Here is a 57,671-nt window from a genome sequence, read left to right on the forward strand (position 1 = left end):
TTCATGAGGTTTTTCGGGAAGTGTTTTTCGAAGATGTCGCGGGGTTCGACCACGTGGTCGTCGATGCTGACCATCACCATGTCATCGATATTCATCGGAATCCTCTCGTGCGCGTGCGGGACGAGACGCCGCAGTAGCGCGGGCAGACGGCATTCGGGCGGGCTGAGAATTCGGTGGTACCGGAGTCGCGCCACAGTTTCCGACGGACCCGACTCGAGGGACGAGTGGATCGATAGGTCGCACCGTTCGGTATGTGACGAGAATCGCCTTTCTTCTTTTGGAGAAGACTAATCTCATCGAGTTGTCCCCGCAAGATCGGATGGCTCGTCGGCGCTGCCGGACGGGGGGTTGATGACGCTGAAAAGACAAGTGTTCTTGACATTATATGTCAAGGGTGCTTGTCTTTGTGGTGTGACGAGCACGTTGAGGGACAACCGGGTCCGCGAGTTTCGCAAGCGGGCGAGGCTCACTCAGGCCGAGCTCGGCGCGCAAGTAGGCGTCAGTCGGCAGAGCATCGTGTCGACGGAGAAGGGCGACTATGCGCCCAGCGTCTACCTCGCATTGCGGCTCGCGCGGAGCCTCGGCTCCACCGTCGAAGAATTGTTCCCCCTGACCGAGGAGGGCCGGTAATGGCCGTGTTCATGAAAGCTGCTCGCTTCATCGGCGATCTGGACGACGAGTTCTACCACGACGAACGTCAGCGCGACGTGTGGAACGAGGCCTCCGCGGTGGGATTCCAACTCGCCCAATGGTCCGCCCTCGTCGGCGCAGCCCTTCTGCCTTGGATCGCCGGACGTATCGGTGCGCAGATCTCGATCGGCGTTCTCGCCGTGTGGTTCGTCATCTCGATGGTGACAATTACGTATGCACGCGCCGCACACGTCGATCTGTACTCGACCGCGAAGACGTGGCGCCCACGGACCATCCTGGCCGGTGTCGTCTACCTCGCCGGGATCGCCGGAATCTACGCGCAACTGTCCACCCCCATCGATCAGGATGTCGCCACGTGGGCGGGATTGATCGTCGGCGGGCTCGTCGGGGGAGGCGCCGCGACGGGAGGCGTCGTGTGGTACCAACGTCGCGAGCGTCGTCGCAGGGAAGAGGAGGACGCTCGCGATCTGGCGGACCTCTAAGCGAGCGGAGCAGGCGGTCGGAGCCTGCCCAGCGCAGCTACCGGGAACTCGGTGAACAAACTGTCGAGCCGCACTTGCCCCGAGACCTCCCGCCCCGTCAGCCGGTCGATCCAGTCACCCGGAGGCAGCGCGAGCACCGAATCGGCCCATCCGTCCACACCGAGCGAGACCGTGTGTCGCGAGGCCACTGCCACCACATCGACCTCGTCGACCCGCGGACCACGGCCGTAGGCGAGCACATGGTGTGCCGCAGTACCGGAGGCACGCAGAGGCACGTAGGCGCCACCGACGAAACTGGCCGGCCGCTCACGACGCAGTCGCAGCGCGGCCCGGACGACCGCAAATTTCGGCGGCACCTCGTCCGTGTGCAGCAGGCGTCGCCGAACCGAGTAATCGACGGTCCGACGGTTGTCTGGATCGACCAGCGAATCGTCCCACAGTTCGGTGCCCTGATAGACGTCCGGGATCCCCGGGCCGAGAAGCTGGAGAAGCTTCTGGCCCAGCGCATCCGATGAAAAATGTGGTTCGAGGCCGGTGACGAACTCGGACATCCCTGCACCGCACGGGCCGTCGCACACGGAGTCGAGCCAGGCCAGGACAGAACCCTCGAACTCGACGTCCACGTCGGTCCACGACGTACGGGTGCCGTTTTCCCGCACCGCCTTCCTGGCGTAGTCCTGCAGACGAATTCGCAGTGCGTCGGTGACGACGCCGTCGACGGGCCAGACTCCGAACAGTGTCTGCCAGAGGAACGCCCCGATCGCCGGATCGGGGCTCGGCGCCGCCGTCTCCCATTCCGTCACGCAGTCGGCCCACAGTCGTGGCACCTGCGACAGCACTCCGATTCGCGCACGGACATCTTCGCTGCGCTTGGTGTCGTGCGTGGACAACGTGGTCATCGTCCGCGGCCACGAGCGTGCACGCTGCGCCCACGCGAGGTGGAATTCACTCGGACCGAGACCGAAGCGTCCGGGGTTTCCGCCGACCTCCTGCAGGGAGATCAGGCGGGCCGCGCGATAGAACAGGCAGTCCTCCACGGTCTTCGCGGTCGCGGCACCGCACACCTGCCCGAACCGCGCCACGGTCTCGGGGTCCGTGGCCAGCGCCTGTACCAACACCTCGAGGGCGGGCACCAATGCTGGGTCGCTGCGTCCCACCCGACCGACGATGCGCGGCAGCATCGTGCTCAGCGGTGCGTAGTCGGCTCGGTATACCGGTACCTGTGTGACGACCGCGACCACTGCGTCGCGCACTGCGGCGTCGGTGAGTGCAGGATCGGTGACCATGGTCTCGCCGGTCGAGTGCCGGATCCTGCGTACGAGACGCCGAATCTCCGCCGCGAGTCCCGTCTCGAGCACCTGCCGTCCAAGCAGATGTTCCTGTTCGTGCAGCCATTCCGCGGCGCCGTCGGCGCCGGTGAATGTGCGCGAGAGCGCGTTCAGTTCGTCCTCGCCGCGCGGATCGAGGAACACCGCGGAGAGTTCGTTGAGGGCGTCATAGCCGGTGGTGCCATCCACCGGGAGTGTCGCGTCGAGGGGTTCGCCGTCGGCGAGGACCTTCTCCACCACGAGCCATCGGTCGGAGCCGATCAGATCGCGCAGTCGCCCGAGATAGTCCGAGGGATCGGCAAGACCGTCCGGGTGATCGACTCGAATACCGTCGACCAGATCGTCCGTGATCCACGACGCGACCTGGGCATGCGCCGCATCGAACACGTGGGGATCCTCCACCCGGACGGCCGCAAGGTCGCTGACAGTGAAGAACCTCCGGTACCCGATCAGGCCCGAATCCCACGGCACCAACCGATACGTCTGCCGATCATGGATCTCGGCAGCAGTGCCGGTATCGGTGCCCGGTGCGATGGGAAACCGTTTGTCGTAGTAGGCGATCATCGGTTCCGGGCCGGATCGGTCGACGGTGAACTCGCCCGCGTCGTCACCCGAAGCCAATACGGGAAGCGCGATCTTTCCGTCCGCCCCGTTGTCGGCCGCGGTATAGAAGTCGAAGAAGTCCGCGTACTCGGACTCGCGGCCGCGGCGGAGGGCGTCCCACCACCACGCGTTCTGACGTGGATCGGCGACCCCGACATGGTTGGGGACGATGTCGATGACCAACCCCATCCCGCGTGCGCGTGCGGCCTCCGCCAATCCTTCGAGCCCGGAACGTCCGCCGAGCCCGGCCGAGACCGTGCTCGGGTCCACCACGTCGTATCCGTGACTGGACCCGTCCACCGCGGTGAGCACCGGCGACAGGTACAAGTGTGAGACGCCGAGTGCGTCGAGGTAGTCGACCAGATCCACCGCATCGGCGAAGGTGAACGCGTCGGGGCGCATCTGCAGACGGTAGGTCGCTGTCACCGGGACGGGGACCACCGCGCCACTGCTCACCGGACCGGTATTCACACCGATGGCGTTCATACCGTCTTCCTCAAGACCAGCACCGAACGGGCCTGCACGGTCACCGACTCCCCGGCCGAGACCGTGTTCGGGGCGCATCGACCGTCCGCGATATCGGTGTCGAGGGTGAGTGTCCATTCCAGAGCGTGTGGACCGTCCGGGGTGACGAAGTCGATCGCTTCGTCATGGGCGTTGAAACACAGGAGGAACGAGTCGTCGACGACCCGCTGACCCCGTTGGTCGGGTTCCGGTATGCCTTCGCCGTTGAGGAGAACGGACAGGGATCGTCCGAATCCGCTGTCCCAGTCCTCCGGTGTCATCTCGTCGCCACCCGGGGTGAGCCACGCGATGTCGCGGGATTGGTCGCCGCTGCGGATCGGGCGGCCTTCGAAGAACCGGCGACGCCGGAAGACCGGATGTTCCGTGCGCAGCGCGATGACGTTGCGGGTGAACTCCAGCAGGTCGGCATTCGTCTCGGCGAGTGTCCAGTCCATCCAGGACAATTCGTTGTCCTGGCAGTACACGTTGTTGTTGCCGTTCTGGGTGCGGCCGATCTCGTCGCCGTGCGCGATCATCGGGGTGCCCTGCGACAACATCAATGTCGCGAGGATGTTGCGTCGCTGGCGCCCGCGGAGCTCGCGGATGTCGGGATCGTCCGTCGGCCCTTCCACACCGCAGTTCCACGAGCGGTTGTGCGACTCGCCGTCACGGTTCTCCTCGCCGTTCGCCTCGTTGTGTTTCTCGTTGTATGACACGAGATCTGCGAGTGTGAATCCGTCGTGTGCCGTGACGAAGTTGATCGACGCGCTCGGCCGTCGTCCGGTGTCCTCGTAGAGGTCGGAAGAACCGGTGAGGCGCGACGCGAACTCTCCGAGTGTGGCCGGCTCACCGCGCCAGTAGTCGCGGACCGTGTCGCGGTACTTGCCGTTCCACTCGGTCCACAACCCGGGGAAGTTGCCCACCTGATAGCCCCCTTCGCCGACGTCCCACGGCTCGGCGATGAGCTTGACCTGCGACACCACCGGATCCTGCTGGACCAGGTCGAAGAAGGCGGACAACCGGTCGACGTCGTGCAACTCGCGGGCGAGGGTCGATGCGAGATCGAACCGGAATCCGTCGACGTGCATTTCGGTGACCCAGTATCGAAGGGAGTCCATGATCAGCTGGAGAGTGTGGGGGTTCCGCGCGTTGAGACTGTTGCCGGTGCCCGTGTAGTCCATGTAATGGGCCTTGTCGTCTTCGACAAGCCGGTAGTAGGCGGCATTGTCGATGCCGCGGAACGAGATGGTCGGGCCGAGGTGGTTGCCTTCGGCGGTGTGGTTGTAGACGACGTCGAGAATGACCTCGATCCCTGCTTCGTGGAACGTGCGCACCATCGCCTTGAACTCGGCGACCACCCCGCTCGGTTTCGACGCCGACGAGTACGCGGTGTGCGGAGCAAAGAACCCGAAGGTGTTGTACCCCCAATAATTGCTGAGCCCGCGATCTTGCAGCGTCTGGTCGTTCATGAACTGGTGCACCGGCATCAGTTCGATCGCGGTGACGCCGAGCAGGAGCAGGTGCTCGATGACGGCCGGGTGCGCGAGGCCGGCGTATGTTCCTCGCAGGTAGTCGGGCACATCGGGGTGGGTGGCGGTCATGCCTTTGACGTGGGCTTCGTAGATGACCGTCTGATGGTAGGGGCGCCGCGGGTGCCGGTCGGATGCCCAGTCGAAGAACGGGTTGATCACGACGGTGGTCATCGTGTGCCCGAGTGAATCGAGACGGGGAAGTTCGTCGGCCGACTCCTGTTCGTTCCCCTTGTCCTCGTTCCCCCGGTCCTCGGGTTCGTCCGTCGGTGCGTCATCGTCGGTTCCAGTGGAGGAGTCCGCCGCTTCGACGAACTCGGGCGCCGGTTCGGAGTCAGGAACAGGGTCTCGGCCTTCGCTGTCAGGATCGGGCAACGCGTACGAGTACAGCGACGGGTCGCCGTCGAAACCGCCGTCGAATGCCTTGCCGTAGGGGTCGAGAAGCAGCTTGCTCGGGTCGCATCGATGTCCCTCGGCGGGGTCGAACGGGCCGTACACGCGGTATCCGTAGCGCTGGCCCGGTGAGACTGTCGGGAGGTACGCGTGCCACACGTATCCGTCGACCTCGTCGAGCGTGACCCGTGTCTCGTATCCGTCACGGTCGATCAGACACAGTTCCACCTTCTCGGCTACCTCAGAGAAGAGGGAGAAGTTGGTGCCGGCGCCGTCGTAGGTGGCTCCCAGCGGGTAGGGGTGGCCGGGCCACACAGGAATGGGCTCCACCGCGTCCCGGGTCGTGTTGCTGTCGCTGGGCTCCATGGATCCTCAGCGTAACGGCAGAGGATGCGGCTCTCTCGCCGGAGCGAGTTCGCTCACCACCATCCGGTCGCGGGACCGAGTTGACGGCCCAGGTCGGGGGTCAACGTCCGGACGTACGTCGTCGTGAGGTGGTCGTCGTCACGGTAGACCAGCACATTGCCCTCGATGACTCGACACACGTCCTGTCGGCACAACGAATCGGTCATATCCAGCAGCGTCACCGACGGAAGGTGCGCGGCAGACGCCAGGGCCGGGTCGACCGGATCGAGCGCGGCAGCGCGATCGACGCCGCACGACTCCGCGGTGCCGCCCGAAGCCAGACAGTCCGAGGCGTTGTACTGGACTTCGTTGTCGATGAGCCACGGATTGTCGCGGATCGCAACCACCGGGATGCCGTAGTCGGCGAGCGTCTCCCACAGCTCGATGTACCAGAACGGCGTGAAATCGCCCGGTCCTTCACCCGGGTCCTTCGTCCTGGTCGAGGTGGTGAACAGCACGTCGGGCGGATACGCCGCGAGTTCGGCAAGCACCTTCACGGACCAGGAGTCGCACTCGATCGTCGGCGAGTCGTCGGTCAGTTCAGCGTTGGGGTCGGACAACGGGCACCCGACCTTGAGATAGGTGTCGAGGCGGAAGCCGTGCTCGCGGCCGAGCGCGTCGAGAGCGGCGAGCCAATGCTCGGAATGTGAACCTCCGGCGAGCACCATGCGGCGCGTCGACATCGGGTCGCCGTAGACGCAGGTCAAGGCTTCACGGTTGGTGTGCTGGGCGATGCAGCCGTCGATGGTTGCGGGCGGAAGGTCGTCGGCGGCCACGATCAGGGGTGGGTACACGGGCTGGCGCTCGACCTCGGGCAGTCCGATCGCTGCTGCGCCCGGGTAGAGATCCGGGTCAGGCCTGGCCGAGTGGGAGAAGTGACTCACCGTGCGATCGACGTGGGCGATCCACCCTGTCGTACTCGCGATGAGCGCCACACCGGTCAGCGCGAGCCCCGCGACGAGGGTGGTGCGCCACAGTCCCGGGACCGACCGCCGAATCGGGGTCTCGATGAACCGGGTGGTGGCCTCGGCGAGGACGAGGGAGATACCGATCACGACGACCCCGCCGGCGAATCCCACCGACGGTCGATCCCGCAACATCAGGTAACCGATCAGCACGGGCCAGTGCCACAGGTACAGCGCATACGCGATGCTTCCCAGCCGGATGAGTGGCGCTGACGACAGGAATCTCGCCGTGGGGGTGTCGGGTCCGGTGACGCCGGGGGTGGCTCCTGCAACAACCAATGCCATTGCCGCCCCCACCGGGACCAACGCCCACGGTCCCGGAAAGAGGGCATTGCCGTTGAGAGCGAACCCGCACGCGAAGAGGATCGCCAGGCTCACGATTCCCAGCCCGGACCGAACGAGTTTCGGTGCCCGCAGCCACGGCGAGATGCACACCAGGACCGCGCCGAGCGTCAGTTCCCACACTCGCGCCGCGCTGTCGTAGTACAGCCACGATTGCGGCGTGGTGGAGAACGATGCATACGCCAGCGACGCGACGGTGATCAACGAGAGAAGTACGGTCAGTGGCACGCGGACGGGGATCTGCGCCCGGCGCAGCAACCATGCCGAGGCGAACACCACGATCAGTGCCGCGAGATAGAACTGTCCTTGTACTGCGATCGACCACAGGTGCTGCAGGGGGCTGACCATGGGATCGGCGGCGAGGTAGTCGGCCGCGGTGCGCGCGAGCTCCCAGTTCTGCACGAACAGCAGCGACGCGCGTGTCTGTTCTGCGACCCGATCCCATTGAGGGAACGGAAGCAGGACGAGTGCGGCGATCGTTGTGCCCGCGAGGACGAGAACGAGTGGTGCGAGGAGTCGGCGTCCGACCCGCTTCAGCACCGGCCACGGGTCGAGGGGCGCCCCTGATTCCGCGACCCGGAGCAAGGAGCCGACGAAGAAGAAGCCGGACAGCGCGAGAAACACGTCGACGCCGCCGGACACGCGTCCGAACCAGACGTGGAAGACCACCACCAAGGCGATGGCGAGTCCGCGGACTCCGTCGAGATCGGAGCGATAGCCAGGACGAGCAGAGGCCGGGACTGCAGTGGTGCTCGCGGCTGAGGGCGACGTATGGACGGACATGAAGCTGGCAGTACCCCTGGTGCGTGCGGGCTCGGCGGCCGACATCCGCCGAGCTGTTCGTGTGAGGAAGCTTCACATGAACTCAGGCAGACTACGGGGTGGCGCTCCGTGATCACCAACCGCTTACAGTCGGGTGCGTGTCATCCACCACCTCTTCTGCTGCCCGTATCTCGTCTCTCGACGCAGCGCACCTGTGGCATCCGTACGGTGCGTTCCCTCCGTCGACCGAACCGCTCGTGGTCGACCATGCCCATGGTACGCGGCTCGTGCTGGCCGACGGTCGTGAGCTCGTCGACGGCATGAGCTCCTGGTGGGCGGCGGTGCACGGCTACCGACACCCGGTGCTCGACCGCGCCGTCACCGAGCAGCTGTCCAAGATGAGCCACGTCATGTTCGGTGGGCTGACACATGCGCCCGCGGCGCGTCTGGCCGAACTGCTGGTGGATATCACGCCGGAGGGGCTCGACAAGGTGTTCCTCGCGGACTCGGGCTCTGTGTCGGTCGAGGTCGCAATCAAGATCGCGTTGCAGTATCAGCGGGCAGTCGGGAAACCGGAGCGGCACCGCCTGCTCACATGGCGTGGCGGCTACCACGGCGACACGTTCGCACCGATGAGCGTGTGCGACCCCGACGGCGGGATGCATTCGCTGTGGACGGATGTGCTCGCGCAGCAGGTGTTCGCCCCCGCGCCACCGGCCGGGTTCGACTCGGACTACGTGGAGGCATTCGAAGCAATCCTCACCGAGCGCACCGACGAACTCGCCGCAGTGATCGTCGAACCGGTCGTGCAGGGTGCCGGCGGGATGCGGTTCCACGCTCCCGCTTACCTGCGCGAACTGCGCCGCATGTGCGACGAACACGGACTGCTGCTGATCTTCGACGAGATCGCCACCGGATTCGGCCGCACCGGGGAGCTGTTCGCTGCGGACCACGCGGGTGTGGCGCCGGACATCCTGTGCGTCGGTAAGGCGCTCACCGGTGGGTATCTGACCCTCGCCGCGGTCCTGTGCACGTCGGAAATCGCCGAGACGATCAGTGCGGGCGAAGGCGGCGGAGTGATGCACGGCCCGACCTTCATGGGCAACCCACTCGCGTGCGCCGTGGCGGTCGCATCCATCGAACTGTTGCTCTCACGTGACTGGCGCGCCGAGGTCGCGGCGCTCACCTCGGGACTCGAAGCCGGCCTCGCACCGGCGCGGGACATACCCGGGGTCGTCGACGTCCGGGTGCTCGGGGGAATCGGCGTCCTGGAGCTCGCCGAGCCCGTGAACATGCGCGCTGCGACCGATGCGGCGGTCGGTGCCGGGGTGTGGCTGCGGCCGTTCCGCAACCTCGTTTACGCGATGCCGCCGTATGTGTGCACAGCCGACGATGTCACGCGGATCTGCGGGGGCATGGTTGCGGCGGCCCGGAGCGGACGCTGACCCACCAGGCCTCGAACGACCTCTTCTCGACTGCTTGAACGGTGTTCAAGTATGGTTCCGACCATGACTGCATCCGCTGCGCTCGCGTGGCTCGACCTCGCCGCCGACACCCGGCGTCGCGCGGGCCTGCACCGAGACCTGATTCCGCGCACCCCGTCGACGCCGATCCTCGACCTCGCATCCAACGACTATCTCGGACTGGTCCGTCACCCTGAGGTGCTCGCCGGCGCCACTGCGTCGCTGCGTCGCTGGGGTGGCGGCGCCACCGGATCCAGACTGGTCACCGGAACCACCGCCGAACACGAACTGCTCGAACGTGAATTCGCCGAATTCGTCGGCGCCGACACCGGCCTGGTGTTCTCCAGCGGCTACGCCGCCAACCTCGGTGCGGTCACCGCGCTCGCGGGGCGCGACGCTCTCGTCGTATCCGACGCCGGCAGCCACGCCTCGCTGGTCGATGCGTGCCGGCTGTCGCGTTCTCGCATCCACGTGGCTCCGCACAACGATGTCGACGCTGTGGCCACCGCTCTCGCCACGCGCACCGAATCCCGCGCCCTCGTCCTCACCGACTCGGTGTTCAGCGCAGAGGGAGATCTCGCACCGCTGCTCTCGTTGCACCAGGTGTGCCGCGAACACGGTGCGATGCTGCTCGTCGACGAGGCTCACGGTGTCGGGGTTCGCGGTGCAGGGGGGCGCGGACTCGTCCACGAAGTGGGCCTCGCCGGCGAGCCGGACGTGATCGTCACCGCAACACTGTCGAAATCCCTGGCCTCACAGGGCGGCATCGTGCTCGCCGATGCCCGAGTGCGGGAGCATCTCATCGACACCGCACGCACCTTCATCTTCGACACCGGTCTCGCACCCGCCGCCGTCGGCGCCGCACGGGGTGCGCTGAAAGTACTTCGCGCGGAGCCCGAACGTGCGGGGGCGGTTCTCGACCGAGCGCGCCACCTCGCCGCGACGACGTCCGCGGCGACCCCCGAATCGGCTGTCGTATCGGTGATTCTCGGCGACCCCCACGTCGCGGTCGGAGCCGCCCGCGAATGCCGCGAGCGCGGCCTGCACGTCGGCTGCTTCCGTCCGCCGTCGGTGCCTGACGGAACGTCGCGGCTGAGATTGACCGCACGGGCCGACCTCACCGCCGAAGATCTCGAGCTGATCGACCGGGTGCTCACCGATGTCCTGGTGGGAGCACGTTCGTGAGCGTGGTGTGTGTGACGGGTACCTCGACCGATGTCGGGAAGACCGTGGCGACCGCCGCGCTGGCCTCGCTCGCGCTGGCGTCGGGCAAGACCGTGGCGGTGTGCAAACCCGCGCAGACAGGTGTGGCAGACGGGCACCCCGGAGATCTGCACGAGATCGAGCGGCTCACCGGGTCGTGCGTCGATGTCCTCGAGCTCGCCCGCTACCCGGACCCGCTCGCGCCCGACACCGCCGCGCGCCGAAGCGGTCGCCCGCTCCTCGAACTCGCCGGGGTCGTGCGTGCCATCAGGGATCTCGACGCGACCCACGACCTCACCCTCGTCGAAGGAGCCGGGGGCGTGCTCGTGCGACTCGGCGCCGACGGATTCACCCTCGCAGACGTCGCGGCCGCGCTGAACGCACCCACGGTGATCGTGGTGGCGTCAGGCCTCGGCACCCTCAATCACACCGCGCTCACCGCCTCGGCACTGCGTGCGGCCGGTGTGGACTGCGCCGGTGTGATCGTGGGATCGTGGCCGGACGAACCGGATCTTGCGGAACGCTGCAATCTCGATGACCTGCCCGACGTCGCGGGGATTCCGGTGCTCGGCCGCATCCCGGCAGGCAGCGGCGCGCTCACGCAGGACGAGTTCCACACCGGCGCGCGGACATGGTTGCCGGACTTCGAACCTCGGACTCACGGTCCGGTTCATTCCGGCTTGTGCGCAAGAACACGGAAGCAATTGCCGCCCAGACCGGTTCGATCGACGCTGTCGATCACGAAGCCCGTGTCCTCGAGGTAGGGGACAGGGTTTCGCACGAGATGATCGGCCATGAGTCTCAGAGTCAGTGGCTCGATCGCGCGCATGAACCAGGTCAGGACCGGATTGGTGGAGGGTCCGTGCTCGACGAGCACGAATCGTCCTCCCGGTACGAGGACCCGCATGGCTTCGGCGCTGGCCGCTGCGGGATCGGGGATCGTGCAATAGGACAGGGTCGAGACGACGGTGTCGACGGATTCGGCCGCGAGATCCAACGCCTGGACGTCCCCGCGTCGTACCTCGCAGTGCGTGAGCCGGTGATCGGCGATGCGCTGCTGTGCGTGCGCGAGCATGCCCGCGGACAGGTCGATCCCGGTCACCGCAGTCACGTCGGGTCCGTACAGCGGAAGATTCAGCCCGGTACCGACTGCGATCTCGAGGACGCGACCCGACGCGTGCCCGATGGCCCACCGGCGTGGATTTCCGAGTAGCCGCCGCTCCGAGAATCGGATCTGCCTGTCGTATTGCGCTGCCGTGGAATCGAAGACCTCGGTGATGCGGGCGTTGTCGGGTCGAGCCACGGATCCTCCACTCGGTGGCGCGAAACCACGCTCGGTGACAGCGAATCTGTCGTACTGTGAATGGTGTCACATCGTGTCGGCCGGCGTCGACGTGCCGACCGCTGGGTTCGGAGGTACGGATGTCCACCGAAATGCAAGAACTGCAACGGACCATCGGTCATCTGCGTCAATGCGTCGGATCGTTGCGTTCACGCTACGGCGACGCTGTCGCCGTGCAGCGGTTGGCGAACGATCTCGAACGGCTCGATATCGACGCCCACGACCTCGCCGAGCGTCCGCCGGCCGAGACTCACGTGTACTCGGGTGAACGAATCCCGGTTCCCAACGAGCCGTACGACGACTCGATGTTCCGCGGAGTGGACATGGACGACGAGGGCCTCGGCGGTCTCCACGGAGATCGGTGAGCGCCCCCGCGGCGAGCGGTGTGCGGTCCGCGACCCGCGCGCGGATCGCAGCCCGAACGCTGCGTACCGACCGATGGTGGCAGACACCGCTGCTGACGGTCGTCGGTCTTCTCGCCTTTCTCGTCTACGCCACCATCCGCTCGTTCGTCCGTTCGTCCTATTACGTCGAGGACTACCACTACCTGACGCCGTTCTACTCGCCGTGTGTGAGTGAATCGTGCGTCGAGGGGGCCCGGCATTTCGGCACCTGGGTCGGAGAGCTCCCGATGTGGATGCCCCTCGCGTTCCTGTCGTTGCCGTTTCTGCTCGGTTTCCGGCTGACCTGCTATTACTACCGCAAGGCTTACTACAGGTCGTTCTGGCTGGCACCTGCCGCATGTGCGGTTGCCGAACCGCACGCCCGCTACACGGGCGAGACACGACTTCCGCTGATCCTGCAGAACGCCCACCGGTACTTCTTCTACGCGGGATTCGTCATCTCGCTGATCAACACGTACGACATGGTCGTCGCGTTCCAGAGTCCGAGTGGGTTCGGGTTCGGTCTCGGAAACGTGATCCTGCTGGTCAACGTGATTCTCCTGTGGGGGTACACGCTGTCGTGTCACTCGTGTCGGCACGTCACCGGAGGGCGTCTCAAACACTTCTCGAAACATCCTGTGCGGTACAGGATCTGGACGTTCATCTCGAAGATCAACACCCGGCATATGCAGTTCGCGTGGATCACGCTGGGCACCCTGGTGATCACGGACTTCTACATCATGCTCGTGGCCAGCGGAACCATCTCGGACCTGCGGTTCGTCGGCTGACCACTCGTCGGACACACACGTAATGAGGCAGGGGAGGGTACGGATGGTGGAAGTCGAACGGCACAGGGTCGACGTGGTGGTGATCGGGGCCGGCGGAGCCGGACTACGCGCGGTCATCGAAGCCCGTCAACGCGGGCTTTCCGTCGCTGTGGTGTGCAAGTCGCTGTTCGGCAAGGCCCACACCGTCATGGCAGAGGGCGGATGTGCGGCCGCGATGGGCAACGCCAACCCGCACGACTCGTGGCAGGTGCACTTTCAGGACACGATGCGCGGTGGCAAGTTCCTCAACAACTGGCGAATGGCCGAACTGCACGCGCGAGAAGCTCCCGACCGGGTGTGGGAACTGGAAACCTACGGTGCGTTGTTCGACCGCACGCCCGACGGGCGCATCAGCCAGCGTAACTTCGGTGGGCACACCTACCCACGCCTCGCGCACGTCGGCGATCGCACCGGCCTCGAACTGATTCGCACCATGCAGCAGAAGATCGTGTCGTTGCAGCAGGAGGATCACGCCGAGTACGGCGACTACGAGGCCCGCGTGAAGGTCTACGCCGAATGTACGATCACCGAGCTGCTGAAGGATCCCGAGGGGCGCATCGCCGGAGCCTTCGGATACTGGCGCGAGTCCGGGCGGTTCGTGTTGTTCGAGGCTCCCGCTGTCGTCGTGGCAACCGGCGGTATCGGCAAGTCCTGGAAGGTGACGTCCAACTCGTGGGAGTACACGGGCGACGGGCACGCACTCGCGCTTCGAGCGGGCGCGGCACTGATCAACATGGAGTTCGTCCAGTTCCATCCCACCGGCATGATCTGGCCACCCAGCGTGAAGGGGATTCTCGTCACCGAAGGCGTGCGCGGAGACGGCGGGGTCCTGAAGAACACCGACGGGGATCGCTTCATGTTCTCGTACATCCCGCCGGTGTTCAAAGGCCAGTACGCCGAAACGGAGGAAGAAGCCGACCGCTGGTACGACGATCAGGAGAACAATCGCCGCACACCCGACCTGCTGCCGCGCGACGAGGTGGCCCGCGCCATCAACTCCGAGGTCAAGGAAGGGCGGGGGACACCCCACGGCGGGGTCTTCCTCGACATCGCATCCCGGATGCCCGCGACCGAGATCATGCGGCGATTGCCATCGATGCACCACCAGTTCAAAGAACTCGCCGACGTCGACATCACCGCCGAGCCGATGGAGGTCGGACCCACCTGCCACTATGTCATGGGTGGGATCGAGGTCGATCCCGATACCGGTGCCGCATCAGTGCCGGGTCTGTTCGCCGCCGGGGAGTGTTCCGGAGGAATGCACGGGTCGAACCGGCTCGGCGGCAACTCGCTGTCGGACCTGTTGGTGTTCGGCCGGCGCGCGGGCCTCGGCGCAGCCGATTACGTGCTGGGGCTGAATGCGCGGCCGGCAGTCAGGGCCGCCGATGTCGAGGCGGCGTCGCGCGTCGCATTGTCTCCCTTCGGCGCGGCCGACGACGTGCTCGATGATTCCGGCGCAGTCGAGAATCCGTACACCCTGCACACCGAGTTGCAGCAGTCGATGCACGACCTCGTTGGCATCATCCGCCGCGCCGACGAGATCGAGCGCGCACTGGACGAACTGCAGACGCTGCGCGCACGGATTCGCCACGTCGCGGTGGAGGGACATCGGCAGTTCAATCCCGGCTGGCACCTCGCGGTCGACCTGCGCAACATGCTTCTGGTGTGCGAATGTGTGGCCGAATCTGCCTTGCAGCGCACCGAAAGTCGCGGTGGCCACACCCGCGACGACCATCCGTCGATGGACCCGCAGTGGCGTCGCACTCTCCTGGTGTGCCGCACGAACGGCGGCGACCCCGCGATTCCCGACGTATCGGTGACCGCACAGCGGCAGGAGCCGATGCGCCCGGACCTGCTCGCACTGTTCGACATCGACGAACTCGGCAAGTACTACACCGACGAGGAGCTCGCGGACCATCCGGGACGGAAGGGCTGACATGGGTTATCAAGCGGCGTTCAGGATCTGGCGCGGGGATGTCGACGGCGGCGACCTGCAGGACTACACCGTCGAGGTGAACGAGGGCGAGGTCGTGCTCGACATCCTGCACCGACTCCAAGCCACACAGACCCCGGACCTTGCGGTGCGGTGGAACTGTAAGGCCGGTAAGTGCGGATCGTGTTCGGCCGAGGTCAACGGTCGGCCCCGGCTCACCTGCATGACCCGCATGTCGGTGTTCGATCCGGACGAGACGGTGACCGTGACCCCGATGCGGACCTTCCCGATCATCCGCGACCTCGTGACCGACGTGTCGTTCAACTACGCGAAAGCCAGGCAGATCCCTTCGTTCACCCCGCCGGCGGATCTGGCACCGGGGGACTACCGAATGCAGCAGATCGATGTGCAGCGGTCCCAGGAATTCCGCAAATGCATCGAATGTTTCCTGTGCCAGAACGTGTGCCATGTCGTGCGTGACCACGAGGAGAACAAGGAAGCGTTCGCAGGCCCACGCTTCTTCATCCGCCTCGCTGAACTCGAGATGCATCCGCTCGATGTGGCCGACCGCCGGGATGCCGCACAGGACGAGGACGGGCTCGGGCTGTGCAACATCACCAAGTGCTGCACCGAGGTGTGTCCGGAGAACATCCACATCACCGACAACGCGATCATCCCGATGAAGGAACGCGTTGCGGGTCGCCGCTACGATCCGATTGTGTGGTTGGGTAACAAACTCTTCCGCCGCTGACGGTGCTGGGCGACCTGCCCCCCGGACCGTTGGGTATCGTCCGGGGCGGAGGTGGCGCCCGTGGAGGCAAACAGGATCGACGATCTCGTCCGCGAGAGGATCGACACGATCGAACAACTCGAGGCAGCGGTCGGCGAACCGTTCCCGGCGATGAAAGAGAAGACGACGCCGTTCACGACACCGTTGATGCGCGAATTCATTGCGCAGGCGCGGTTCTTCGTACTCGCAACATCCGATGCGGCCGGAAACTGCGACAGCTCACCACGCGGAGACCTGGTCAGCACGGTGCTCTTCCCCGACGAGAAGACTCTGATCCTGCCGGATCGCCCCGGGAACCGTCGCGCAGACTCGTACCGGAACATCCTCGAGAATCCCCATGTCGGAATTCTGTTCATCGTGCCGGGCAACGAAGAGGTCGTGCGCGTCAACGGTACGGCGTCGTTGTCCACCGACCCGGAACTTCTCGCCGAATTGGCGATGTCCGGCAAACCTGCCCAGCTCGCGGTGATCGTGCGGGTCGACGAAGCCTACCTCCACTGCGCACGGGCGTTGCTGCGCGCGAAGGTGTGGGAGCCGTCGACGTGGCCTGATCAGGACTCCGTCCCAGCGATCCGCGACATGGTCGCGCAGCAGCACCACCTCGACGTCTCCCAACTCGAACCTGCCCGCCAGGAGTCGTACCGCGAGTTCCTGTACTGACGCCCCCGCGTCAGGCGGTGACGCGTTCCGATATCTGCGGCAGGAGTTCCTCGAGGGCGAACGGGATCGACAGCGCCGAGTTCAGCGATATGGCATTGGCGACGTCGGAGCCGCTGTCGAGCACGAGTGCTCGTCCATCGCTCACCGCGGGAATCTGCTGGTACAGCGGATTGTCGGTCACCTCCGCGGAGTCGACGTAGATCGGCATCACGATCAGCAGATCGGCGTCGAGCATGCCCAGATTCTCATCCGAGATCGGGACGAAGAAGTTCTCGGTCGCGGTGGCCTCGACCTCCGGATTGTTCACGAACCCGAGGTCTTGCATGAACTGCACGCGGGCGTCGCGGGAGACGTAGGCACCCCACCCGTCCGCGGTGTACGACGCCACCGTCACCGTCTTGCCCGCGAACTCCGGGTGATCGGCCGCGGCCTGTGCGAACTGCGCGTCGATGCTGCTCACCACGTCCTCGCCCATCTCGGGGACACCGAGTGCGGTCGCGACCATCGTGATCTGGTCGTCGCGCGGTGTCAGGTACGCCGTCGCACCTTCCGGTGGGCCGACCGTCGGGGCGATCTGGGAGAGTGTGTCGTATCGTGCTTGCTCTCCCGAGCTTGCCGTGTCGAGAATCAGATCCGGCGCGAGCGCCGCGATCTGCTCGAACGACGGTTCCATGGTGCCGATGATTTCCGGTGACTCGGTGTACAGCCCCTGGGCCCAGGGGCCGATGCCGTCGCCACCGAACCCGAGCCAGTCGCTCGCCGCCACGGGTCGCACGCCGAGCGCGAGCGCGGTCTCCGCGTCGCCCCATCCGAGCGCGGCTACCCGCTCGGGTGCGGACTCGACGGTGACCTCACCGAACATGGTGTCGACGGTGGCGGGAAACGCGCCGTCCCCGGTGGCTCCGGTATCGCCGGAGGGTTCGTCGCTGCCGGAACCACAGCCGGCCACGACCAGAGCCGCGGCGGCGATGAAGGCCGCACTTCGAAGGTTCACAGGTGTCCTCGTTCCGTCGACCGAAGCCGGAGTCAGCTAGGTCAGGACATCCTAACTCTGCGATCGGCATCGTTGGGGATGGTCAGAGAGACTGCGCCCACCTGCCGATGTCGCCGCGTTCGAGCGACAGCGCCAACAACTCCGGGAACCTGTCGGGTGTGCAGGCAAACGCCGGGATACCGAGGCCTGCCAGCGCCGCCGCGTTGTCACGGTCGAACGACGGTGCACCCTCGTCGGACAACGCGAGCAGCACCACCACTTGAACACCCGCGTCCTTCATCGCGGCCATCCGCGTGAGCATCTCCGCGCGGATACCACCCTCGTACAGGTCGGAGATGAGAACGAACATGGACTCGGTGGGGCGCGTGATGAGCGACTGGCTGTACGCGATCGCCCGATTGATGTCGGTACCGCCGCCGAGCTGGGTCCCGAACAGGACATCGACCGGATCGGCCAGCTTGTCGGTCAGATCCACCACGGCCGTGTCGAACACGACCAATGATGTCCGCAGCGCCCGCATCGACGCAAGCACCGCGCCGAACACCGACGCGTACACCACACTCGACGCCATCGACCCCGACTGGTCGATCGCCAGCACCACGTCGCGTTGCACGGCCTGCGACCGTCGTCCGTAGCCGATGAGACGCTGCGGCACCACCGTCCTGTGCTCCGGCAGGTAGTGAGCAAGGTTCGCGCGGATCGTTCGGTTCCAGTCGATGTCGCGCAGCTTCGGATTCGATGTACGTGCCGAGCGGTTCAATGCTCCGGTCACCGCGGCACGGGTGTGCTGGGCGATGCGCTCCTCGACCGCGCGGACGACCTTCTCCACCACCATCCGCGCGGTGGCCTTCGTGGTCTCGGGCATCACCCGATTGAGGCTGAGCAGCGTTCCCACGAGATGGACATCCGGTTCGACGGCATCGAGCATCTCGGGTTCGAGGAGCAGCTGGGTCAAGCCGAGTCGATTCATCGCGTCGTGCTGCATCACCTGCACGACAGAAGTGGGGAAGTAGGTGCGGATATCGCCGAGCCAGCGCGCGACACGCGGTGCCGACGAACCGAGACCCGCACTCCGCGGGCCACTTCCTTCGGCGGAGTCGGGACGGTCGTAGAGCGCGGCGAGAGCGCCGTCCATCGCGGCATCGCTCGACGACCCGAGGGCGCAGGTCGACTCCTGCGCGGCTTGGCCGAGGAGCAGGCGCCAGCGGCGCATTCGCTCCTGATCTGTTGTCCAAGCATCTTCCGTCAGCGCTGCATCTTCCGGTATCACCGCGTCGGACTGTTCGATGGCATTCGATGGCGTCGTCATGCTCGCACTCCCAGTATCAGCGCCGTGGCGGCTGTGGCACGCCGGCCGCGTTCGACATCGACGTGGGTGACGGTACGGACCGTCGCACCGCCACGGAGGATGGCGCCGAGCGTTGCCCGTTCGGTCGCCTCGAAGCCCCCGAATGTTCGGCGCAGCACCGGGAGGACGTCGACGAAGTCCTGCCCGTGCAGCCCCGATACCCAGCGGTCGATCAGCGTCAGCAGTGCCCGATCGTGGATGAGCAACAGCGCGCCGTCGCCGACGAATCCGTCGATCCAGCGTGCCTTCGCAGCGGGTTCGCTGCCGATCGACAACGCGCGGGACACGCGCACCGCGGTTTCCTGTTCGTCGATGCGCCCCATGTCGCGGAGTAGACGCACTGTCCGGCCGGTGAGGATGCCGTCGACCCCGTCGCGATCGGCGATGACGGTGAGGGTGTCGAGCCATCTCTGTGTGGACGCGGTGTCGTCGCGCAGTGCGAGTGCTGCGTGGACGGCATCGACCTCGCGGCGGAGTGTGTCGGCCGCTTCGGTGTCGAGACCGGTCATCGCAGCGGGCAGGCCCGCACAGATCCGCACGAGGAGGGCGTCGGCCACGTGCGCGAGCGACGACAGGTCGGTGCCGCGCACATCGCCGTACCGCAGGGTGCGGATCAATGTGGGCAGCGCCGCCATCAGGTGAGCGACGTCGTGATCGAGCGCGGCGGCGGTGTCGATCGACCGGAGCAGGTCGGGTATCGCGTCGCGGAGATCGGCGAGCAGCGCCTCTTCGAGGAGATCCACCACGTGCGCCAGGGTGGCGTCGCGATCGTCTGCACGGTCGAGGACGAGCGCATGGGCGGCGGATTCGACGGTGGTGCCCCAGCGGGACGCCTCCACGAGCGACACCGACAACTCGGGTTCCCACTGCAGAGCCCAGGTCTCCCGGAACGTTCCCGTCGACCGCACATCGCTGGTACGCGGTACGCCCCAGGAGATCCCGAGCACCCTCAGGCGATGCAGCAGCCGTGAGCGCCCCAGATCGATCTGCTTACGCAGGTCGAGATCGAGGACTTTGTTCTGCGCAGAGCGCTTGAGCCGCAGTGTCTTCGACGTGGCCTGCAGATCGGCGTCGAGCGGCACCGTGGGAGTGTCGTCGGGGACCCTGCCGAGGGCCTGTCCGACGACGAGTGTGCGAGTGACGAACTCGAGGAGCACGTCGTCGCCGTCGCACAGCACCGCACGGGTGGCCTCGGTGACCTCGGCGAGGCCGGCCAGCGGTCGATTGCGCAACGCGGCCAGGGTGTCGGCGAGCCGGGTCGCTTCGATGACGTGAGCGCTCGATACCGGAAGGTCGTGTTCTCGCAGTGTCCGCGCGACCCGGGTGAGCCACCGCGTGATCGTGTCCTGCTGCTGGGCGAACAGATGGTGATACCAGCCGGGGGAGGTGATGCCCGCGCCGTAACCCGAGGCAGACGCCAACCGCGAATGAGTCCACGGAACCCACGTCATCGACGTCTTGACCTTGGGAACGCCCTTGAGCAGCCGCGCATCCGGCGCGGCCGGGCCGAGTTCGCCCGTCAGCGCGGGAGCGTGCATCGCACCGCACACCACCGCGATCTTCAGCGCGCCGGCCTTGATGGTGGCACGCAGCATCTGACGCATGTGCGCTTCGCGCCGCGCAGTGTGGTCGTCGAGCTCGGTGTCTTCGCGGAGCGCGGCCATAGCCTCCGTGATGGCGTCGAAATCGGTCAGGTGGTCGTGGTCGTCATCCGGTGTCCCGGACTCGACGACCGTGTCCCACCACTGTTCGAAGTCGTCGTACCCGCCGGCGGCGGCGAGCGCGACGAGCGGATCCGGCCGATCCTGCGCGGGTTCCCTGTCGGCGGCCAGTTGCTGCGCTGCGGGCAGGTCGCAGAACCGCACATCGGCGTCGTGCAGGATTGCCCAGCGCAGCGCCTGCCATTCCGGAGAGAACGCGGCGAACGGCCAGAACGCCGAGATCCCGGGCTCCCCGGTGGCATAGGCCAGCAGCGCCACCGGGGGTTGCAGATCGTCGGAGGCAGCCAATGCGACGAGCGGGTCGGCGTCGGACGGCCCCTCGATGAGAACGGTATCGGGTTCGAACTCGGCGAGGGCGCGCAACACTGCGCGGGCGGAACCAGGGCCGTGATGTCGGATTCCGAACACCCGTACCCGAACGGACTCCGTCACCCGGTGACCTCCCGGCAGGCACGGTAGAAGTCGGCCCAGTCCTCGCGCTCACGGACCACGGCCTCGAGGTATTCGATCCACACCTGCCGGTCGGCGGTCGGGTCCTTCACGACTGCACCGAGGATCCCCGCCGCGACATCGGACGAGCGCAGCACACCGTCGCCGAAGTGCGCCGACAGTGCCAGGCCGTTGGTGACCACCGAGATCGCCTCGGCCGTGGACAGCGTGCCCGACGGAGACTTGAGCTTGGTCCGTCCGTCGGTGCTCACGCCCGACCGCAGCTCCCGGAAGACCGTCACGACGCGGCGGATCTCCTCTGCGGCGGCCGGTACCCGGGGAAGCTCGAGCGCCGTTCCGAGTTGCTCCACCCGCCGTGCGACGATCGCGACCTCGTCCTCTTCGCTACCGGGCAACGGCAGGACGACGGTATTGAAGCGCCGGCGCAATGCGGACGACAGATCGTTGACTCCGCGGTCGCGGTCGTTGGCGGTCGCGATGACATTGAATCCCTTCGCAGCCTGTACCTCCATGTTCAGCTCGGGTACCGGCAAGGTCTTCTCCGACAGCACGGTGATCAGCGCGTCCTGCACATCTGCCGGGATGCGGGTGAGCTCCTCGACGCGCGCAATCGCGCCGTCGCGCATCGCGGTCATGATCGGTGACGGCACGAGCGCTGCGGGTGAGGGTCCCTCGGCGAGCAAGCGCGCATAGTTCCAGCCATACCGGATCGCCTCTTCCGCGGTGCCCGCGGTGCCCTGCACGAGCCGGGTCGACGACCCGGAGACCGCAGCCGCGAGATGTTCCGAGACCCAGGTCTTCGCCGTGCCGGGAACACCGAGCAGCAGCAACGCGCGATCGGTCGCGAGGGTCGCCACCGCGACCTCCATGAGGCGTCGCGGCCCGACGTACTTCGGCGAGATCACCGTGCCGTCGGAGAGTTCGCCTCCGAGCAGATAGGTCACGACCGCCCACGGGGACAGCCGCCACGACGGTGGGCGCGGACGGTCGTCGAGCAGGGCGAGCGCGGCGAGCTCGTCTGCGTACTGCTGTTCCGCGTGGGGGCGCAGCAGTGTCTGCTCGTCGATGACGTTGTCGGTCAACTCAACTCCTCGTGAAGGGTACGGCGTTGGCTCAGGATGTCTGCGGCGGTGGCGAAGCGGTTCAGCCGGTCGAGATCGTCGGTGCGGGTGGCGGCGTCGGCGAACAGGTCACCCACCTCGTACGGTGCGCGGTGCGCGAGCAGGGTGGTCAGCGAACGGAATGTGGTCGACTTCGGTGCCGCGGCGGTGTAGAGCGCCGCGAGTACCTTCTCTGCAACATCGACCGGCCACGGCGCAGGGAGTGCGTCGAGCAGGATCGTGTCGAGCAATTGGGTACCCGACGCTCCCCGCAGGTGCTCGATGAGGATGGAATGCGGGAGTGCCCCGGCGACGAGTTCGTCGACCTTCCCGTCGCGGCGGAGCATCGCGCTCGCCCACTTCTCGTCGACGTGGTCGGCGGTGGCGGTTTCCCAACCGGTGTGCACGGCATCGCGTAGTTCGTCGGCGACCTGCAATGCGAGGACGTCCTCGGGAGATCGGTCGGGCCCGCACCACGCAGCGAGCGGAGCGGAGGCCGCGAGCGACCATGTGCGGTGTACATCGACTGTGCCCAGCCTGCTCGGACCTCGCACATCGAGGCCGTCTCGCACTGCGTCGGCGTCCAACGTGTCGGGCAGCGAGATGACCAGGGTGGATCCGTCCACCCGTGTCCAGTCGTGCACCCGCTGAGCCATACGGCGGCCGAATGCGGAGTCGGGGAGTCGGCGCAGGAACCGGATGGCGACCTCGCGGACTCTGCCGCTGCGATCGTCCAGGGCACGTTCGAGCAGTTCTTCGTCGTGGCCGCCGAGTCCGGGGAAGAGTGCTTCGAGCAGGGTGAGGCGTGTCGCCGCATTCTCTGATTTCCACACCGTTGCCAGCCGCGCGGACGCGGCGGCGGGATCTGCTGTACGCAGGTTCTGGAACCACGCGCGTCGTCGGGCCGGTGTGCCGTGCAGCCACGTGTCGTCGTCGTTCAGGTCGGGTTCGACCAGCGGCGCCCACGCCGGATTCTGCGCCGCGACCCATCGGCCACGCGGGCCGGCAAGTGCGATCAGTGCCGAGCGGTGGGTGCTCCCCGCCGCCGACGCCCTGTCCAGCAGATCCACGATGAGCTCGGCCGGAGCCTTGAAGCGTGCTGCGGCACTGAACCATTCGTCGAGTAGGTCGGACCTGACGGTGAGGAGGCCGCGTAGTCTCTGCGTCGCGGCGGGAGGGAGCTCGGGTCGGGGATCGTCGGGGGCAGCGGCGGGTCGAGGGCGTGGGGTCGGGAGAGCTCCGCCCGTGAGGAAGACCGATTCGAGTGCTGCCGCGGCGAGTAGTCGGTGCTCGGCGGTGCCGATCGCCGATTCGGCAGCGTCGGCGGTGTGCAAGGAATCGAACGTCGGTGTCGCGCGCGCTGTACCGAGAAGGGCTGCAGTGGTGAGTGTTTCGATACCGGTATTGCTCACAGGGATGACCCTTCGGCGGTGGTGGACAGGTCGGTGCCGGTGAACATCGCGGCGGGGATGAGGCTGCGGCCGTCCCAGTCGCCGCATACTGTCAATGGACGACCGCCCGCGACCGCGAGCAGTCGCCACCGGTCGTTGTCGTCGCCTCCGAGTGGCAGTGCCCGACCGTGCTCGTCGACGAGATGCCAGCCGTCGTCGGCGCGGGTGGGGGTCACCGCGTCGAGAAGCATGGGCCACGACCGGGTCCACGGGTCGGCGGCGAGTACATCGGCGTAATCGGCCAGTGCTCCGTCGAGGTCGGTCCCCGGCGACGAGGAGATCAGCGCCGGAGGGCCGTGCTGGGTTCCGAGCTGCGCGCGCAGGGGTGCGGCGGCCGGATAGAAGTGCAGGTCGCAGTCGACCGCCGTGCCGACCGTCGGTGCTGCATCGGGGAACCGCTGCGTGCCGTGGGTGAAGTCGAGCAGGATCGCCCAGCGCCCGCTGGTACGTCCGCGCAGCCATACCTTCCTGGTGTACACGCGGTTGTCTTCGGTGACGCGGGTGGCGAGCACCTGCCAGTGATCGCGGACGGCGGGTTCGCGCCGGACGTCGTCGGCCTTCGTCGGGAAGCCGAGATGGGTGTGCACGGACCGGGCGAGCGACTCGGGAAGCGAGGTCACCTCGCGGTACGCGCGGATAAGCAGGTAGATGCGGCTGTAGTCGGACAGAAGCTTTGTGGGCCAGTCTGTTCCGGAGGCTGCTACCCCTGGGAGTGCGCGCAGCATCGAGGCGACGCCGGGCGCCTGCGCGTCGATCATGCGTGATGCCACCGCATCGTAGGTGCTGTAGTCGTGGGAGGTCGACCCGAGCCCGCTGCGGACCCGGTCGGTGAGCCAGCGTTCGAGATCGTCGAGCCCCGCGGCGACACGTTCGGCGCGCCGTTGTGCCGTCGCAGGGTCGGGAGTCTTCGCCGAGGGGCGGGTCTCGATGGCCGTGTCGTCGGTCGCTGCGGCGGACTTCTCGGCCCGGCTGTCGAGCCACTCGGCGGAGAATCCGGGTTCGGTGCCCGCCGGAATGTTCCCCGCCACCCAGAGCGTCAGCAGGCTCAGTGCGTGCTTGCACGGGAACTTGCGGCTCGGGCACGAGCAGCGGAATGCGGGGCCGGTGAGATCCACCGTGGTGGCGTAGGGCTTCGACCCGCTGCCCCGGCACAGTCCCCAGATCGAGCGCTCGGAAGAACCGGTGTCGGACCACGCCGACGAGAGCCGATGTGCCGCCGACATCGACGCCTGATCCGGCGCTGCTGCGGTGATCTGTTCGAGGGTCCAGGGGGTTGTCACGGTGAAGGAACGTACGGCAGCACTCTGACAGATTCGTAAACGATCAGGACGATACGTGTTCGGTGAGGCGGCGGCGGATCCCGTCGACGAGCAGCGTCAAGCCGAAGTCGAATCGGATGGCGGGATCGCCGTCCAGCAGGTCGTCGTCCGACGTCGCGACGTTCTCGGTTGCGGTACCGGGGGAGATCGGTGAGCGGGTGAGTGCCCCGACTTCGGCGAGTTGAAGACGTGACTGCTCGTCGACGGTGTGGCCGAGAACATAGTGCAGTAGCGCGTAACCGGTGAGTTCGGCGTGTGCGCGGGACAGTCCCGCGCGCAGTGCGGCCGTGACGAAACTGTCGCGGGCGGGGGAGGTCGTCAGGCGCGAGGCGTAGGTTGCGGCGACCAGTTCGGCGCCGTCGCGGTGGGCGAGCAGAGCGCCGCGGAAACGGTAGGCGAGTTCGTTGAGTGCGGCGTCCCACGTGTCGGCGGAAGGTGTTGCATCGACGCCGTCGAGGATACGGTCGGCCATCGCACCGAGCAGGGTCTGTTTGTTGGGGAAGTGCCAGTAGAGCGCGCCGGGCTGCACGCCGAGTGAGGTCGCGAGTTTGCGCATGGTCAGGTCGCCCAGACCGTACTCGTCGAGTATCGCCATGGCGCCGTCGAGGACATCGCCGCGTCGTAGCTGCACCGGTGTCTGCTCCCTGTCTCGTAGTTGCTCTGCGTTGACACTATCGGACCTCGACTCTAACCTGAACACTGTTCAAGTGAACGGTGTTCAAGTTCCGAGACCCAGGAGTTCGCAGTGACCCACGCCCCCGCCCGAGTCGACATCCTCGAACTCGCACGTGACCAAGTGCTCCGGCGTGGTCGAGGACTCGACCGTGCACAGACACTCGAAGTCCTGCGCCTGCCCGACGGCCGGCTCGAGGAGCTGCTCTCGCTCGCGCACGAGGTGCGGATGGCATGGTGCGGACCCGAAGTGGAGGTCGAGGGCATCATCAGCCTCAAGACCGGCGGGTGCCCTGAGGACTGCCACTTCTGCTCCCAGTCCGGACTGTTCGCCTCGCCCGTCCGATCGGCGTGGCTCGACATCCCCGCCCTGGTCGAGGCTGCCAAGCAGACTGCGAAGACCGGAGCGACCGAATTCTGCATCGTGGCGGCGGTCCGCGGTCCCGATGCCCGGCTGATGGCGCAGGTCGCGGCGGGTGTCGAGGCCATCCGCGGCGAGGTCGACATCCAGGTCGCGTGCTCACTGGGCATGCTCACCCGGGACCAGGTCGACCAGCTCGCCGCACTCGGTGTGCATCGCTACAACCACAACCTCGAGACCGCGAGATCCTTCTTTCCCAATGTCGTCACGACACACACGTGGGAGGAGCGGTGGGAGACACTGAGCATGGTCCGCGAAGCCGGCATGGAGGTGTGCTGCGGTGGAATCCTCGGAATGGGAGAAACCCTCGAACAGCGCGCCGAATTCGCCGCCGACCTCGCCGCGCTCGAACCCGACGAGGTCCCCCTCAACTTCCTCAACCCGAGGCCCGGAACCCCGTTCGGCGATCTCGAAGTCCTTCCCGCGTCGGAGGCACTCAAGGCCGTTGCGGCGTTCCGTCTCGCCTTGCCTCGCACGATTCTCCGCTTCGCCGGAGGGCGAGAGATCACTCTCGGCGACCTCGGTGCGAAGCAGGGCATCCTCGGTGGAATCAACGCCGTGATCGTCGGGAACTACCTGACCACGCTGGGGCGGCGCGCCGAGACCGATCTCGACCTGCTCGACGAACTGAAGATGCCCATCAAAGCGCTCGGCGAGAGCATCTGAGCATGTTCGATCCCTTCACCGGTGCCGCCGGCGGCACCGCGGAACTCCCCGTGGCCGCCCGGCTGGGCCTCGAACCGCCCCGCTACTGCACCCGGTGTGGACGGCGGATGATCGTGCAGATCGCCCCGGATGGATGGTGGGCCCGGTGTTCACGACACGGGACGATCGACTCCTGGCGCGACGACCAGCGCTGAGGGCACCGTCGCCGGCCGCACCACGATCGCGCACGGGCCCGGCACGAGTTCACGCCCGATCTGCGACCCGGGACCGCAGCGCTGCCAGCAGGTCGGACTCGTCCCGGCTTCCGCGCGGGCCGAGCCCTTCCGGTGCTGTCATCCGGTCCGCATCCGAGCGAGTCCATTCCCGGACTGCCCACCGTTCAGTGATCGCCCAGCGTCCGTCCCGCCGGTCCATCAGATCGATGAATCGCGCGCCACTGGTGAAATCGTCGCGATCGGGGTGCCCCCAATGTGTGTTGGTGGAGTAGGCCTCGCTGATCGCGAATTCGCCGAACAGTTCGACGAGATGGTTGCCGACGTGGTGCATCGTGCCGCCGAGCAACTCGAGTCTCGGCTTTACCCAGGCGATGTACTCGTCGACGTTGCCATCGAAACCGGTGTGGTGGTCGATACCGTCCGGGTGATAGCAGTCGCGCACCAGAGCGAAGTCGAGTCGGTCGATGCCGCGGCAGTACCGCAACACCACCTCCCGGATCTCCTGCTTGTCGAGCAGATCCTGTAACGCTCGCGACATGTCGGTCACGGTCTGTCCTCCTCGAGTCCGACCATCCAGTCGAGCAGTGACTGAACGCGGTCGGATGTGATGTCGAATGCCGTCGGTCGGAACACCACAACGGTCGCGCCGTGCGCGTGCCACTCGCGGGCCCGATCCGCGGCGGCCGACAGATCGACTGCGCCGCAACGGTCGCGGATCGGTGTCACCGACACCTGGATCCTGATGGAGTTGGGGGTCGCGACCCTGCTCCGAGAAGCATTGCCGGAGCAGGGCGACAGCCTCGGGAAAGGTCGTCATGTCGGTCGGGTTGACCGTCCAGCCGTCTGCCACCCGGGCGATCCGTTCGAAGTTGCGCCGGCTCGGGCCGAACCCGAACAACACCGGCACGCGAGGTTGCACCGGTAGCGGGTACGAGTGGAAATCTTCGAACGAATAGCCGCGTCCTGTGAACGCGGCCGGTGGCGGCTTCCACAGTTCCCGGCACGCCGCGACGGTCTGCTCCATGCGGCCAGGTCCAGCACCGACCGGATCCGTCCGTCGTAGAGCGCCTCCGCGCCGAGGATGTTGATCCCGACTTCCAACCTGCTCACCGCGCGTGCATCCCATGCGTCCCGTGGCCGAGATCGATGCCATGCCTCAATGGATCGGTGGAGATGTCCAATGGCGGAACCCTTCTCGCGTACTCGGATTTCCGCGAAGGATCACACGGGTGTAGTTCCGCACGGAAGCCACTTCCACTGAACGGGACCGGCCCGGATCCCGTTCCGTGGGCTGGCTAGCGTGCGGTGTCCACGGGGTATCCACGGTGAACGGGACCGTAGCCCGAGAACCCGCTGGTGGTGCGTCACGACTGCCGCACCACACAAGCCGAACGCAGGAGTGAAGTTGGAACGCGCGACGATCGCCGAGATGTTGCTCGACCGGCTCGGGGACGAACATCTCGGCACCCGGACCGGGGAACGGGACTGGACGTGGGACGAGACCGTTCGTGAAAGCGCGGCGCGCGGCGCGTTGGCTGCCTCGCTGCGAAAGGAAGGACCGTTCCACATCGGGGTGCTGCTCGAGAACGTCCCCGAATTCTTGTTCTGGCTCGGTGGTGCAGCACTGAGCGGTGCAACGATCGTGGGGATCAACCCGACGCGTCGCGGCGCGGAACTCGAAGCCGAGATCCGCTACGTGGATTGCCAGCTCATCGTGACCGACATCGACGGGATGGCGAAACTGTGGGGCCTCGACCTCGGCCTCACCGAGGACCGATTCGTCCTCGTCGACGATCCGGCTTATGCCGAGACCGTTGCAGCGCACTGGGTCGACCAGCCGGCCGTGGACCCGTCGATCGACGAGTCGTCTCTGTTCCTGCTCCTGTTCACGTCGGGTACGACGGGCATGTCGAAGGCGGTGCGCTGCAGCCAGGGCCGGCTTGCTCGGCTGGCGTATGCGAACTCCGCGAAATACGGTCATGTGCGCGAGGACGTCGACTATTGCTGCATGCCGCTGTTCCACGGCAATGCGCTCATGGCGCTGTGGGCGCCCGCACTGGCGAATGGCGCCACCATCTGCCTGCCGCACGCGCGCAAGTTCTCGGCATCGGGATTCCTGCCCGACGTGAAGTATTTCGGTGCAACGTTCTTCACGTACGTCGGCAAGGCGCTGTCGTATCTGATGGCGACCGAGGAACGTCCCGACGATATCGACAACACCCTCGTGCGTGGATTCGGCACCGAGGCGTCCCCCGAGGACAAGGCCGAGTTCGTCCGCCGATTCGGCGCGCAGCTGTACGAGGGCTACGGCTCTTCCGAGGGCGCCGGTTCGGTGAGGCTCGACCCGGACGCGCCCGAGGGGGCGCTCGGCCGACCCGCGCACGACGATGTCGCTGTGGTCGACCCGGATACCCGTGCCGAATGTGTCCGCGCGAAGCTCGACGAGCACGGCCGCGTCCTGAATCCGGACGAGGCGATCGGCGAGATGATCGACAAGGGTGGCGCGAAGCGGTTCGAGGGGTACTACAAGAACGAGCAGGCCGTCGCCGACCGGATCAGACACGGCTGGTACTGGACCGGCGACCTCGGCTACCTCGACGAGGCGGGCTTCATCTACTTCGCCGGCCGGAAGGGCGATTGGATCCGCGTCGACGGGGAGAACACTTCCGCGTTGATGATCGAACGGATCGTGCGTCGGCATCCGAAGGTGATCGCGACCGGTGTGTATGCGGTGCCGGACCCCCGCTCCGGCGATCAGGTGATGGCCGCGATCGAGGTCGCAGACCCCACGGATTTCGATCCGGTCGAGTTCGCCGAGTTCCTCGCCGACCAGGACGATCTCGGTACCAAATCCGCGCCCCGGCTGCTGCGCGTGTCGACAGATCTTCCGGTGACCGGATCGAACAAGGTGCTCAAGAGGGAACTGCAGGCACGCGCATGGCGGTGCGACGAACCTGTGTACCGCTGGGAAGGACGAGGCGAGCCCGACTACGTCCTGATGTCGGATGAGGACAAGGACGAGCTCGAAGCGCAGTTCGCTGCGTCCGGGCGGCAGCGGTTCCTCAACGGCTGACAGACACGGCTACGGGTGGACGGCCGGTCTCAGAGGCCGGGCACGGTGACGGCATGGTCCTCGATGTAATCGACGACGAGTTCTCGTCGCGAGATCTTCCAAACCCCGTCCACCCGCCGGTAGTCGTCCCGGTATCGGATGGCAATCGCGTTGTCGCGCATGCCGTCACGACCGCGATACAGATGGTGTGCCAGGCAGTAGACCCATCCCGCGGCGTTGTCGCCGTCCACATCGAGAACCTGCTGGTGCACGGCGTGATGGGTGGAATGCAGGTGTGCGGTGCCGCCGAGCACGACCGCGACGATCGCCTCGGCACCTACCGTGATCACATTCTCGGTGCCGCGGGTCACTGCGGGAGGCTGGACGAACTCGGCGTCCGCGGTGAACAAGGAGGCCAGAGCGGCACTGTTTCGATCATCGACCGCCACTGCATAGCGGCCGGCCAGATCCGACGGGGTGTTCATGGCGACGAGTATGCAGTCATCGGGTCTACCGCCGGCTACCGAACCCGCTCAGCGGAATCTACCGCTCAGTGAGACCGGACGGGACCTGATGCGGATACCTCTTTAGCGTCCGAGTTCCGCGGATGGCGATGAATGGGAGAGCACCGATGGAGTTGAGAGAGTCGCCGGCGCAGCTGGAGTTGCGACGGGAATTGCGCGCGTATTTCGCGGGCCTGCTGCCCGAGGAGAAGCGGCGCAAGGCCGGTGAGCAGGGTGTGGGCGGCGAGTACTTCCGCGAGGTCGTCAGTCTGCTGGGTCGGGACGGCTGGCTGGGTATCGGCTGGCCCGAAGAATACGGCGGGCAGGGCCGTTCCATCGAGGAACAGTTCGTGTTCTTCGACGAGGTGCAGCGCGCGGGTCTCCCGTTCCCGTTCGTCACCGTCAACACGGTCGGCCCGACACTGATGAAGTACGGCACCGACGAGCAGAAGAAGCGCTTCCTGCCGGGCATCCTGGCCGGCGACATCGTCTTCGCGATCGGCTACACCGAGCCCGAAGCCGGCACCGACCTCGCCTCGCTCGAGACCCGCGCCGTCTCCGACGGCGACGAGTGGGTCATCGACGGCAACAAAATCTTCACCTCCGGCGCCAATACCGCCGACTACGTGTGGCTCGCATGCCGTACCGATCCCGAGGCACCCAAGCACAAAGGCATCTCCATCCTCGTGGTGCCGACCGACGACCCGGGCTTCTCGTGGTCGCCGATCAACACCGTCGGCGGTCTCCAAACCACATCGACGTACTACAGCAGTGTCCGCGTGCCGCAGAGAGACGTGATCGGTGACATCAACGGCGGTTGGCAACTGATCGCCGCGCAGCTCAACCATGAGCGCATCGGCCTCGCCGCGATCGGCGGCCGCACCTACGGACTGTGGCACCAGACCCTCGACTGGGCCAAGGACAACGGCGCCATCGAAATCCCCTGGGTACAGCAGGAATTCGCGCGCACACACGCGAAACTCGAGGCGATGCGTCTCCTGAACTGGAAGATGACCGCGGCCGTGGCAGCGGACACACTCTCCGGCGCGGATGCGGGCGCTACCAAGGTGTACGGCACCGAGACGCACATCGACGTCTACCGCACGCTGCTCGCGATCCTCGGGGCGGCCGGACGGATCCGGCCGGAATCGCCGGGCGCACTGCTGGCCGGTCAGATCGAACAGATCTCCCGTCAGGGCATGGTCAACACGTTCGGTGGCGGTGTCAACGAGGTGCTGCGCGACATGGTCGGCACGATGGGTCTCGGGCTCGTGCGTGAGAAGAGGAGCAAATGAGCGAATCCCTCACCGAACTCGCGGTGTACGAGGGGCAGACCCTGACTCCCACCATATGGGGACCGGACGCGGTCAACACCCCGATGATCCGGCACTGGATCGAGACGATGGGCGACACGAACCCCATCTACCTCGACGACGACGCCGCCCGCGCCACCGGACGCGACGGGGCAGTCGCACCCGCGCTGATGACCCAGGTGTGGACCATGCGCACCTTCACCGACAAGATGGCAGACAACGCACCCTCGCAGGTGTGGACCGATCTGATCGCCACGCTCGACAATGCGGGTTTCACCTCCGTCGTCGCGACCGACTCGGATTTCGAGTTCTTCGCGGAACTACGACCCGGCGACCGGGTCTCGCTCACCGAGGTGATCGAGGACATCTCCGAGCAGAAATCCACCGGCCTCGGCATCGGCCATTTCGTGACGACGCTGAAGACCTACCGGAACGGTGACGGCGAGGTCGTCGCGACCCAGCGCTGGCGCACCCTGCGGTTCAAGCCGAAGACCGAGAAGGCAGCGGCCGCCGAGCCGTCCCAGGGTTTGCGCCCGCGCCCGGCGCTCAACGCGGACAACGCCTTCTGGTTCGAAGCCGCGAAGGAGCATCGTCTGGTGATCCAACGGTGTACCGCCTGCCGGACGCTGCGCCACCCGACGGGCCCGATGTGCGGTACCTGTCGTTCACTCGGATGGGACACCGTCGACGCGTCGGGTCGCGGCGTCGTCTACAGCTTTGTCGTCAACCATCATCCGCAGATCCCCGGCTTCGAGTATCCGCTCGTCGTGGCAACCATCGAACTCGACGAGGGCACCCGTCTGATCGCGAACATGACCGGTGTGACGCCGGACGAGGTCGAGATCGGCATGCCTGTGGAACTGGACTGGATAGACGCCGACCCGGATCTGACGCTGCCCGCGTTCCGTCCGGCCGCACGGGAGGAGTACTGATGGATTTCGACTTCAGCGAAGAGCAAGAGACGATTCGCGGCCTCGCCCGTGACGTTTTCACCGGCTGCGCGGACATCGACCGGGTCAAGCAGGTCGAACGGAGTGACGAGCGTATCGATCGTGAGCTGTGGCGCGAACTCGTCAACACGGGTCTGCTCGGTATCGCGCTGCCCGAAGATCTCGGCGGCGGTGGGCTCGGCTTGGCCGAACTGTATGTTCTGCTCGAACAACAGGGACGCTACGTCGCGCCGGTGCCGATTTGGCAGTCGGTTCTCGCAGCTCTCGCGGTCGCCGAGTTCGGCACCGACGCCCAGCGCACCGCGCTGGTCCCCGGTGTCGCCGACGGCAGCAGCTTCCTGACGATCGGCCTCGAGGAATTCGGTCCGTTCGTCGAGGGAGACCCGCAGACCACGGCCGCCGAAGCCGATGGCCGGTGGATCCTGACCGGTGCCAAGGCCGTCGTCCCGATCACGCACGTCGCCGACCGTGTGATCGTCTCTGCAACCACGCCCACCGGCGCTGCGTTGTTCGTCGTCGACCCGTCTGCCCCGGGTGTGTCGGTGGAGCAGACACAGTCCACTAATTGGGAGATCTGCGGCAACCTCGTGTTGGATCGGGCTCCTGCGGAGCTGCTCGGTCCCGCCGACGGTAGCACCGCGCAATGGTTGCTCGACCGGGTCGAGCTCGCGCTCGCCGCACTTGCGCTCGGTGTCGGCTCCGGAGCCGTCGCGCAGGCCGTCGCATACCTCAACGGCCGCTACCAGTTCGGACGCCCGCTCGCGACCTTCCAGGCCGTCAACCACCAGCTGGCCGACTGCTACATCGATCTCGAGGCGATGCGTGTGACGCTGTGGCAGGCCGCGTGGTTGCTCGCCGAGGGACACGAGCCCGGTACGTCGGTGCTCGTCGCCAAGTGGTGGGCCACCGATGGTGGGCAGCGCGTGGTGCACCGAACCACCCACGTCCATGGCGGTATGGGTGTCGACACCGACTATCCGGTGCACCGGCACCTGCTGTGGGGAAAGCAGATCGGTGCCACTCTCGGCGGCTCGGCGTCCGATCTGGCGCGCCTGGGTGCGCAGCTCGCGGCCGGTGTCGAGGTGGTCGCATGACCGCCACCGTCACTGTCACAGGCCGTGGCTACGACGACATTGCGGTCGGCGAGGTGTTGCCGGAGCTCCCGATTCCGCTGACCCGCACGCTGATCGTCGCCACCGCGATCGCGACCCGCGACTTCCAGGACGTCCATCACGATCCCGAGTTGGCGCGCGAGCGCGGCTCGAAAGACGTCTTCATGAACATCCTCACCAGCAACGGGCTGGCCGGCCGCTTCGTGACGGACTGGGCGGGTCCCCGCGCGACGGTACGCCGCGTGAAGATCCGCCTCGGCGCCCCGAACTACCCGGGCGACACCATGACCATGACCGGCGAGGTCGTCTCGAAGGACAACGGTCTCGTGGAGGTGAAGGTCCAGGGCGCGAACAGCCTCGGCAACCACCTCGCGGGTTCGGTGACCGTCGCCTACCTCGCGAGCGAAGGGAAGGAAGCCTGATGGCCGTCAGCCCGCTCTCGGGTGCCGCTGCGATCGTCGGTATCGGCGCGACCGAGTTCTCGAAGAAATCCGGTCGCTCGGAATTGCAGCTCGCGTGCGAGGCCGTCACTGCTGCGCTCGCCGACGCCGGGATCGACCCGTCCGAGGTCGACGGCCTGACGACCTTCACGATGGAGACCAACGGCGAGATCCTCGTCGCTCGCAATTGCGGCCTCGGTGAGCTGAAGTTCTTCTCCCGTATCGGCTACGGCGGTGGCGCGGCGTGTGCGTCGGTGCAGCAGGCGGCGATGGCCGTGGCGACCGGTGTTGCGGACGTCGTGGTGGTCTACCGGGCGTTCAACGAACGCTCCGGGATGCGCTTCGGCGCGGGCCAGCACGACCGTCCGATGGATTCGACCGCGGACCGTGCCGCGTATGCGTGGCTGACCCCGCAGGGCCTGGCGACCCCCGCTCAGTGGGTCGCGATGTTCGCCCGGCGGTACATGCACCAGTTCGGAGCGACGAGCGAGGATTTCGGCCGGGTCGCCGTTGTGGCGCGAAAGCATGCCGCGAACAATCCGGCCGCGTGGTTCTACGGCAAGCCGATCACGCTGGAAGACCACCAGAACTCGCGGTGGATCGCAGAGCCGCTGCACCTGCTGGACTGCTGCCAGGAGACCGACGGCGGGCAGGCGCTCGTCATCGTCTCCGCCGAGCGTGCCGAGGATCTGCGCAACACGCCCGCGATCATCAAGGGTGCGGCGCAGGGCAGCGGCAAGGATCAGCACATGATGGCGAGCTACTACCGGCCTGACATCACCGGCATTCCGGAGATGGGTCTGGTCGGCCGCCAGCTCTACGCGCAGGCCGGACTGACACCGGACGACATCGATGCTGCGATCCTCTACGACCACTTCACGCCACTGGTGCTTCCGCAGCTCGAAGAACTCGGTTTCTGTGGTGTGGGTGAGGCCAAGGACTTCATCCGCGAGGGCAATCTGGAGATCGGTGGACGGCTGCCGAGCAATACGCACGGCGGTCAGGTGGGCGAGGCATACCTCCATGGAGTCAACGGCATCGCAGAGGCGGTGCGGTTGCTGCGGGGCACGTCCACCAACCAGCCGGCACGCGTCGAGAACGTGATCGTCACCGCGGGAACCGCGGTTCCCACGAGTGGGCTGGTTCTCGGCGCAGTCTGATCCGGACCAGCGCCGGAACGGCAGTCCCCGCGGGGCCCGACGTCAGTGGGTCGCCGCGGGGACTGCCGTACCGTTCCTACGCCTCGACGGCGTTCGACAAAGAAGTCAGGCGGTCGGTTTCGAGGTCGGTGAGAACCAGCCTCGTCGAGTCGAGCAGCGCCGGAAGCTGCTCGATGCGGCTGGCGCTCGCGATCGGCGCGACGATGCCGGGACGCTGTGACAGCCACGAGAGTGCCACCGTGGGGATCTCGACGGCGTGGGCGGTCGCGATCTCGGCGAGTGCGTCGATCACCGTGAGGCCGGCCTCGGAGAAGTACTGCGAGGCCATCCGTCCGCGAACCCCGGCGTCGAGATCCTCCGACGTCCGGTACTTGCCGGTGAGGAACCCCGCGGCGAGTCCGTAGTACGGCAGGACACCCAGGTCGTGCTCGGCAACGAGCGGGGCGTACTCCTGTTCGTACTCCGCGCGATGCACCAGGTTGTAGTGCGGCTGCAGCGACACGGGCCGCGCGTAACCGCCCTCGTCTGCAATCGCGAGCCACTCGGCGACCCGCGCGGGGGAGTAGTTCGACAGGCCGACATAACGGACCTTGCCGCTTCGGACGAGTGCGTCGAACGCCGCGACGGTCTCGTCCAGTGGCGTCTCGGGGTCGTCCGAGTGCGCGAAGTACAGGTCGATGTGATCGGACTGCAGACGCTTGAGAGACGCGTCGGCGGCGGCTGCGACATTCTCCGGCGCCAGGCCCCTGAAATCGGGGTGATGGGCGACCTTGGTCGCTACCATCATCTCGGAACCGATGCCGCGAGCGGCCTTCCAGTTTCCGAGGATGGTCTCGGATTCGCCGCCGGAGTTGCCTGGGACGAAGGCGGAGTACGAGTCGGCGGTGTCGACGAAATTACCGCCTGCGGCCATGAACGCGTCGAGGATCTCGAACGAGGCGGTCTCATCCGCCGTCCAGCCGAGCGTGTTGCCGCCCAATGCCAGAGGGTGGATATCGAGCTCGGAATTTCCGATTGTTGCCACTGCGCTCCCGTCGTCGGCATGATGTTCCACGCGCACCTTACTCCCGGAGGGCCCGAATGCCCCCTCGGTCATCCCGGTGGCCGCAGCGCCGCGAATTCGTCTGTAACCCGCAGGCGGGAGTCGGTGAATCGATACAGTGCGGGTGGCCGGCCCCCGCTCTTTCCCGACGGTGCTGTGGTGCCGGTTCGGGTGAGGACCTCCCGCCGGGCGAGTACGCGTTGAAGGTTTGTGGCATCGACCTGGTAACCGAGTGCAGCGCAATAGATCTCGCGCAGGGTGGACATCGAGAACTCGGAGGGGGTGAGTGCGTATGCAATGTTGGTGTACGACAGTTTCGCGGCGAGACGGGCGTGTGCGTTGGCGACCATGATCCTGTGATCGAACGACATCTCGGGCAGATCTGCTACCGGATGCCACGTCGTGTCGTCGGGCAGTTGCGGATCGGACGTGATCGGCACCAGGCCGAGATAGGTCGACGCGATGGTGCGGGCTCCGGGTACCCGATCCGGGGCGGAGAACACCGAGAGCTGCTCGAGGTGCGCCACTTCGCGCACGTCCACCTTCTCGGCGAGCTGGCGTCGCGCGGAGGATGTGAGGTCCTCGTCGTCGCGGAGTCGGCCGCCGGGCAGGGACCAGGTCCCCGCCTGGGGGTCGAGTGCGCGTTGCCATAGCAGCACGCCGAGTTCGGGAGCATCTCGGGGGGCATTCGAGGTGTCGGAGAAGTGGCGAACCTGGAACACCACGATGAGTACTTCGTGACCGGTGTTACTATATGGCATGTTTTCGACCCTAAGTCGAAAACCCCGAGAACGGAAATCCGAGCACAGCCCGCCCGGATTGCACTCCACGAAGGAGCAATGCCATGACCACGACCGAGTGGGCGGGAACCGCCGCAATCGTCGACGGACCGGGTGGCTACTCCGGCATCGAGGCGACGCCGGAGTGGGCCGACGAAGTTCGCAGGCTTGCCCGCGAGCAGAACGCGACACTGCTCGCGCACAACTACCAGCTACCTGCCATTCAGGACATCGCCGACCACGTCGGAGACTCCCTGGCACTGTCGCGCATCGCCGCGGAGGCCGAAGAGAGCACCATCGTGTTCTGCGGGGTGCACTTCATGGCGGAAACTGCCAAGATCCTCAGCCCGGACAAAACCGTGCTGATCCCCGACGAGCGTGCGGGGTGCTCACTGGCGGATTCCATCAACGCGGATCAGCTGCGTGAGTGGAAGGCGGACCACCCCGACGCCGTCGTCGTGTCGTACGTCAACACCACAGCCGAGGTGAAGGGCCTGACGGATATCTGCTGCACGTCGTCGAACGCCGTCGACGTCGTCGCCTCCATCGACCCCGACCGCGAGGTGCTGTTCCTTCCCGACCAGTTCCTCGGCGCACACGTCAAGCGCGTCACCGGCCGCGACAACATCCACATCTGGGCCGGTGAATGCCACGTGCACGCGGGTATCAACGGCGACGAGCTCGCCGCGCAGGCCCGCTCGCACCCCGACGCCGACCTGTTCGTCCATCCCGAATGCGGTTGTGCCACGTCGGCGCTCTACCTCGCCGGTGAGGGATTTGTTCCCGACGACAAGGTCAAGATCCTCTCGACCGGCGGCATGATCGATGCTGCGCGCGCGACCGGCGCCAAGCAGGTGCTGGTGGCCACCGAGGTCGGGATGCTGCACCAGCTGCGCAAGGCCGCGCCGGGTATCGACTTCCAGCCGGTCAACGACCGCGCGTCGTGCCCCTACATGAAGATGATCACCCCGGCCGCGCTGCTGCGCTGCCTCCGTGAGCGCAAGGACGAGGTCCACGTCGACCCGCAGGTCGCGGAGCGGGCCCGGCTGTCGGTGCAGCGGATGATCTCCATCGGCAATCCGGGTAGCGGCGAGTGACGCCCACCGTGGGCGTCGGGGTGAGCTGGGAGGCGCACACCGACCTCGTCGTGGTCGGCGGCGGTGTCGCCGGTCTCACGGCAGCACGTGCCGCGTCGCTACGGGGCCTGCGGGTGCTCACGGTGAGCAAGGGCGGTCCCGCGGACACCGCGACGCAGTATGCGCAAGGTGGCATCGCTGTGGTCGCGCCGACGGGCGACAGCGTCGAATCCCACGTCGCTGACACGCTCGCGGCGGGTGGCGGGCTCTGCGACGAGGATGCCGTCCGATCGATCGTGGCTGCAGGACCGGCCGCGATCGCAGCCTTGACCGATCTCGGAGCGGTCTTCGATCGCGGGCGCGACGGCGTTGTGGCCCGGACCCGCGAAGGCGGGCACAGCACCCGCCGGATCATCCATTCCGGTGGCGATGCCACCGGCGCCGAGGTGCAGCGTGCACTCGGAGCAGCCGGACTCCCGGTGCTCTTCGGTGCGGCGGTGGCGAGGGTCCTCACCGACGAGCACGGCGTCACCGGGGTACTCGTCCTCGACGAGCGGGGATTCGGCGTGGTCCACGCCCCCGCGGTCCTGCTTGCGACGGGCGGGCTCGGGCAGCTGTACGCGTGCAGCACCAACCCCGCCGGGGCCACCGCGGACGGCATCGCCCTCGCACTGCACGCCGGTGCTGTGGTCTCGGACATCGAGTTCGTACAGTTCCACCCCACAGTGCTGTTCGCTGCCGGGAGCGTCGGGCGACGTCCGCTCATCAGCGAGGCCGTCCGCGGCGAGGGCGCAACTCTGGTGGATTCACGCGGCCGGTCCGTCACCGACGGAGTGCACCCGCTCGGTGATCTCGCGCCCCGCGATGTGGTGTCCCGAGCGATCGCCGAACGCCTCGCCGCACTCGGTGACGACCACGTGTTCCTCGACGCCCGACACCTCGAGGGTTTCGTGGAGCGTTTCCCGACCATCACCGGGTCCTGTGCGGAGGCCGGGCTCGATCCCGCGAGGGATCTGCTGCCGGTCGCGCCGGCTGCGCACTATTCGTGCGGCGGTGTCGTCACCGATGTGCACGGCCGAACCGAGATTCCCGGCCTGTACGCGGCGGGTGAGGTCGCGTGCACCGGACTCCACGGCGCCAATCGCCTCGCATCCAACAGCTTGCTCGAAGGCCTTGTGGTGGGGGAGCGGGCCGGCATCGCGGCGGCCGCCGAACGCGGCGGTCTGCGCGTCGAAGCGCTCGACGCGACCGTTCCGGTGCTTCCGCGCCTCGACCGCACGGAACTGCAGCACGCGATGACCCGCGACGCGCTCGTCGTCCGCGACGAGACCGGTCTCCTCACCGCAGGCACGACCCTGTCGGGCGCGACGCCACAGTCGTGCGACAGCGTCACCGACCTCGAGGATGCCGCCCTCACCCTCGCGGCCCGAGTTCTCGTAGGTGCGGCCGTGCGCCGCACCGAATCCCGCGGATGCCACACCCGGCGGGACCATCCCACCCCGGATCCCGACCAGGCGCATTCCCTCGATCAGCGTCTCGGTGACGACGGAGAACTCGTCGTGATCACACCTCAACTCACAGGAGCGAACTGACATGGCCACCGTGCTGCCCGCCGGACTCGACGTCGACGAGACCCGCGCTCTCGTGCGACAGGCTCTCGACGAGGACCTGCGGTACGGGCCCGACGCCACCACCGACGCGACGGTGCCCGCAGACGCCGTTGCCACCGCGACGATGGCTCCGCGGCAGGCAGGCACCGTCGCGGGACTGGACGTGGCGTTGCTCGTGCTCGACGAGGTACTCGGTACCGGCCATTACACGGTGCTCGGACGGATCGAGGACGGACATCGGGTGGTGTCCGGCGAACCCGTCCTCACGCTCGAGGCGCCCACCCGCGGCCTGCTCACCGCCGAACGCACCATGCTCAACCTCGTGTGTCACCTGTCGGGGATCGCCACCACCACGTCGCACTGGGTCGATGCGGTCGCGGGCACGGAGACGAAGATCCGCGACAGCCGCAAGACCCTCCCCGGCATGCGGGCACTGCAGAAATACGCTGTGCGCGTCGGCGGCGGTGTCAACCATCGCATGGGGCTCGGCGACGAAGCGCTCATCAAGGACAACCACGTTGCCGCCGCCGGGTCGGTGGTCGCTGCGCTGCGCGCGGTGCGCACGCACGCCCCGGACATCGCGTGCGAGGTCGAGGTCGACAGTCTCGAGCAGTTCGACGAGGTCCTGGCCGAGGACGTGGAATTGATCCTGCTCGACAACTTCCCGCTGTGGCAGACCCAGATCGCAGTGCAGCGCCGTAACACCCACGCGCCCGAGACACGGCTGGAATCGTCGGGTGGTCTCACTCTCGAGGTGGCGGCGGACTACGCGCGCACCGGCGTCGACTACCTCGCCGTCGGCGCTCTGACCCACTCGGTCACCGTGCTCGACCTCGGCCTGGACATGTAGAAGCGTCGGACATGGAGAAGCACAGGTGTGAGGGCCGGGACGCGTAGGTTCCGGTGGCGAAGCGGGAGACCATGACGTAGAACTACCAGTAGCCCTCGCGTGACCGCAGTCACGGGAGGTATCGGCGGGTCAGGGGGCTCGCCGCGAAGGGGAACAGAAGGACGACACATGCGGCTGCCGATGTCACCGACGGATTCGATGTTCTTGCTCGGTGAGACCCGCGAGCATCCGATGCATGTCGGCGGTCTCGTCATGTTCGAACCGCCGGAGGGACGCACGGCGAGCGATCTGCGGCAGATGTTCGTCGACGCGATCGCCCGCAGCGACGGTGAGGATGCTGCACCGTTGTGGCGCAAGCGTGCCGTGCGTTCGCTGGCCACCTTCGGCCAGTGGGCGTGGGAGGACGATCCGTCGTTCGATCTCGAGTACCACGTGCGATTCACGGCGCTGCCGCACCCGGGATCCACCACCGAATTGCGCGAACTGGTCTCACGCCTGCACGCGCCGCTGCTCGACCGCACCCGTGCCCTGTGGGAGATGTACCTGATCGAGGGACTCGCCGACGGCAGGTACGGGCTCTACATGAAGATGCATCACGCCCTCGCCGACGGTGTGGGTGCGATGCGGCTGCTCCGCCGCGCGCTGAGTTCGGACCCCGACGAGACGGGAATGCCGGCGCCGTGGGCGGTCCCCGACACCTCGGATCCGCAGCGCTCCGTCGTCGGTACCGCCATCGAGATGCCGAGCACTGCAATGCGCGCTGCCCGCGGGGTGATCTCGGAAGCACTCGGTCTCGTGCCCGCGATAATCGGGACTGTCGACCGTGCCATGCACGATCGGGGCGGGTCGTTGTCGCTCGCGGCGCCGCAGACGATTCTCAACGTGCCTATCGCGGGCTCACGGCGGTTCGCGGCGCGCGCCTGGCGGCTCGAACGTCTCCGGATGGTCGCCAAGGCATCCGATTCGACTCTCAACGACGTGGTGCTCGCGATGTGTTCGGGTGCGCTGCGCGCGTTCCTGGCCGAACGGGATTCACTTCCCGACGAGTCGCTGGTCGCGATGGTGCCCGTCGCCTTGCGGAACGGCAAGGACAGCGGGAACGACCTCGGTGTCCTGATGTGCTCGCTCGGCACCGATCGGCCCGAGACGGTCCAGCGGCTCGCCGGGGTACGCGCCTCGATGTCGGAGGGGAAGAAGTCGATGAGTGGGATGTCGACTGTGTCCCGCCTGGCGGCCAGCGCAGTCGGAGTGGCTCCGTTGGCGTTGGGTGTGCTGACCGGGAACCGTGTGCTGTCGCGTCCTGGGTTCAACGTCATCATCTCGAACGTGCCCGGCCCCGACACCCCGCTCTATTGGAACGGTGCCCGCGTGGACGCGGTGTATCCGCTCTCGGTTCCGCTCGACGGGCAGGCCCTGAACATCACGTGCACCAGTACCGACGATCGGATTGCGTTCGGGCTCACCGCATGTCGGCGCACCGTTCCGAATCTTGGAACGCTGCTGGATCATCTCGATGCCGAACTCGTCGCGCTCGAACATGCCGTCGGGATCTCGCTCGAAGCGGACGTTGCCGAGGTCGGGGGCTGACCCGGCCTCACGCGCAGCAATTCGGGTCGAGCACCACGCGGAGTGCGTCCAGAGATTCGGCTCTGGCGCGGTGGTAGACGTTCATCCCGCGACGCTCGGAGACGACCATGCCGGTCTTCCTGAGCTGGCTCAGGTGGTGACTGACCGTCGATTCCGCGAGGTCCACTCCGGTGGCGAGATCGCAGGTGCAGACTTCGCCCGCGTCGGCGGTGAGCAGGATCGACACGAGCTTGATCCGAGTGGGATCGGCGAGGGCTTTCAGTCGTAGCGCGAGTTGGAGGGCCGCCTCGTCGCTGATCTGTCCGGCGGAGACCGGTGTGCAGCAGATGGGTGCGCTGACATCGACAACGGGCAGTGCTTTCGGCATGAGGCCCACTCTACGCATGGTTCTTGACTTATATCGAAAAGCGGCGCACTCTGACCTCGACGGAGAATTCGATATATGTAGAAAGGTGATAGTCATGTCCCGCGTCCAACTCGCACTCAACGTCGACGACCTGCAGAAGGCAGTTGTCTTCTACTCGAAACTGTTCGACGTCGAACCCACGAAAGTGAAGCCGGGATACGCGAACTTTGCGATCGCCGAACCTCCCCTCAAGCTGGTGCTGCTCGAGAACCCCGGCAAGGGTGGCACGATCAACCACCTCGGCGTCGAGGTGGAGTCGAGCACGAAGGTCCACGAGGAGATCGCGCGGCTTACCGGTGAGGGACTGTTCACCGACAAGGAGATCGGCACCACCTGCTGCTTTGCCACCCAGGACAAGGTATGGGTCACCGGGCCGGCGGGCGAGAAATGGGAGGTGTACACGGTATTGGCCGACTCCGACACATTCGGGACGAGCCCGCAACACCTCGACGACCCGGCCGCGGCAGGCGGTGGCGACTGCTGCGCATCCAGCGTGGACGAGCCCGGCGCGTCCTGCTGTTGACACCACAACGACGGACGAACGAGGCCCGGCCTGCATGGCCGGGCCTCGGGCATGGTGGAACAAGGATCAGGCGTCGCCGTGTTCCATCGGGTGTGTCGTTGTGTTCCTCATCTTTGGTCGCCGCTCTGAATGCAGGTGCGGCAACTCAGGCGCGGATGAGGTCTTCGGGTTCGTCACCCGTGGTCGCAGTCTCGTCCGGTCGATCGGCGTCATGACCCGCGAGTGCGCCGACACCGCGCAGACCGAACCAACTCAGAAGTGCGGCAACCAGTGCCGCCACGGAGACTACGACGAAGGCCTGGGCGAACCCTTGTCCGAGCGCCTCGAGTGCGAGCGGTCGAGCGGCCGAGCCGGGCGCACCCGTCGGGAGGCTGTTCACAGCGATCGGGCCCCCCGCCTGGGCTGTCGCGCGGGCCGATTCGAGCTCGCCCGAGGGTAAGGTCGAACCAGTCAGTGCCGATCCGAGGGCGTTGCCGGCGGTGCTGAGCGCGACGGCGCCCACCAGTACCGGGCCGAGTGCGAAGCCGAGATCGCGGAGCAGATTCGTTGCAGCGCTGGCAGTTCCCGTCAGGTTCCGTGGTACGGAGTTGACCGCACTCGACGTCATCGGCGACAGCGTCAAGGCGAAACCGATACCGACGAGCAGCGACGGCAGAATGAATCCGCTGACGGATCGGTTCGTCACGTCGTTGTTCGATGCCAGCAACCCACCCGCGGCCATGGTGAGGAATCCTGCTGTGAGTAGCCCTCTCGCGGCGAACCGGTTCTGCAGGCGCGAGATCAGCGGGATCATCGCAAAGGCCGGTCCCTGGAGCAGTAGGAACAGCAGGCCGGTGTAGAGGGGATTCTGATGCTGGACCGGGCCGAGCCACATGCTCGTCGCGAAGCATGCCCCGAGAAATGCGAACATGCCGATGACGGCCACCGCAGACGAGATGGTGAACTCCCGGATACGGAAGAGCCTGAGATCCAGTAGTGGTGAGGGAACACGTATTTCGATGACCACGAACGCGATGAGGAACGTGACACCGACGATCAGCGCCCCCATCACGCGGGTGGAACTCCATCCTTCTTCAGGGCCCTGGACAAGTCCGAACAGTACGAGAATCAGGCCGAGTGCGAAGGTGATCTGTCCCCATAGGTCCGGGCGGCGCCCCTGCTGGCGTTCGGAGTCCTGGGATTTCCACAGGGCCACGGCCAACACGGCCAGTCCCGACACGGCCACCACGACGTACGCGCCACGCCACCAGCCGAAGTCGGCGAGGATACCTCCGAGTAGCGGCGATGCTGCGGAACCGGCGGAGAGGAAGCCCGCCCACATCGCGATACCGCGGATGCGTTCCCGGCTCGTTTCGGCAACCGACGCGACGAGGGCGAGTGATGCGGGGAAGACTGCACCCGCGCCGAGGCCGTTGATCGCAGAGCCGACCCACATCCACTCCACAGTCGGCGACACCGCGCACACGAGCGAGCCGATCATGACGACCCCCGCACCGCCGATCACCAATGAGCGGTGCCCGTACTTGTCGCCGAGGACGCCGAAGGTCAGTTCGAACACGACCACGGGAATCATGAAAGCTGCGGTGATCCACGTCAGTTGCGACCCGACGGTGCCGAACGTCTCCTGGAATACGCCGTTGAGCGCGCCGGGAAGTGCATTTGCAATCTGCGCAACCATCACTGCCAGCGAGGCTGCGGCCAACGTGCCGCGAATGCTGCGTGGGACCCGGCGTGTCAATGGAGTTCGACTCGGTGGGCGCGTGGGTGATGTGTCGTTGATGCCGGGGTGCATGGGCGGGACTCCTTGAGCATGCGAGGGCGGTATCTGCTGTGATCCGCGCGACAAATATTGCACTCGCATTACAGTGCGTCAAGTGAATGGTTTGTTCGTGAAGTAAGAGTCCGCAATGTTCGAGGAGGGAGGAACGTCCTCGTGTCGCGGGGACGTGCTGACCCGAGGGGGCGGTCACCCGGAACCGTCGGACCGTCTACGAGAACCGGGTCTCGGCGATGATCGTCCGGTAGGTCTCGACGGCATCGGTCGGCCGTCGAGTGAGGTTCGAATCGGTCTGCACATCGACGCTGTACAGGCCGAATCGAGCTGTGTAGTCGCCCCACTCGTAGTTGTCGGTGAGGGACCAGTAGTTGTATCCGAACACCGGGGCGCCGTCGGCGATCGCGCGGCCCATTGCGTCGACATGCTCGCGCAGGTGCCGCGACCGGGTCCAGCCGTCGGCGCGCGGAGCCTCGTCGGCTGTGGCCATGCCGTTCTCCACTACGTAGAGGGGAACGCCCGGGTATCGATCGGCATAGTCCATCAGAGCGTCGTACATCCCCTGAGGGTGCGGCACGATCGACGCGTAATCGCCGACGGTGGCATGGATCGCCGTCGGATTCTGCAAGGTCACTCCGTAGTAGAAGTCGACGCCGACGTAGTCGAGGCCGGTGCGGACCCGGTCGAGAAACCAGGTGTCGAGATATGGCTGCGCGCCGGGGATGTATGCGGCGTTCGAGGTCACCCGAGCGTCCGGATCGGCACGGTGGATGGCCTGGTACGCGCCGTGATGGGCCTCGACCAGCCGATCGAACATGGCCGGCACCTCGGCCGGTGCGAGTCCGCCGTTCGTCACCTCTTGCCACACATATTGACTGGGTTCGTTGAACGTCACCCACAGGGCGTCCGCGTCGGCGTAGCGCTCGGCGACAGTCTCGGCATGCACGAGCCAGGAGCGCACCGTGTCGGGGTCGGACCAGCCACCACGGTCGGCGATCCAGCCCGGATACACCCAGTGATCGAGTGTGAGCATCGGCGTCATGCCATGGGCACGGATCTCTCTCACGACGTCGTCGTAATAGTCGAGTTCGGAGTCGTCCCATCCGTATGGAGTGGGCTGGATCCGCGCCCACTCCACGGAGATCCGGTAGACGTCGACTCCGAGCTCCGCAGCATGGGTGATGTCCTCGCGGTAGCGGTGCCTGAAGTCGACGGACGACCCGATCGGTTCGTGGTGTGGTTCGTTCGAGTATCGCAGCCAGTTGCTGTCGGGTGACGATCCCTCGGACTGGAAGCCGGAACTCGCCACACCCCAGAGGAATTCGTGCGGCTGCGCGTGAGCGGGTGGCGCATGGGGGATACCGAGTGCTGCGGTGAGAACGAGCACCGTGAGGAACGCTCTCATCGCAGCCTCACGAGATCGCGGCGAGCGATCGAGCGAACGGGGTCCACACGTCGGTCAGGGCTTTGCGCCCGATGAACAACCCGATGTGGCCCGTGTCGGCGATCGTCGCCACGATCTCCGGGGGCGGGGTGGACACGTGATCCGCCAGCGTCGTCACCTGCGTGGGCGTCGCGATCATGTCCGACCTGCCGGCGATCAGATGCAACGGGCAAGTGATCTTGGACAGGTCGACGACAGCGCCTTCGGCTTCGAGGGTGCCGGCGACGAGCTCGTTGCGGACGACCAGGTGCCGGATGATCCACTCACGGAACGCGGCGGGAATCTCCTGCCGCCAGGTGAACCAGCGCCGCTCGGCTTCCATGCGGGACACCTCGTCCGGGTCGTCGAGGGCGCCGAGCAGGGCCATCGCCCGTTCGATCTCGCCGATCGGGTCGGTGGACGGCAGACCTGACGCCCGCGCGGTGTCGTAGAAAAGGTCGACCACCGAGGTCGCCGCGCCTGTCGGTGCATGCGCCAGTGCCGCGAGGGCGGGTTGCTCGGCATGGAAATCGATGGGGGTGCCGGCCACGGTGAGTGTGTGCACGGTTTCGGGATGTAGCGCAGTGTAGATCGTGCCCAGCCATCCACCCTGGCTGTCGCCCACGATGTTCACCCGACCGCCGAGATGAGCGACGGCGTCTGCGATCACGGCGAGATGTTCGTCGATCGAGGCCGAGTCGGTAGTGGCTCTCGCGGGAGTCCAGTCGAGGCAATGCAGCCGGGTGAGACCTCCTGCTCGCAGCGCGTCGACCTGGCTGCGGCCGGGGGAGTGATCGACGATGCACGAGTGGGTGCCGGCTTGGGGGGGAAGCAGGAGGGTGGGCACCGATTCGCGGTCGGCGGCGTCGGGTGCACTGCAGTCGCGAAGGTTCGCGAGTGGCCATCGGTGGGGGACCGGCCACGCGTGCGCCCAGGCCGGTGGCGTGGTGTCGGTCAGGACCCCGTAGTAGCGGCCGATGTCCGAAGCGATGGTCCAGGGTGTGGGGCCACGGCGCGCAAGGCCGAGGAGGTACGAGCTCCAACCGGCGATCGCCGCGACCCCGAGTCGAATCGGGGTCGCGGCGATCTGGGTATGCGTCACCGGAGTCATGTACCGCACCGTAGAGCGCCGATCGGGCGCACGGGCGCGATTGCGGTTCGCAAGTGGGATCGTGTCCTACTTGAGAAGGTCGCGTGCCGTGGTGGTGACAGTGCTGGTGAGCTCGCGAGCGAAGGAGACCTGCGCCTTGGCGATGTCGGCGACCCACTCGACGGGGGTGGCCTCGGCGAACTTCTCCTGCAGGTCCAGGATGCTGCCGACGGCCTTCTCGTAGGTGTCGACACCGAGGTTGCCGCTCTGCTTGGCAGCCTCGACGAACTTGGCGTTGAACTCGTTGACGCGCTCGGTGGTCTCGTCGACGGTCTTGGTGAGGTCGGCGGCGGCCTTTTCGGCAGCGGCGGTGGCGCTCGCCGTGAGCTTCTCGGCGGTCTTCTGAGCGGTCGCGGTGGCGTCGGCTGCGGCCTTGGTGGCAGCGTCGGAAGCCTTGGCGGCTGCGTCGGAAGCCTTGGCGGCGGTCTCGGTGGCCTTGGGGGCGGTGGTCTTGGCGGGAGCAGTCATGGGTTTCCCTTCGTTGAGCGCGGGTATGGAGCGCTGTATGAGGTCGGTACGCCGCGAACGGCGTTGTTAGCAGGTTAGCAAAATGAATGCTAACGCGCAACCTCTCAGCTGAAGACGTAGGTCCCGGGGGCATCGCCGAGAACGGGATGGTCCTTGCTGCCCATCGGTGGAGGTGAGGTCAGGGCGCCCGCGCGCTTCGTCGACCACACCGTCCAGTCCTCCCACCACGACGCGGCCGCGTGGCGGGTGGCCTTCTCGTGCCACGACTTCGGATCGGAGGGAAGTTCGGTCGGTTCGTCGTCGGGGCCGCCGATTGCTTCGAACCAGGCCTTCGGATTCGGCGGATTGACCGCGCCGGCAACGTGTCCGCCGCTCGTGAGTACATACCGCACGTCGCCGCCCAGCAGGTTCACTGCCTTGTACGACGACGTCCACGGCACGATATGGTCGTTGATCGCACCCACGATGTAGGTGTCGCAGGTGACGTCCGCCAGATCGAGCGCCGATCCGTCCAGCTCGTACTTCTTCTCGGCGAGTTCGTTGCGCCCGTAGAGGGTTCGCAGGTAATGCGAGTGCATCGCAGCCGGCATCCGGGTGCTGTCCTCGTTCCATGCCAGGATGTCGAACGCAGCCGGCTTCTCGCCCTTCATCCACCGCGATACCCAGTAGTTGAAGATCAGGTCCTTCGCGCGGATCATGTCGAAGGTGCCGCCCATCTCCGACCCGGACAAGAATCCCTGCCTGCTCATGCGGAATTCCACCCTGTCGAGAGTCGCGGGGTCGGTCAGCAGAGCCAGTTCGCCGACCTCGCTGTAATCGAGGAGCGTGTTGAGCATGGTGAACGCGCTGATCCGCTCGTCACCGATTGCGCCCATCTTCGCCGCGGCCATCGCGGCCACCGCGCCGCCGAGACAGATCGAGAGCACCTCGATGCGCGAGGTGCCGGTGATCTCCTCGACCACATCCAGGGCGGTGGCGATGCCCAGCCGGTAGTAGTCGTCCATCGTGATGTCCTGCATCGTCTCGTCCGGGTTGCGGTACGAGATCATGAACACCGTGCGATTTCGCTGGATCGCCCACTCCGCCAGGCTCCGGCCCGGGGCCAGATCGAGGATGTAGTACTTGTTGATCCACGGCGGTGCTGCCAGGATCGGGATCTCGTGGACCTTCTCGGTTTGCGGTGCGTACTGGATCACCTCGATCAGATCGTTGCGGAACACGACCTTGCCCGGGGTGGCCGCCATGTTCTCGCCGAGGGTGAACGCCTCACGGTCCACCTTCAGCGGAATTCCCTTGCGGTGCACCAGATCATCCACGGCGAACTTCGCCCCGCGGAACAGGCTTGCGCCACCGGTGTCGAGTGCGCGCACGAGCACACCTGGATTGATCAGGAAGTTCGACGGTGCAAGCGCATCGAACATCAGGTTTGCGAACTGGCGGGCCTTGGCATCGGCCAGTGAATCGCCCTCACCCGCATCGACGAGCTCGTCGACGTACTCGCGGGTGGCGAGGTAGCTCTGCAGCAACGAGAAGTACGCGGGATTCTCTTTCCATGCCGCATCGGAGAACCGTCGATCCTTCGGATCGGGCGGCACCGGGGCCTGGGGCTCGCTCGCGTTCCACACACGGGTCGCCGCCGCCGGAATGTGCGCAAGACGGTTGGCGTACTCCGTGGTCGCTTCGGCGATCGCACGCGGATTCTTCGCGGCGCGGCCGGCGACGGACGCCACCGCCGGACCCCATCCGATGGGGTCGAGCGACGACGAGATCTTCTTCTGCAGGTTGTTGAGCACCGGGGCAACTCCAGAACTGGGTCGGTTGGTTACCTCGAGGCTGACATCTCCGCAGCGGGCGCGCACCTTACCGCAAGGTACATGCCGAGTGCACGTTGGGTTGTGCGCGAACTGAACCTTCCTGACCTGCTTCCCAACCGTGATTAAAGGCCCTGACCTGCGTAGATGTGAATCTCCTCACTCCGCGTCGGAAATGGGGGGTCCGCCACCACGTCGGCGCTTTGCAACAGTGACCTCCCGGAAAGCCTCGTACATCTCCTCCAGAGACCGCCGCTGGGCATTCGTCAGATCCGGATCCTCGCGAAGAGCCTTGGTCACCGCCGATTCCCCGTCGGTCTCCGGTGTCACCTGCGACACCAGCGCGTCCGCCGACACGTGCAATTGCTCCGCAATCGCATGGAGGACTCGATCGCTCGGCGCCCGCAGATTCCGCTCGATCTGCGACAGATACGGATTCGAGATGCCCACCATCGACGCCAGCTGGCGCATCGGGAGTTCCGCGAGCTCACGCTGACGTCGGATGAGTTCGCCCAGAGTCGTCGGCCGCTCGTCGTCCTGCTTCATGAGGCCAGCATAGGGTCGGTGCCGACCCTGATCGGCCCGTCCGGTGAGACGGCGGTGAGAACGACACCGCCCGGGCGCACCCGCGTGTGGTCAACCATCCACTATCGCGGATAATGGGGAGCGTTCCCTGATCAGCGAGAGAGGACAACTCATGCTTGCCCGCACCGACCTGCGCGGTCGTACTCCCACCACTGCGGAGCTGAGGGGCGCACTGCCCCGCGGCGGAGTGGACGTGGACGCGGTGCTGCATCACGTTCGTCCCGTCGTCGACGACATCCGCGACCGCGGTGCCGAGGCCGCGCTCGACTACTGCGAGAAGTTCGACGGCGTCCGTCCCGGCAGCGTTCGAGTCCCGGCCGCCGAACTCGAACGAGCCCTCGCCGAGATCGACCCCGCCGTACGCGCAGCCCTCGAGGTCGCCATCGAACGCACCCGCAAGGTGCACGCCGACCAGCGACGCACCGACACCGTGACCGAGGTGGTGTCCGGCGGCACCGTCACCGAACGCTGGGTGCCGGTCGACCGGGTAGGACTGTACGTCCCGGGCGGGAACGCCGTCTACCCGTCCTCCGTCGTCATGAACGTCGTCCCGGCGCAGGCCGCGGGCGTCGAGTCGCTCGTGATCGCCTCGCCGCCGCAGAAGGACTTCGGCGGCCTGCCGCACCCGACCATCCTCGCGGCCGCCGCACTGCTCGGCGTCGACGAGGTGTGGGCGGTCGGCGGCGGTCAGGGCATCGCGCTGCTGTCCTACGGCGGCACCGACACCGACGGCGGCGAACTCGCGCCCGTCGACATGATCACCGGCCCCGGCAACATCTACGTCACCGCCGCCAAGCGGCTGTGCCGCTCCGTGGTCGGCATCGATGCCGAGGCGGGCCCCACCGAGATCGCGATCCTCGCCGACCACACGGCCGACGCCGTGCACGTCGCAGCCGACATGATCAGCCAGGCCGAACACGACGTCATGGCCGCGTCCGTCCTCGTGACCACGAGCCCCGAACTCGCCGACGCTGTCGACATCGCGCTCGCCGCACAGCTCGAACTCACCAAACACCGCGAACGCGTCGCCACCGCACTGTCCGGAAGCCAGTCCGGCACCGTGCTGGTCGACGACATCGCTCAGGGCCTGAACGTGGTCAACGCCTACGCGGCCGAACACCTCGAGATCCAGACGGAGAACGCGTCGGACGTCGCCGCACGGGTTCGGGCGGCCGGAGCGATCTTCGTCGGTCCGTGGGCTCCGGTCTCACTCGGCGACTACTGCGCCGGCTCGAATCACGTACTCCCCACCGCGGGCTGCGCGCGGCACCAGTCCGGGCTCAGCGTGCAGACGTTCCTGCGAGGAATCCACGTCGTCGAGTACAACGAGGCAGCGCTGAAGGATGTGTCCGGCCACGTGATCACCCTCGCGAACGCCGAGGATCTGCCCGCACACGGCGAAGCCGTGCGACTGCGTTTCGAGGCTCTCAAGTGAGCGCGGCGATCCCGGGCGGCGCAATCACACTCGACGATCTGCCGCTGCGCGAGAACCTGCGAGGTAAATCGCCCTACGGCGCTCCGCAACTGACGGTGCCGGTCCAGCTCAACACGAACGAGAATCCGCACCCGCCGACGAAAGCACTCGTCGATGACGTCGCAGAATCGGTTCGTGAGGCAGCGACACAACTGCACCGCTATCCCGACCGCGACGCCGTCGCCCTGCGCACCGATCTCGCCGCGTACCTGACTCGGCAGACCGGTGTCGCGGTTGGGCTCGAGAATGTCTGGGCGGCAAACGGATCCAATGAGGTGTTGCAGCAGATTCTGCAGGCATTCGGCGGACCAGACCGCAGCGCAATGGGTTTCGTGCCCTCGTACTCGATGCACCCGATCATCGCCGACGGAACACAGACCGAGTGGTGGCCCACCTACCGGCGCGACGACTTCACCCTCGACATCGAAGCCTCCGTCGCCGCGATCCGCGACCGGCAGCCCGACGTCGTGTTCGTCACGAGCCCCAACAATCCGACGGGCCACAGCATCCCGCTCGACGAGCTGCGCCCGATCCTCGACGCCGCTCCGGGCATCGTGATCGTCGACGAGGCATACGCCGAGTTCTCTGCTGTGCCGAGTGCGCTGGCGCTGATCGACGAGTACCCGGCGAAGATCATCGTTTCCCGCACCATGAGCAAGGCCTTTGCATTCGCCGGTGGTCGGCTCGGCTACCTCGCCGCGGCCCCGGCGGTGATCGATGCGCTGCTGTTGGTTCGTCTGCCGTACCACCTGTCGGTGATCACGCAGGCCGCCGCCCGCGCAGCACTGCGGCACGCCGACGCCACGCTCGGCTCGGTTGCCGAACTCGCCGCGCAACGCGACCGCGTCGCCGCCGAACTGTCCCGGTTCGGATACGAAGTGATCCCGTCGGACTCCAACTTCATCCTGTTCGGGCGCTTCGCAGACGCCGCCGCCACATGGCAGCGGTACCTCGACCACGGCGTCCTGATCCGGGACGTCGGCATCCCGGGGTACTTGCGCACCACGATCGGACTCGCACACGAGAACGACGAACTTCTGCGGGTCAGTGAGATACTCGCCGCAACCGAAATCGAGGCAACCTGATGAGCGACCGCATCGCCAAGGTCGAACGCACCACGAAAGAATCGAGCATCACCGTCGAGGTGAACCTCGACGGCAGCGGACGCACCGATATCGCGACGGGAATTCCGTTCTACGACCACATGCTCACCGCGCTCGGTCAGCATGGCTCGTTCGACCTGACCGTGCACGCCCAGGGCGACGTCGAGATCGAAGCGCACCACACCGTCGAGGACACGGCGATCGTCCTGGGGCAGGCGTTCAACGAGGCGCTCGGCGACAAGCGGGGCATACGCCGATTCGGCGACTGCTTCATTCCGATGGACGAGACCCTTGCGCACGCGTCCGTCGACGTCTCCGGACGACCGTACTGCGTGTTCACCGGCGAACCCGACTACATGGTGCATTCGGTGATCGGCGGCTACCCGGGCGTGCCCTACTCGACCGTCATCAACCGGCACGTGTTCGAATCCTTCGCATTCCATGCGCGCATCGCACTACACGTGCGCGTGCTCTACGGCCGCGATCCGCATCACATCACCGAGGCCGAGTTCAAGGCTGTCGCACGCGCACTGCGTGAGGCCGTCGAACCGGACCCACGCGTGACCGGTGTGCCGTCGACCAAGGGCAGTCTGTAAGCAATGGATGTTCTCCTCACCTACGCCTGTTTCATCGTTGCGGGGATCACGGCCGGCGGCACCTGGTCGATGTGGAAGTCCCGGAATCTGCTGTTCGCGGGAGTTCTCCTTGCGATCACGGTGCTCGCCGTGTTCGCGGGTGTGCTCAGGTTGATCTGACGTGACACAGGACAGTCCGGCACTGCTCAGAGTGCGCGGGCTCCCCGCGGCATGGGTGCTGGCCGCTGCAGCGTTCGGCGGATTCTCGCTGCTGCTGCCCGTCGTACCCTGGGCCATCGCCGAAGCCGGCGGATCCGACACGCTCGCCGGGTCGGTGACGGCGGTGTTCATGCTCACCACGGTTCTCACTCAGATCGCCATGCCTCGACTGATGCGGACGTACGGTCACCGTGCCACGCTCATCGCCGGCTGCCTGCTGCTCGGTCCGCCGTCGTTGCTGTTCCTCCTGTCGGTGGCTCCGGCCGCCGTCCTCGGGATCTCCGCGGTGCGTGGGATCGGATTCGGCATGATCACCGTCGCTGCGTCCGCACTCGTGGGCGAACTCGCACCTCCACGCCTGCTGGGCCGGGCGACGGGCGCGCTCGGCGTCGGGATCGCCGCGTCCCAGATGATCGGCCTGCCCGCCGGGCTGGCGATCGCCGAACGCTTCTCTACCACACCGGTGTTCATCCTCGGCGCGATCGTCACTTCGGCTGCTCTCGTCGCGGCGTTCCGGCTGCCGCAGACACCGAAGCGCGCTGCCGCGCCGAGCGGCCGCATCCCGCTGCGGGTGCTGCTGTTCCCCATGGTGGCGGTCGGAGCGGGAGCCATTGCCTACGGTGGACTGACTTCGCTCCTGCGTATTGCGGTCGCCGATCTCCCCGTCCCGACCGCGCTGGCCGTGCTCAGCGCGTCCACGCTCGTCGGACGTTTCGGGGCGGGTGCCCTCGCCGACCGCTTCGGTGCGGGCAGGATGCTGCCCGTCGGCCTCGGTCTCGCCGCGGTGGCGATGGTGCCGTTCGCTCTCGTCGCCGACGGCCGAGCCGGCGCGGGTGCCCTGATCGGAGCCTCGGTGTGCTTCGGGCTCGGCTTCGGCATCGTGCAGAACGAGGCACTGCTCGTCGCGTTCCGGCGCGCCGGATCCGAGCACATCGGATCCGCGAGTGCCGCATGGAACATCGGCTTCGACGCCGGCACCGGCGCCGGATCCTTCGCACTCGGCGCAGTGGCCGCCGCATCCGGATACCCGGCGGCCTTCGCGGTCGCCGCGCTGCTGGTCCCCACACTTCCATTGCTCGCGCGGCTCGCCGGCCCGTCCGAACGTCCCCGTCCCTCCACATAGAATCGACAACATGAGCGCAACCACGGTGGCCGTCCTCGACTACGGCTCGGGAAATCTCCACTCCGCGACCCGGGCGCTGGCCCGCACCGGCGCACAGGTCGAGGTCACCTCCGACCCCGAGGTCGCGCTCGCTGCGGACGGCCTCGTCGTCCCCGGTGTCGGCGCATTCGACGCATGCATGCGAGGCCTACGCGGTGTGGGCGGCGAGAAGATCATCGGTACCCGACTCGCCGGAGGGCGCCCGGTGCTCGGCATCTGCGTCGGCATGCAGATCCTGTTCGAGAAGGGCGTCGAACACGGAATCGAGACCGAAGGCTGCGGCGAGTGGCCCGGCACCGTCGACCGCCTCGACGCGCCCGTCCTGCCCCACATGGGCTGGAACACCGTGGAGGCGGCGAAGGACTCGGTCCTGTTCGCCGGAATGGACGACGACACACGTTTCTACTTCGTCCACACCTACGCGGCGCAGACCTGGGAACTGCCCGAACCCGAACGGATCGCCCCACCGCGACTGACCTGGGCCGAGCACGGCAGCAGGTTCCTCGCCGCAGTCGAGAACGGTCCGCTCTCGGCGACGCAGTTCCACCCCGAGAAGTCCGGTGACGCCGGTGCCGTCCTGTTGCGGAACTGGGTGGGCTCCTTGTGAGCACCCCCGACGAGGGCACCCGGCCCGATGAGCCGACCGGCGACCTGTCGATCGGCAAACTTGCGATGTCGGCGCTCGGTGCCGCCGCGGCGGTGCTGCTCGTTGCCACCCTCGTCATCGTGGTGCTGAAGCCGGAACCGGTGCTCGGTCTGATCGTGGCTCTCGGCGGAGTGATCGGCGCGATTACCGTGATGGGGATCGTGTCGAAGCGGATGACGCGGAAAGCGTTCGGGCCGGAGAAAAAATAGGACGGGCACTGGGCAATTCCCACTGCTACGTCCTTGCCTCTTCAATATATATCCCACCCGGGGGCTTGCGGCAAGACCCCGGGTATCCCTCAGAATCATCCTCCTGGCCGGATCCGTGCACGTCACGGTTGTGCCCGGCCGGGAGAGGGGCGGAAATTTTCATGACGTTCGACGAGACTCACACGACACGACAGAGCCGACAGGAACAGCAGCGTCGACGGGAACAGCAGGACCACGAGAAGGAACTGCAGTCCGAACAGCGCTACGTGGCACGGCTCCACGCGCAGCTCGATTCGGAACGGGCCGTGGCGAAGGCACGGTACGAGGCGGCGCTACACGAGCACGGGCAGTCGCCCATGGAACGCGACGTCGAGGTGCGTTCGCAGGCCCGGGCGATCGCACGATTGGACGTGGCAGACGCCGGACTGTGCTTCGGACGGCTGGACGCAGCGTCGGGTGAGCGCTCGTACATCGGAAGGATCGGGCTCCTCGACGAGGCGAACGACTACGAGTCGCGGCTGCTCGACTGGCGGGCGCCGGCTGCGCGACCGTTCTACGGCGCAACCGCGGCGAATCCCGAGGGCATGCGTCGACGCCGCCAGTTCCACACCCGTGCACGGGAGATCGTCGATTTCACCGACGAACCACTCGGGCGTCCGTCGGACGACGACACCGGAGACTCGGCGCTGCTTGCCGCGGTCACCGCGCCGCGCGGCGACGGCATGCGCGACATCGTGGCGACGATCCAGGCCGAACAGGATGAGATCATCCGACTCGACCACCCGGGCGTGCTCGTGATCGAGGGAGGGCCAGGTACAGGCAAGACGGTGGTGGCGCTGCACCGTGTGGCCTACCTGCTCTACACCCAGCGTGAACGGATGGAACGCCACGGCGTGCTCGTCGTCGGACCCAACTCGGAGTTCCTGCGGCACATCGGGCGCGTGCTGCCGTCGCTCGGCGAGACCGACGTGGTGTTCACGACCACAGGAGGCCTGGTTCCCGGACTGCACGTCACCGCAGAGGACGCGCCGGACGTGGCGCGGCTCAAGGGATCGTCGACAATTCTCGACGTGCTCGCCGCAGCGATCGCCGACAGGCAACGGCAACCGCACGACCCGATCATGATCGAGTTGACCGATGTCACGGTACGGATCGACGCCGAGACCGCCGAATGGGCGATCGCCGAAGCGCGGGCGAGCGGCTTGCCGCACAACGAGGCCCGTGTGGTTTTCGCGGACATCGTCACGTGGGTGCTCACCGAACGGGCCATCGCACGGATCGGCCGCGGATGGCTGGATCGGTCCGACAAGCAGGCATGGGAGGACATGCGCTCGGAGCTGATCTCCGAACTCGAAGAGCACGAACGGTTTACGGCCGCGTTGGACGAACTCTGGCCGATCATGACGCCGGAGGAGTTGTTGGCGCAGCTCTACACGTCGGAGGCGCGGCTGCGAGGAGCCGGTGCCGATCGGGCGCTGTGGCGCGCGGACGGCCACGCGTGGACGGTCTCCGACGTGCCGCTGCTCGACGAACTCGTCGACCTCCTCGGACGCACCGGCCCCGTCGACGACACCGCTGAACGCGAACTCGCGGCCGAGGCCGACTACGCAGCGGGAGTGCTGGACGTCCTGGTGAACCGTGAAGACCACATGGACGACGAGGACCACCTGTTCGCGCAGGATATGCTCTACGGCTCCGATCTGGCGGGGCGCTTCACCGAGCGCGACACCCGCGACCTCGCCGAACG

General features: G+C 66.6%; 54 protein-coding genes and 1 pseudogene (1 of these 55 running past the window's edge). 31 read left to right on the plus strand and 24 right to left on the minus strand.

Features of this window, described 5'->3' with window-relative positions:
- Window positions 1–411: 411 nt before the first annotated feature.
- Both EV641_RS21490 and EV641_RS21495 read left to right on the plus strand, forming a co-directional pair.
- Window positions 412–630, plus strand: a complete 219-nt coding sequence (locus EV641_RS21490) for a helix-turn-helix transcriptional regulator (protein ID WP_054715833.1) — start codon at window positions 412–414, stop codon at window positions 628–630.
- Entirely contained in the window at window positions 630–1,133 is a 504-nt protein-coding gene (locus EV641_RS21495) for a DUF2029 domain-containing protein (protein WP_132474404.1), read from the plus strand. Before EV641_RS21490 ends, EV641_RS21495 begins: the two co-directional genes overlap by 1 nt.
- Here the strand turns inward: EV641_RS21495 and treY are convergent.
- Genes treY through EV641_RS21510 form a run of 3 tightly spaced genes read right to left on the minus strand, consistent with a single transcriptional unit; the run spans window position 1,130 to window position 7,985 of the window.
- A complete protein-coding gene (gene treY, locus EV641_RS21500; protein WP_132474406.1) occupies window positions 1,130–3,550 on the minus strand; it encodes a malto-oligosyltrehalose synthase in 2,421 nt (806 codons plus the stop codon). The genes EV641_RS21495 and treY overlap by 4 nt on opposite strands.
- Window positions 3,547–5,856: a glycogen debranching protein GlgX gene (gene glgX, locus EV641_RS21505; protein ID WP_054715831.1), complete on the minus strand. Its 2,310-nt coding sequence runs from the start codon at window positions 5,854–5,856 to the stop codon at window positions 3,547–3,549. Before glgX ends, treY begins: the two co-directional genes overlap by 4 nt.
- A 53-nt stretch (window positions 5,857–5,909) precedes the next feature.
- Window positions 5,910–7,985, minus strand: coding sequence for an acyltransferase family protein (locus EV641_RS21510; RefSeq protein WP_132474408.1), 2,076 nt, complete (start codon window positions 7,983–7,985; stop codon window positions 5,910–5,912).
- Between the two features lie 137 nt (window positions 7,986–8,122).
- On the opposite strand from EV641_RS21510, the gene EV641_RS21515 reads away from it, so the two are divergent.
- The 3 genes from EV641_RS21515 to bioD all read left to right on the plus strand — a co-directional run bounded on the left by EV641_RS21515 (window position 8,123) and on the right by bioD (window position 11,394).
- Window positions 8,123–9,409 carry an adenosylmethionine--8-amino-7-oxononanoate transaminase gene (locus EV641_RS21515; protein ID WP_132474410.1) on the plus strand — a complete coding sequence of 429 codons (1,287 nt, stop codon included), beginning with the start codon at window positions 8,123–8,125 and terminating at the stop codon, window positions 9,407–9,409.
- A 63-nt stretch (window positions 9,410–9,472) separates the two neighbouring features.
- The gene (locus EV641_RS21520; protein ID WP_132474412.1) at window positions 9,473–10,612 is read left to right on the plus strand and encodes an 8-amino-7-oxononanoate synthase; all 1,140 of its coding nucleotides are present in this window, start codon (window positions 9,473–9,475) and stop codon (window positions 10,610–10,612) included.
- Window positions 10,609–11,394: a dethiobiotin synthase gene (gene bioD / locus EV641_RS21525; protein ID WP_132474414.1), complete on the plus strand. Its 786-nt coding sequence runs from the start codon at window positions 10,609–10,611 to the stop codon at window positions 11,392–11,394. Before EV641_RS21520 ends, bioD begins: the two co-directional genes overlap by 4 nt.
- Here bioD and EV641_RS21530 read toward each other — a convergent pair.
- A complete protein-coding gene (locus EV641_RS21530) occupies window positions 11,301–11,933 on the minus strand; it encodes a class I SAM-dependent methyltransferase (protein ID WP_054717456.1) in 633 nt (210 codons plus the stop codon). The genes bioD and EV641_RS21530 overlap by 94 nt on opposite strands.
- A 119-nt stretch (window positions 11,934–12,052) precedes the next feature.
- On the opposite strand from EV641_RS21530, the gene EV641_RS21535 reads away from it, so the two are divergent.
- From EV641_RS21535 to EV641_RS21555, 5 genes are read left to right on the plus strand one after another with little or no spacing between them, the layout of a single operon-like run.
- Window positions 12,053–12,337, plus strand: a complete 285-nt coding sequence (locus EV641_RS21535; protein ID WP_054717452.1) for a hypothetical protein — start codon at window positions 12,053–12,055, stop codon at window positions 12,335–12,337.
- Complete coding sequence (locus tag EV641_RS21540; RefSeq protein ID WP_132474416.1) at window positions 12,334–13,143, plus strand: hypothetical protein; 810 nt, start codon at window positions 12,334–12,336, stop codon at window positions 13,141–13,143. Before EV641_RS21535 ends, EV641_RS21540 begins: the two co-directional genes overlap by 4 nt.
- 43 nt (window positions 13,144–13,186) lie before the next feature.
- Entirely contained in the window at window positions 13,187–15,118 is a 1,932-nt protein-coding gene (locus tag EV641_RS21545) for a fumarate reductase/succinate dehydrogenase flavoprotein subunit (RefSeq protein ID WP_132474418.1), read from the plus strand.
- A gap of 1 nt (window position 15,119) precedes the next feature.
- Window positions 15,120–15,866, plus strand: coding sequence for a succinate dehydrogenase/fumarate reductase iron-sulfur subunit (locus EV641_RS21550; RefSeq protein WP_054717446.1), 747 nt, complete (start codon window positions 15,120–15,122; stop codon window positions 15,864–15,866).
- Window positions 15,867–15,926: 60 nt separating this feature from the next.
- The gene (locus EV641_RS21555) at window positions 15,927–16,565 is read left to right on the plus strand and encodes an MSMEG_1061 family FMN-dependent PPOX-type flavoprotein (RefSeq protein WP_054717444.1); all 639 of its coding nucleotides are present in this window, start codon (window positions 15,927–15,929) and stop codon (window positions 16,563–16,565) included.
- Window positions 16,566–16,575: 10 nt separating this feature from the next.
- Here EV641_RS21555 and EV641_RS21560 read toward each other — a convergent pair whose 3' ends face one another.
- The 7 genes from EV641_RS21560 to EV641_RS21590 all read right to left on the minus strand — a co-directional run bounded on the left by EV641_RS21560 (window position 16,576) and on the right by EV641_RS21590 (window position 25,579).
- On the minus strand, window positions 16,576–17,559 hold the full coding sequence (locus EV641_RS21560) for an iron-siderophore ABC transporter substrate-binding protein (protein ID WP_132474420.1): 984 nt from the start codon (window positions 17,557–17,559) through the stop codon (window positions 16,576–16,578).
- A gap of 82 nt (window positions 17,560–17,641) precedes the next feature.
- Entirely contained in the window at window positions 17,642–18,772 is a 1,131-nt protein-coding gene (locus EV641_RS21565; protein ID WP_054720470.1) for a VWA domain-containing protein, read from the minus strand.
- A 92-nt stretch (window positions 18,773–18,864) separates the two neighbouring features.
- A complete protein-coding gene (locus EV641_RS21570) occupies window positions 18,865–21,078 on the minus strand; it encodes a DUF5682 family protein (protein ID WP_132474424.1) in 2,214 nt (737 codons plus the stop codon).
- Window positions 21,057–22,160, minus strand: coding sequence for an AAA family ATPase (locus EV641_RS21575; protein ID WP_132474426.1), 1,104 nt, complete (start codon window positions 22,158–22,160; stop codon window positions 21,057–21,059). Before EV641_RS21575 ends, EV641_RS21570 begins: the two co-directional genes overlap by 22 nt.
- Window positions 22,157–23,590, minus strand: a complete 1,434-nt coding sequence (locus EV641_RS21580) for a DUF5691 domain-containing protein (RefSeq protein WP_132474428.1) — start codon at window positions 23,588–23,590, stop codon at window positions 22,157–22,159. The genes EV641_RS21575 and EV641_RS21580 overlap by 4 nt, the downstream gene beginning before the upstream one ends.
- Window positions 23,587–24,909 carry an SWIM zinc finger family protein gene (locus EV641_RS21585; RefSeq protein WP_132474430.1) on the minus strand — a complete coding sequence of 441 codons (1,323 nt, stop codon included), beginning with the start codon at window positions 24,907–24,909 and terminating at the stop codon, window positions 23,587–23,589. The genes EV641_RS21580 and EV641_RS21585 overlap by 4 nt, the downstream gene beginning before the upstream one ends.
- 43 nt (window positions 24,910–24,952) lie before the next feature.
- Window positions 24,953–25,579, minus strand: coding sequence for a TetR/AcrR family transcriptional regulator C-terminal domain-containing protein (locus tag EV641_RS21590; RefSeq protein ID WP_132474432.1), 627 nt, complete (start codon window positions 25,577–25,579; stop codon window positions 24,953–24,955).
- Between the two features lie 114 nt (window positions 25,580–25,693).
- Here EV641_RS21590 and bioB point away from each other — a divergent pair, with 114 nt between their 5' ends.
- A complete protein-coding gene (gene bioB / locus EV641_RS21595; protein WP_132474434.1) occupies window positions 25,694–26,707 on the plus strand; it encodes a biotin synthase BioB in 1,014 nt (337 codons plus the stop codon).
- Window positions 26,708–26,709: 2 nt separating this feature from the next.
- Window positions 26,710–26,901 (plus strand): hypothetical protein, encoded by a 192-nt coding sequence (locus EV641_RS21600; RefSeq protein WP_132474436.1) that lies wholly within the window; start codon window positions 26,710–26,712, stop codon window positions 26,899–26,901.
- 49 nt (window positions 26,902–26,950) lie between these two features.
- Here the strand turns inward: EV641_RS21600 and EV641_RS21605 are convergent, their stop codons facing one another.
- From EV641_RS21605 to EV641_RS30290, 3 genes and pseudogenes are all read right to left on the minus strand, one after another.
- Window positions 26,951–27,460, minus strand: coding sequence for a nuclear transport factor 2 family protein (locus EV641_RS21605; RefSeq protein ID WP_054714494.1), 510 nt, complete (start codon window positions 27,458–27,460; stop codon window positions 26,951–26,953).
- A gap of 5 nt (window positions 27,461–27,465) precedes the next feature.
- Complete coding sequence (locus tag EV641_RS29915; protein ID WP_241997403.1) at window positions 27,466–27,654, minus strand: hypothetical protein; 189 nt, start codon at window positions 27,652–27,654, stop codon at window positions 27,466–27,468.
- Window positions 27,655–27,730: 76 nt separating this feature from the next.
- Window positions 27,731–28,075, minus strand: a pseudogene (locus EV641_RS30290) (LLM class flavin-dependent oxidoreductase); the annotation flags it as partial.
- Window positions 28,076–28,321: 246 nt separating this feature from the next.
- Between EV641_RS30290 and EV641_RS21615 the strand changes: the two are divergent.
- Window positions 28,322–29,995: an AMP-binding protein gene (locus tag EV641_RS21615; RefSeq protein WP_132474438.1), complete on the plus strand. Its 1,674-nt coding sequence runs from the start codon at window positions 28,322–28,324 to the stop codon at window positions 29,993–29,995.
- A gap of 29 nt (window positions 29,996–30,024) precedes the next feature.
- Here EV641_RS21615 and EV641_RS21620 read toward each other — a convergent pair whose 3' ends face one another.
- Window positions 30,025–30,459: a nuclear transport factor 2 family protein gene (locus tag EV641_RS21620; protein ID WP_054714477.1), complete on the minus strand. Its 435-nt coding sequence runs from the start codon at window positions 30,457–30,459 to the stop codon at window positions 30,025–30,027.
- A 146-nt stretch (window positions 30,460–30,605) separates the two neighbouring features.
- Here EV641_RS21620 and EV641_RS21625 point away from each other — a divergent pair, with 146 nt between their 5' ends.
- From EV641_RS21625 to EV641_RS21645, 5 genes are read left to right on the plus strand one after another with little or no spacing between them, the layout of a single operon-like run.
- The gene (locus tag EV641_RS21625; RefSeq protein WP_054714480.1) at window positions 30,606–31,772 is read left to right on the plus strand and encodes an acyl-CoA dehydrogenase family protein; all 1,167 of its coding nucleotides are present in this window, start codon (window positions 30,606–30,608) and stop codon (window positions 31,770–31,772) included.
- Window positions 31,769–32,722: a MaoC family dehydratase N-terminal domain-containing protein gene (locus tag EV641_RS21630; RefSeq protein WP_132474440.1), complete on the plus strand. Its 954-nt coding sequence runs from the start codon at window positions 31,769–31,771 to the stop codon at window positions 32,720–32,722. The genes EV641_RS21625 and EV641_RS21630 overlap by 4 nt, the downstream gene beginning before the upstream one ends.
- Window positions 32,722–33,834 (plus strand): acyl-CoA dehydrogenase family protein, encoded by a 1,113-nt coding sequence (locus EV641_RS21635; protein ID WP_132474442.1) that lies wholly within the window; start codon window positions 32,722–32,724, stop codon window positions 33,832–33,834. The genes EV641_RS21630 and EV641_RS21635 overlap by 1 nt, the downstream gene beginning before the upstream one ends.
- Window positions 33,831–34,274 carry a MaoC family dehydratase gene (locus tag EV641_RS21640; RefSeq protein WP_054714487.1) on the plus strand — a complete coding sequence of 148 codons (444 nt, stop codon included), beginning with the start codon at window positions 33,831–33,833 and terminating at the stop codon, window positions 34,272–34,274. The genes EV641_RS21635 and EV641_RS21640 overlap by 4 nt, the downstream gene beginning before the upstream one ends.
- Window positions 34,274–35,452, plus strand: a complete 1,179-nt coding sequence (locus tag EV641_RS21645) for a lipid-transfer protein (protein ID WP_132474444.1) — start codon at window positions 34,274–34,276, stop codon at window positions 35,450–35,452. Before EV641_RS21640 ends, EV641_RS21645 begins: the two co-directional genes overlap by 1 nt.
- Window positions 35,453–35,528: 76 nt before the next feature.
- Here the strand turns inward: EV641_RS21645 and EV641_RS21650 are convergent, their stop codons facing one another.
- The gene (locus tag EV641_RS21650; protein WP_132474612.1) at window positions 35,529–36,476 is read right to left on the minus strand and encodes an aldo/keto reductase; all 948 of its coding nucleotides are present in this window, start codon (window positions 36,474–36,476) and stop codon (window positions 35,529–35,531) included.
- Between the two features lie 68 nt (window positions 36,477–36,544).
- Complete coding sequence (locus tag EV641_RS21655) at window positions 36,545–37,255, minus strand: NUDIX domain-containing protein (RefSeq protein WP_132474446.1); 711 nt, start codon at window positions 37,253–37,255, stop codon at window positions 36,545–36,547.
- Between the two features lie 83 nt (window positions 37,256–37,338).
- On the opposite strand from EV641_RS21655, the gene nadA reads away from it, so the two are divergent.
- The 4 genes from nadA (at window position 37,339) to EV641_RS21675 (ending at window position 42,396) form a co-directional block, all read left to right on the plus strand.
- Window positions 37,339–38,370 carry a quinolinate synthase NadA gene (gene nadA / locus EV641_RS21660; RefSeq protein ID WP_132474448.1) on the plus strand — a complete coding sequence of 344 codons (1,032 nt, stop codon included), beginning with the start codon at window positions 37,339–37,341 and terminating at the stop codon, window positions 38,368–38,370.
- The gene (locus EV641_RS21665; RefSeq protein ID WP_241997393.1) at window positions 38,367–39,941 is read left to right on the plus strand and encodes an L-aspartate oxidase; all 1,575 of its coding nucleotides are present in this window, start codon (window positions 38,367–38,369) and stop codon (window positions 39,939–39,941) included. Before nadA ends, EV641_RS21665 begins: the two co-directional genes overlap by 4 nt.
- A 1-nt stretch (window position 39,942) precedes the next feature.
- The gene (gene nadC, locus EV641_RS21670; protein ID WP_132474450.1) at window positions 39,943–40,809 is read left to right on the plus strand and encodes a carboxylating nicotinate-nucleotide diphosphorylase; all 867 of its coding nucleotides are present in this window, start codon (window positions 39,943–39,945) and stop codon (window positions 40,807–40,809) included.
- Window positions 40,810–40,977: 168 nt separating this feature from the next.
- Window positions 40,978–42,396: a wax ester/triacylglycerol synthase family O-acyltransferase gene (locus tag EV641_RS21675; RefSeq protein ID WP_199233349.1), complete on the plus strand. Its 1,419-nt coding sequence runs from the start codon at window positions 40,978–40,980 to the stop codon at window positions 42,394–42,396.
- Window positions 42,397–42,403: 7 nt separating this feature from the next.
- Here the strand turns inward: EV641_RS21675 and EV641_RS21680 are convergent, their stop codons facing one another.
- Window positions 42,404–42,763 (minus strand): Rv2640c family ArsR-like transcriptional regulator, encoded by a 360-nt coding sequence (locus tag EV641_RS21680; protein WP_132474452.1) that lies wholly within the window; start codon window positions 42,761–42,763, stop codon window positions 42,404–42,406.
- 94 nt (window positions 42,764–42,857) lie between these two features.
- Here EV641_RS21680 and EV641_RS21685 point away from each other — a divergent pair, with 94 nt between their 5' ends.
- Window positions 42,858–43,325 carry an ArsI/CadI family heavy metal resistance metalloenzyme gene (locus EV641_RS21685; protein ID WP_132474454.1) on the plus strand — a complete coding sequence of 156 codons (468 nt, stop codon included), beginning with the start codon at window positions 42,858–42,860 and terminating at the stop codon, window positions 43,323–43,325.
- Between the two features lie 145 nt (window positions 43,326–43,470).
- Here EV641_RS21685 and EV641_RS21690 read toward each other — a convergent pair whose 3' ends face one another.
- The 6 genes from EV641_RS21690 to EV641_RS21715 all read right to left on the minus strand — a co-directional run bounded on the left by EV641_RS21690 (window position 43,471) and on the right by EV641_RS21715 (window position 50,497).
- Window positions 43,471–45,117, minus strand: a complete 1,647-nt coding sequence (locus tag EV641_RS21690) for an MFS transporter (RefSeq protein ID WP_158289204.1) — start codon at window positions 45,115–45,117, stop codon at window positions 43,471–43,473.
- 196 nt (window positions 45,118–45,313) lie between these two features.
- Window positions 45,314–46,504, minus strand: a complete 1,191-nt coding sequence (locus tag EV641_RS21695; RefSeq protein ID WP_132474458.1) for a family 1 glycosylhydrolase — start codon at window positions 46,502–46,504, stop codon at window positions 45,314–45,316.
- A 7-nt stretch (window positions 46,505–46,511) separates the two neighbouring features.
- Window positions 46,512–47,633 (minus strand): alpha/beta fold hydrolase, encoded by a 1,122-nt coding sequence (locus EV641_RS21700; RefSeq protein ID WP_132474460.1) that lies wholly within the window; start codon window positions 47,631–47,633, stop codon window positions 46,512–46,514.
- Between the two features lie 66 nt (window positions 47,634–47,699).
- Window positions 47,700–48,140, minus strand: a complete 441-nt coding sequence (locus EV641_RS21705) for a hypothetical protein (protein ID WP_132474462.1) — start codon at window positions 48,138–48,140, stop codon at window positions 47,700–47,702.
- A gap of 104 nt (window positions 48,141–48,244) precedes the next feature.
- Window positions 48,245–49,933, minus strand: a complete 1,689-nt coding sequence (locus EV641_RS21710) for an alpha/beta fold hydrolase (protein WP_132474464.1) — start codon at window positions 49,931–49,933, stop codon at window positions 48,245–48,247.
- Between the two features lie 177 nt (window positions 49,934–50,110).
- On the minus strand, window positions 50,111–50,497 hold the full coding sequence (locus tag EV641_RS21715; protein WP_054717029.1) for a helix-turn-helix transcriptional regulator: 387 nt from the start codon (window positions 50,495–50,497) through the stop codon (window positions 50,111–50,113).
- Between the two features lie 151 nt (window positions 50,498–50,648).
- On the opposite strand from EV641_RS21715, the gene hisD reads away from it, so the two are divergent.
- From hisD to helR, 8 genes are all read left to right on the plus strand, one after another.
- Entirely contained in the window at window positions 50,649–51,971 is a 1,323-nt protein-coding gene (gene hisD / locus EV641_RS21720) for a histidinol dehydrogenase (protein ID WP_132474466.1), read from the plus strand.
- Window positions 51,968–53,095: a histidinol-phosphate transaminase gene (locus tag EV641_RS21725; RefSeq protein WP_132474468.1), complete on the plus strand. Its 1,128-nt coding sequence runs from the start codon at window positions 51,968–51,970 to the stop codon at window positions 53,093–53,095. The genes hisD and EV641_RS21725 overlap by 4 nt, the downstream gene beginning before the upstream one ends.
- Window positions 53,095–53,709 carry an imidazoleglycerol-phosphate dehydratase HisB gene (hisB, locus tag EV641_RS21730; RefSeq protein ID WP_054720692.1) on the plus strand — a complete coding sequence of 205 codons (615 nt, stop codon included), beginning with the start codon at window positions 53,095–53,097 and terminating at the stop codon, window positions 53,707–53,709. The genes EV641_RS21725 and hisB overlap by 1 nt, the downstream gene beginning before the upstream one ends.
- Before the next feature lie 3 nt (window positions 53,710–53,712).
- Window positions 53,713–53,868, plus strand: coding sequence for a hypothetical protein (locus EV641_RS29535; protein WP_199233350.1), 156 nt, complete (start codon window positions 53,713–53,715; stop codon window positions 53,866–53,868).
- A 31-nt stretch (window positions 53,869–53,899) separates the two neighbouring features.
- Window positions 53,900–55,030 carry an MFS transporter gene (locus EV641_RS21735; protein WP_132474620.1) on the plus strand — a complete coding sequence of 377 codons (1,131 nt, stop codon included), beginning with the start codon at window positions 53,900–53,902 and terminating at the stop codon, window positions 55,028–55,030.
- Window positions 55,031–55,040: 10 nt separating this feature from the next.
- Window positions 55,041–55,676, plus strand: coding sequence for an imidazole glycerol phosphate synthase subunit HisH (gene hisH, locus EV641_RS21740; protein ID WP_132474470.1), 636 nt, complete (start codon window positions 55,041–55,043; stop codon window positions 55,674–55,676).
- A gap of 65 nt (window positions 55,677–55,741) precedes the next feature.
- Window positions 55,742–55,924, plus strand: a complete 183-nt coding sequence (locus EV641_RS21745) for a hypothetical protein (protein WP_054718703.1) — start codon at window positions 55,742–55,744, stop codon at window positions 55,922–55,924.
- A gap of 161 nt (window positions 55,925–56,085) precedes the next feature.
- On the plus strand, window positions 56,086–57,671 hold the 5' portion of the coding sequence (gene helR, locus EV641_RS21750) for an RNA polymerase recycling motor ATPase HelR (RefSeq protein ID WP_199233351.1). 652 nt of this gene lie beyond the right edge of the window; 1,586 of the gene's 2,238 nt are visible here — the first part of the coding sequence; it begins with the start codon at window positions 56,086–56,088; its stop codon lies beyond the right edge, outside the window.

Source organism: Rhodococcus sp. SMB37 (assembly GCF_004345605.1).
In the GTDB taxonomy this organism is placed as follows: domain Bacteria; phylum Actinomycetota; class Actinomycetes; order Mycobacteriales; family Mycobacteriaceae; genus Rhodococcus.

Coding starts and splice junctions, on each gene's coding strand:
- EV641_RS21675 (WP_199233349.1), top strand. CDS start 40,978: ATGCGGCTGCCGATGTCACCGACGGATTCGATGTTCTTGCTCGGTGAG.
- EV641_RS21690 (WP_158289204.1), bottom strand. CDS start 45,117: ATGCACCCCGGCATCAACGACACATCACCCACGCGCCCACCGAGTCGA.
- EV641_RS21715 (WP_054717029.1), bottom strand. CDS start 50,497: ATGAAGCAGGACGACGAGCGGCCGACGACTCTGGGCGAACTCATCCGA.
- hisD (WP_132474466.1), top strand. CDS start 50,649: ATGCTTGCCCGCACCGACCTGCGCGGTCGTACTCCCACCACTGCGGAG.
- EV641_RS21635 (WP_132474442.1), top strand. CDS start 32,722: ATGGATTTCGACTTCAGCGAAGAGCAAGAGACGATTCGCGGCCTCGCC.
- EV641_RS21695 (WP_132474458.1), bottom strand. CDS start 46,504: ATGAGAGCGTTCCTCACGGTGCTCGTTCTCACCGCAGCACTCGGTATC.
- EV641_RS21685 (WP_132474454.1), top strand. CDS start 42,858: ATGTCCCGCGTCCAACTCGCACTCAACGTCGACGACCTGCAGAAGGCA.
- glgX (WP_054715831.1), bottom strand. CDS start 5,856: ATGGAGCCCAGCGACAGCAACACGACCCGGGACGCGGTGGAGCCCATT.
- EV641_RS21655 (WP_132474446.1), bottom strand. CDS start 37,255: ATGCCATATAGTAACACCGGTCACGAAGTACTCATCGTGGTGTTCCAG.
- nadC (WP_132474450.1), top strand. CDS start 39,943: ATGGCCACCGTGCTGCCCGCCGGACTCGACGTCGACGAGACCCGCGCT.
- nadA (WP_132474448.1), top strand. CDS start 37,339: ATGACCACGACCGAGTGGGCGGGAACCGCCGCAATCGTCGACGGACCG.
- hisH (WP_132474470.1), top strand. CDS start 55,041: ATGAGCGCAACCACGGTGGCCGTCCTCGACTACGGCTCGGGAAATCTC.
- EV641_RS21745 (WP_054718703.1), top strand. CDS start 55,742: ATGTCGGCGCTCGGTGCCGCCGCGGCGGTGCTGCTCGTTGCCACCCTC.
- EV641_RS21630 (WP_132474440.1), top strand. CDS start 31,769: ATGAGCGAATCCCTCACCGAACTCGCGGTGTACGAGGGGCAGACCCTG.
- EV641_RS21520 (WP_132474412.1), top strand. CDS start 9,473: ATGACTGCATCCGCTGCGCTCGCGTGGCTCGACCTCGCCGCCGACACC.
- EV641_RS21495 (WP_132474404.1), top strand. CDS start 630: ATGGCCGTGTTCATGAAAGCTGCTCGCTTCATCGGCGATCTGGACGAC.
- EV641_RS21680 (WP_132474452.1), bottom strand. CDS start 42,763: ATGCCGAAAGCACTGCCCGTTGTCGATGTCAGCGCACCCATCTGCTGC.
- EV641_RS21550 (WP_054717446.1), top strand. CDS start 15,120: ATGGGTTATCAAGCGGCGTTCAGGATCTGGCGCGGGGATGTCGACGGC.
- treY (WP_132474406.1), bottom strand. CDS start 3,550: ATGAACGCCATCGGTGTGAATACCGGTCCGGTGAGCAGTGGCGCGGTG.
- EV641_RS21625 (WP_054714480.1), top strand. CDS start 30,606: ATGGAGTTGAGAGAGTCGCCGGCGCAGCTGGAGTTGCGACGGGAATTG.
- EV641_RS21620 (WP_054714477.1), bottom strand. CDS start 30,459: ATGAACACCCCGTCGGATCTGGCCGGCCGCTATGCAGTGGCGGTCGAT.
- EV641_RS21535 (WP_054717452.1), top strand. CDS start 12,053: ATGTCCACCGAAATGCAAGAACTGCAACGGACCATCGGTCATCTGCGT.
- EV641_RS29535 (WP_199233350.1), top strand. CDS start 53,713: ATGGATGTTCTCCTCACCTACGCCTGTTTCATCGTTGCGGGGATCACG.
- EV641_RS21565 (WP_054720470.1), bottom strand. CDS start 18,772: ATGCGCCGCTGGCGCCTGCTCCTCGGCCAAGCCGCGCAGGAGTCGACC.
- hisB (WP_054720692.1), top strand. CDS start 53,095: ATGAGCGACCGCATCGCCAAGGTCGAACGCACCACGAAAGAATCGAGC.
- EV641_RS21645 (WP_132474444.1), top strand. CDS start 34,274: ATGGCCGTCAGCCCGCTCTCGGGTGCCGCTGCGATCGTCGGTATCGGC.
- EV641_RS21545 (WP_132474418.1), top strand. CDS start 13,187: ATGGTGGAAGTCGAACGGCACAGGGTCGACGTGGTGGTGATCGGGGCC.
- EV641_RS21700 (WP_132474460.1), bottom strand. CDS start 47,633: ATGACTCCGGTGACGCATACCCAGATCGCCGCGACCCCGATTCGACTC.
- EV641_RS21605 (WP_054714494.1), bottom strand. CDS start 27,460: ATGTCGCGAGCGTTACAGGATCTGCTCGACAAGCAGGAGATCCGGGAG.
- EV641_RS21640 (WP_054714487.1), top strand. CDS start 33,831: ATGACCGCCACCGTCACTGTCACAGGCCGTGGCTACGACGACATTGCG.
- EV641_RS21600 (WP_132474436.1), top strand. CDS start 26,710: ATGTTCGATCCCTTCACCGGTGCCGCCGGCGGCACCGCGGAACTCCCC.
- EV641_RS21510 (WP_132474408.1), bottom strand. CDS start 7,985: ATGTCCGTCCATACGTCGCCCTCAGCCGCGAGCACCACTGCAGTCCCG.
- EV641_RS21705 (WP_132474462.1), bottom strand. CDS start 48,140: ATGACTGCTCCCGCCAAGACCACCGCCCCCAAGGCCACCGAGACCGCC.